General features: G+C 55.2%; 54 protein-coding genes, 1 rRNA gene and 1 pseudogene. 39 read left to right on the top strand and 17 right to left on the bottom strand.

From position 1 onward, the window contains the following. Nucleotides 1-32 precede the first annotated feature (32 nt). A pseudogene (locus HY272_13890) lies at nt 33-344 on the bottom strand (transposase). A gap of 138 nt (nt 345-482) precedes the next feature. Here HY272_13890 and HY272_13885 point away from each other — a divergent pair. From HY272_13885 to HY272_13825, 13 genes are all read left to right on the top strand, one after another. Beyond that, a complete protein-coding gene (locus HY272_13885) occupies nt 483-1298 on the top strand; it encodes a cytochrome c3 family protein (protein MBI3773774.1) in 816 nt (271 codons plus the stop codon). A 195-nt stretch (nt 1299-1493) separates the two neighbouring features. Then, nucleotides 1494-2450 carry a peptidylprolyl isomerase gene (locus HY272_13880; protein ID MBI3773773.1) on the top strand — a complete coding sequence of 319 codons (957 nt, stop codon included), beginning with the start codon at nt 1494-1496 and terminating at the stop codon, nt 2448-2450. Between the two features lie 73 nt (nt 2451-2523). Further along, nucleotides 2524-4275 (top strand): hypothetical protein, encoded by a 1752-nt coding sequence (locus HY272_13875; GenBank protein ID MBI3773772.1) that lies wholly within the window; start codon nt 2524-2526, stop codon nt 4273-4275. A gap of 90 nt (nt 4276-4365) precedes the next feature. Further along, nucleotides 4366-4794, top strand: a complete 429-nt coding sequence (locus HY272_13870; protein MBI3773771.1) for a hypothetical protein — start codon at nt 4366-4368, stop codon at nt 4792-4794. A gap of 14 nt (nt 4795-4808) precedes the next feature. Beyond that, nucleotides 4809-5498 carry a cytochrome c, class I gene (locus tag HY272_13865; protein ID MBI3773770.1) on the top strand — a complete coding sequence of 230 codons (690 nt, stop codon included), beginning with the start codon at nt 4809-4811 and terminating at the stop codon, nt 5496-5498. A gap of 139 nt (nt 5499-5637) precedes the next feature. Next, nucleotides 5638-7131, top strand: a complete 1494-nt coding sequence (locus tag HY272_13860; GenBank protein ID MBI3773769.1) for a hypothetical protein — start codon at nt 5638-5640, stop codon at nt 7129-7131. An 83-nt stretch (nt 7132-7214) separates the two neighbouring features. After that, nucleotides 7215-7808 carry a cytochrome c3 family protein gene (locus HY272_13855; GenBank protein MBI3773768.1) on the top strand — a complete coding sequence of 198 codons (594 nt, stop codon included), beginning with the start codon at nt 7215-7217 and terminating at the stop codon, nt 7806-7808. Further along, on the top strand, nt 7769-8944 hold the full coding sequence (locus HY272_13850; GenBank protein MBI3773767.1) for a hypothetical protein: 1176 nt from the start codon (nt 7769-7771) through the stop codon (nt 8942-8944). The genes HY272_13855 and HY272_13850 overlap by 40 nt, the downstream gene beginning before the upstream one ends. Nucleotides 8945-9171: 227 nt before the next feature. Beyond that, nucleotides 9172-10269 carry a 6-bladed beta-propeller gene (locus tag HY272_13845; GenBank protein ID MBI3773766.1) on the top strand — a complete coding sequence of 366 codons (1098 nt, stop codon included), beginning with the start codon at nt 9172-9174 and terminating at the stop codon, nt 10267-10269. After that, the gene (locus HY272_13840; GenBank protein MBI3773765.1) at nt 10211-13018 is read left to right on the top strand and encodes a hypothetical protein; all 2808 of its coding nucleotides are present in this window, start codon (nt 10211-10213) and stop codon (nt 13016-13018) included. The genes HY272_13845 and HY272_13840 overlap by 59 nt, the downstream gene beginning before the upstream one ends. A gap of 8 nt (nt 13019-13026) precedes the next feature. Then, nucleotides 13027-14034 (top strand): cytochrome c biogenesis protein ResB, encoded by a 1008-nt coding sequence (locus tag HY272_13835; protein ID MBI3773764.1) that lies wholly within the window; start codon nt 13027-13029, stop codon nt 14032-14034. After that, nucleotides 14034-14879: a cytochrome c biogenesis protein CcsA gene (ccsA, locus tag HY272_13830; GenBank protein ID MBI3773763.1), complete on the top strand. Its 846-nt coding sequence runs from the start codon at nt 14034-14036 to the stop codon at nt 14877-14879. The genes HY272_13835 and ccsA overlap by 1 nt, the downstream gene beginning before the upstream one ends. Next, on the top strand, nt 14879-15571 hold the full coding sequence (locus HY272_13825; GenBank protein ID MBI3773762.1) for a tetratricopeptide repeat protein: 693 nt from the start codon (nt 14879-14881) through the stop codon (nt 15569-15571). The genes ccsA and HY272_13825 overlap by 1 nt, the downstream gene beginning before the upstream one ends. A 29-nt stretch (nt 15572-15600) precedes the next feature. Here HY272_13825 and HY272_13820 read toward each other — a convergent pair whose 3' ends face one another. The 8 genes from HY272_13820 to HY272_13785 all read right to left on the bottom strand — a co-directional run bounded on the left by HY272_13820 (nt 15601) and on the right by HY272_13785 (nt 23941). Beyond that, the gene (locus HY272_13820; protein ID MBI3773761.1) at nt 15601-16356 is read right to left on the bottom strand and encodes a class I SAM-dependent methyltransferase; all 756 of its coding nucleotides are present in this window, start codon (nt 16354-16356) and stop codon (nt 15601-15603) included. A gap of 3 nt (nt 16357-16359) precedes the next feature. Beyond that, nucleotides 16360-18003 carry a BatD family protein gene (locus HY272_13815; protein MBI3773760.1) on the bottom strand — a complete coding sequence of 548 codons (1644 nt, stop codon included), beginning with the start codon at nt 18001-18003 and terminating at the stop codon, nt 16360-16362. Next, complete coding sequence (locus HY272_13810; protein MBI3773759.1) at nt 17997-19757, bottom strand: VWA domain-containing protein; 1761 nt, start codon at nt 19755-19757, stop codon at nt 17997-17999. Before HY272_13810 ends, HY272_13815 begins: the two co-directional genes overlap by 7 nt. Beyond that, entirely contained in the window at nt 19754-20722 is a 969-nt protein-coding gene (locus HY272_13805; GenBank protein MBI3773758.1) for a VWA domain-containing protein, read from the bottom strand. The genes HY272_13810 and HY272_13805 overlap by 4 nt, the downstream gene beginning before the upstream one ends. Then, the gene (locus HY272_13800) at nt 20719-21189 is read right to left on the bottom strand and encodes a DUF4381 family protein (protein ID MBI3773757.1); all 471 of its coding nucleotides are present in this window, start codon (nt 21187-21189) and stop codon (nt 20719-20721) included. The genes HY272_13805 and HY272_13800 overlap by 4 nt, the downstream gene beginning before the upstream one ends. Nucleotides 21190-21284: 95 nt before the next feature. Continuing rightward, entirely contained in the window at nt 21285-22193 is a 909-nt protein-coding gene (locus HY272_13795; GenBank protein MBI3773756.1) for a DUF58 domain-containing protein, read from the bottom strand. Continuing rightward, complete coding sequence (locus HY272_13790) at nt 22193-23188, bottom strand: AAA family ATPase (GenBank protein ID MBI3773755.1); 996 nt, start codon at nt 23186-23188, stop codon at nt 22193-22195. The genes HY272_13795 and HY272_13790 overlap by 1 nt, the downstream gene beginning before the upstream one ends. Before the next feature lie 204 nt (nt 23189-23392). Beyond that, on the bottom strand, nt 23393-23941 hold the full coding sequence (locus tag HY272_13785) for a hypothetical protein (protein MBI3773754.1): 549 nt from the start codon (nt 23939-23941) through the stop codon (nt 23393-23395). Between the two features lie 171 nt (nt 23942-24112). Between HY272_13785 and HY272_13780 the strand changes: the two genes are divergently transcribed. Both HY272_13780 and HY272_13775 read left to right on the top strand, forming a co-directional pair. Beyond that, entirely contained in the window at nt 24113-25276 is a 1164-nt protein-coding gene (locus HY272_13780; GenBank protein ID MBI3773753.1) for a hypothetical protein, read from the top strand. A gap of 101 nt (nt 25277-25377) precedes the next feature. Beyond that, nucleotides 25378-25908, top strand: coding sequence for a transposase (locus HY272_13775; GenBank protein MBI3773752.1), 531 nt, complete (start codon nt 25378-25380; stop codon nt 25906-25908). A 125-nt stretch (nt 25909-26033) separates the two neighbouring features. Here the strand turns inward: HY272_13775 and HY272_13770 are convergent, their stop codons facing one another. Continuing rightward, complete coding sequence (locus HY272_13770) at nt 26034-26777, bottom strand: hypothetical protein (protein MBI3773751.1); 744 nt, start codon at nt 26775-26777, stop codon at nt 26034-26036. A gap of 181 nt (nt 26778-26958) precedes the next feature. Between HY272_13770 and HY272_13765 the strand changes: the two genes are divergently transcribed. From HY272_13765 to HY272_13695, 15 genes are all read left to right on the top strand, one after another. Next, nucleotides 26959-27780 (top strand): formylglycine-generating enzyme family protein, encoded by an 822-nt coding sequence (locus HY272_13765; GenBank protein ID MBI3773750.1) that lies wholly within the window; start codon nt 26959-26961, stop codon nt 27778-27780. A gap of 267 nt (nt 27781-28047) precedes the next feature. Next, nucleotides 28048-28665 (top strand): cytochrome c biogenesis heme-transporting ATPase CcmA, encoded by a 618-nt coding sequence (gene ccmA, locus HY272_13760; GenBank protein ID MBI3773749.1) that lies wholly within the window; start codon nt 28048-28050, stop codon nt 28663-28665. Between the two features lie 2 nt (nt 28666-28667). Next, complete coding sequence (ccmB, locus tag HY272_13755; protein ID MBI3773748.1) at nt 28668-29336, top strand: heme exporter protein CcmB; 669 nt, start codon at nt 28668-28670, stop codon at nt 29334-29336. A gap of 15 nt (nt 29337-29351) precedes the next feature. Continuing rightward, a complete protein-coding gene (locus tag HY272_13750) occupies nt 29352-30092 on the top strand; it encodes a heme ABC transporter permease (GenBank protein MBI3773747.1) in 741 nt (246 codons plus the stop codon). Beyond that, complete coding sequence (gene ccmD / locus HY272_13745) at nt 30092-30268, top strand: heme exporter protein CcmD (GenBank protein ID MBI3773746.1); 177 nt, start codon at nt 30092-30094, stop codon at nt 30266-30268. Before HY272_13750 ends, ccmD begins: the two co-directional genes overlap by 1 nt. Next, on the top strand, nt 30258-30701 hold the full coding sequence (gene ccmE / locus HY272_13740; GenBank protein MBI3773745.1) for a cytochrome c maturation protein CcmE: 444 nt from the start codon (nt 30258-30260) through the stop codon (nt 30699-30701). The genes ccmD and ccmE overlap by 11 nt, the downstream gene beginning before the upstream one ends. 216 nt (nt 30702-30917) lie before the next feature. Continuing rightward, nucleotides 30918-32948 (top strand): heme lyase CcmF/NrfE family subunit, encoded by a 2031-nt coding sequence (locus HY272_13735; protein MBI3773744.1) that lies wholly within the window; start codon nt 30918-30920, stop codon nt 32946-32948. Then, a complete protein-coding gene (locus HY272_13730; protein MBI3773743.1) occupies nt 32948-33472 on the top strand; it encodes a DsbE family thiol:disulfide interchange protein in 525 nt (174 codons plus the stop codon). The genes HY272_13735 and HY272_13730 overlap by 1 nt, the downstream gene beginning before the upstream one ends. Next, nucleotides 33469-33942, top strand: a complete 474-nt coding sequence (locus HY272_13725) for a cytochrome c-type biogenesis protein CcmH (GenBank protein MBI3773742.1) — start codon at nt 33469-33471, stop codon at nt 33940-33942. Before HY272_13730 ends, HY272_13725 begins: the two co-directional genes overlap by 4 nt. Beyond that, nucleotides 33939-35237 (top strand): c-type cytochrome biogenesis protein CcmI, encoded by a 1299-nt coding sequence (ccmI, locus tag HY272_13720; GenBank protein ID MBI3773741.1) that lies wholly within the window; start codon nt 33939-33941, stop codon nt 35235-35237. The genes HY272_13725 and ccmI overlap by 4 nt, the downstream gene beginning before the upstream one ends. Nucleotides 35238-35246: 9 nt before the next feature. Further along, the gene (locus HY272_13715) at nt 35247-35807 is read left to right on the top strand and encodes a TlpA family protein disulfide reductase (GenBank protein ID MBI3773740.1); all 561 of its coding nucleotides are present in this window, start codon (nt 35247-35249) and stop codon (nt 35805-35807) included. Nucleotides 35808-35866: 59 nt separating this feature from the next. Beyond that, entirely contained in the window at nt 35867-36187 is a 321-nt protein-coding gene (locus HY272_13710) for a cytochrome c (protein ID MBI3773739.1), read from the top strand. 9 nt (nt 36188-36196) lie between these two features. Then, a complete protein-coding gene (locus tag HY272_13705; GenBank protein ID MBI3773738.1) occupies nt 36197-37342 on the top strand; it encodes a regulator in 1146 nt (381 codons plus the stop codon). Next, on the top strand, nt 37267-38568 hold the full coding sequence (locus HY272_13700; GenBank protein ID MBI3773737.1) for a regulator: 1302 nt from the start codon (nt 37267-37269) through the stop codon (nt 38566-38568). The genes HY272_13705 and HY272_13700 overlap by 76 nt, the downstream gene beginning before the upstream one ends. 61 nt (nt 38569-38629) lie before the next feature. Beyond that, a complete protein-coding gene (locus HY272_13695; GenBank protein MBI3773736.1) occupies nt 38630-41095 on the top strand; it encodes an EAL domain-containing protein in 2466 nt (821 codons plus the stop codon). On the opposite strand, the gene HY272_13690 is transcribed toward HY272_13695, so the two are convergent. Together HY272_13690 and HY272_13685 are read right to left on the bottom strand one after the other, a co-directional pair. After that, complete coding sequence (locus tag HY272_13690; GenBank protein ID MBI3773735.1) at nt 41086-42174, bottom strand: 6-bladed beta-propeller; 1089 nt, start codon at nt 42172-42174, stop codon at nt 41086-41088. The two genes, HY272_13695 and HY272_13690, sit on opposite strands and share 10 nt — an antisense overlap. Nucleotides 42175-42187: 13 nt before the next feature. After that, a complete protein-coding gene (locus HY272_13685; protein ID MBI3773734.1) occupies nt 42188-42949 on the bottom strand; it encodes a hypothetical protein in 762 nt (253 codons plus the stop codon). A 103-nt stretch (nt 42950-43052) separates the two neighbouring features. Here HY272_13685 and HY272_13680 point away from each other — a divergent pair, with 103 nt between their 5' ends. The 4 genes from HY272_13680 to HY272_13665 all read left to right on the top strand — a co-directional run bounded on the left by HY272_13680 (nt 43053) and on the right by HY272_13665 (nt 47095). Next, nucleotides 43053-44231: a c-type cytochrome gene (locus tag HY272_13680; GenBank protein MBI3773733.1), complete on the top strand. Its 1179-nt coding sequence runs from the start codon at nt 43053-43055 to the stop codon at nt 44229-44231. A gap of 29 nt (nt 44232-44260) precedes the next feature. Continuing rightward, complete coding sequence (locus tag HY272_13675) at nt 44261-45199, top strand: cytochrome c (protein ID MBI3773732.1); 939 nt, start codon at nt 44261-44263, stop codon at nt 45197-45199. A gap of 122 nt (nt 45200-45321) precedes the next feature. Beyond that, a complete protein-coding gene (locus HY272_13670) occupies nt 45322-46347 on the top strand; it encodes an N-acetyl-gamma-glutamyl-phosphate reductase (GenBank protein MBI3773731.1) in 1026 nt (341 codons plus the stop codon). 40 nt (nt 46348-46387) lie between these two features. Next, nucleotides 46388-47095 carry a hypothetical protein gene (locus HY272_13665; GenBank protein ID MBI3773730.1) on the top strand — a complete coding sequence of 236 codons (708 nt, stop codon included), beginning with the start codon at nt 46388-46390 and terminating at the stop codon, nt 47093-47095. Between the two features lie 16 nt (nt 47096-47111). Here HY272_13665 and HY272_13660 read toward each other — a convergent pair whose 3' ends face one another. The 3 genes from HY272_13660 to HY272_13650 form a co-directional block, all read right to left on the bottom strand. Beyond that, nucleotides 47112-48329, bottom strand: a complete 1218-nt coding sequence (locus tag HY272_13660) for a L,D-transpeptidase family protein (protein ID MBI3773729.1) — start codon at nt 48327-48329, stop codon at nt 47112-47114. After that, the gene (locus HY272_13655; protein ID MBI3773728.1) at nt 48326-49270 is read right to left on the bottom strand and encodes a tetratricopeptide repeat protein; all 945 of its coding nucleotides are present in this window, start codon (nt 49268-49270) and stop codon (nt 48326-48328) included. Before HY272_13655 ends, HY272_13660 begins: the two co-directional genes overlap by 4 nt. A gap of 110 nt (nt 49271-49380) precedes the next feature. After that, a complete protein-coding gene (locus HY272_13650; GenBank protein ID MBI3773727.1) occupies nt 49381-49986 on the bottom strand; it encodes an SH3 domain-containing protein in 606 nt (201 codons plus the stop codon). A 265-nt stretch (nt 49987-50251) separates the two neighbouring features. On the opposite strand from HY272_13650, the gene HY272_13645 reads away from it, so the two are divergent. From HY272_13645 to HY272_13635, 3 genes are all read left to right on the top strand, one after another. Further along, a complete protein-coding gene (locus HY272_13645) occupies nt 50252-50665 on the top strand; it encodes a polymer-forming cytoskeletal protein (protein ID MBI3773726.1) in 414 nt (137 codons plus the stop codon). Nucleotides 50666-50765: 100 nt separating this feature from the next. Continuing rightward, nucleotides 50766-51125: an iron-sulfur cluster insertion protein ErpA gene (gene erpA, locus HY272_13640; protein ID MBI3773725.1), complete on the top strand. Its 360-nt coding sequence runs from the start codon at nt 50766-50768 to the stop codon at nt 51123-51125. Nucleotides 51126-51261: 136 nt separating this feature from the next. Next, on the top strand, nt 51262-52419 hold the full coding sequence (locus HY272_13635; protein ID MBI3773724.1) for a citrate synthase: 1158 nt from the start codon (nt 51262-51264) through the stop codon (nt 52417-52419). Nucleotides 52420-52533: 114 nt separating this feature from the next. On the opposite strand, the gene HY272_13630 is transcribed toward HY272_13635, so the two are convergent. Then, nucleotides 52534-53631, bottom strand: coding sequence for an anhydro-N-acetylmuramic acid kinase (locus tag HY272_13630; protein MBI3773723.1), 1098 nt, complete (start codon nt 53629-53631; stop codon nt 52534-52536). A 2-nt stretch (nt 53632-53633) separates the two neighbouring features. Continuing rightward, a complete protein-coding gene (locus tag HY272_13625) occupies nt 53634-54950 on the bottom strand; it encodes a peptidoglycan DD-metalloendopeptidase family protein (protein ID MBI3773722.1) in 1317 nt (438 codons plus the stop codon). Between the two features lie 231 nt (nt 54951-55181). On the opposite strand from HY272_13625, the gene HY272_13620 reads away from it, so the two are divergent. Together HY272_13620 and HY272_13615 are read left to right on the top strand one after the other, a co-directional pair. Beyond that, complete coding sequence (locus HY272_13620) at nt 55182-56372, top strand: tyrosine--tRNA ligase (protein MBI3773721.1); 1191 nt, start codon at nt 55182-55184, stop codon at nt 56370-56372. A gap of 522 nt (nt 56373-56894) precedes the next feature. Next, nucleotides 56895-57671: ribosomal RNA gene (locus HY272_13615) — 16S ribosomal RNA — on the top strand; the annotation flags it as partial.

Raw genomic sequence — 57671 nt, 5'->3', positions numbered from 1 at the left:
CTGTAAACAATTCTGTGTAACCGCCCGGTTGATTAAACATAGTTTTTGAGGCGATCCTCGAAGTCGATCATAAACCGGTTCATGGCCATCTTCCAGTTGTGAATCGGCATCGTCCATTTTTTTGAAGCCTGTTGGATCGCCAGGTACACCACTTTAAACGCCGAGTCATCGTGAGCGAAGATCTTGTGTTTACGGGTAGCGGTGCGGATGACGCTGTTCAAAGATTCGATGGCGTTGGTGGTGTAGATGACTTTGCGAATCTCGGGCGGATAGGCAAACAGGGGGTTGAGGGTGTCCCAGTGCTTGCGCCACGCCTTGCTGATCATGGGATATTTTACGTCCCAGTATGTAGGGTGCGCCGTGCGCACCAATGCTAATCGGGCCGATGTGTCGCGCGTTCTACGGCTTCATCTTAACCCAGTGTTTTGTTTGACAGTTTTGACGGCGCTATGTTAGAACTCCCAAGCTAGGGGAGAATTGAAATGATAACAACACGGCGACAGCGCTGGGCCTTGGCGGCGGGGATTTTGGTGTTCTGCGTCACCCTGGCGCAGGCCGGTATTTTCAATTCCAAGCATAATTTGGGCGCCACAGGCCTGAATGCGGCCAGCACCTTCAGCGGCACGCGCGAGATCTGTGTGTTTTGCCATACGCCGCACGGCGGCGACGGCAAGGCCGATGCGCCGTTGTGGAACCGCAATCTCGATCCCAATGGCTACACCACTTATGATCAGATGGGCACTACCACGCTCGATGCCAAGGTTGAGCCGGTAGGTTCGGTGTCGCTGGCCTGTCTTTCCTGTCACGACGGCACACAGGCGATGGATGCCTTGCTCAACGAGCCGGGCTCGGGGCGCGTGGTGCCTGGTTTTGAACGCGGTACCTGGCGTGGTCAGGCGGCGACGGTGCAGGGACGAATTGGGCGGCCGGATGTAATCACCAATCTGGGCAAGGATCTGACGAACGATCATCCGATCGGCATTCAATATGCCGGCGGTGGCTATTCGCTGACCAATCCGGCAGGGCCGGGGCACGATCCGGATTTTAATCCTGCCTCAACCCAGATTTTGGGCACCAGCCGCGTGTGGTGGGTCAATACGCCGAATGGCAGCGCGGATTTTGAGCGCACGGATATGAAGCTGTATACGCGCACCGGCAGCAAGGGCGCCTATGTCGGCGATCCGCAGCCGTATGTGGAGTGTGCGTCGTGCCATGATCCGCATGTGGATTACAATCCGACGTTTTTGCGCATCAAACCGGATGGCAGTCAGCTGTGTCTGACCTGTCATAACAAGTAGGGTGTGTAGTTTTAGTCCCTTCTCCCTCCGGGAGAAGGTTACGAGCGCAGGGATGCGCGAGGTAGGGCAACGCAAGGAGCAGTTGCCGAGGATGAGGGGATAAAAAATGGGTTTTGTTTTGGATTCCCTCACCCCAGCCCTCTCCCGGAGGGAGAGGGTGTTGATGTGGTGCATGGCGTGATGAAAGTGTTGATTGTGAGACGGTGTGCACGCACGTTGGCTGTGCTGTGTGCGCTGTTACCGTTAGTGACAGTGGCTGCAGAATCGTCAGTATTCGCCGTGGTCGATGGCGTGACGATCACGCGTACCGAATTTGAGGCGGCGGTGCATGGCGCATCGCGGCAGAAATTTTTTCATGGTGGCGCAGAGCAAAATAAACTGGAGCAGTTGCGGCGCGAGGTGGCGCAGCAGTTGATCGATCGACAATTGTTGCTGGCTGAAACGCGGCGCCGTGGTATCGTGGTGGCGGAGGCGGCGTTGCAGGATGAAATGCGGCGCGGCGCGGCGCAGCTGCGTCTGGAGCGGCTGAATAAGGCGCAGCGTGTGCAGGTCGAGGCGCAGTTGCGGCAGCAGAGCGAGGAACAGTTGCGACTGGCGGCGCTGGAGCGCCAGATGCGGCAGGTGACGCCGGATTCAAAGGCGGCGCAGGCTTATTACGCCGCGCACAAGGATTTGTTTACGACGCCGGAACGGTTGCATCTGGCGGTGATTCTGCTCAAGGTCGCGCCATCGGCGCCAGTCACCGCGTGGCGGGCGGCCGAGGAGGAAGCAAAGCGTTTGCAGCAGAGATTGCAGCGCGGTGAAAATTTTGCCGATCTGGCGCGGATGCATTCGGGCGATGCCTCGGCGGAGCAGGGTGGCGACCTGGGTTTTGTGCATAAGGGGATGTTGTCGGCCGAGGCGCAGCTAGCCGTGGATAAATTGACGCCGGGCAAGATTTCAGAGCCAGTGCCGTTATTGCAAGGAATAGCGCTGTTTCGTTTGCTGGAGCGTCAGTCGCCGCAGCTCAATGCCTTTGAGCAAGTGGCGGCGCGGGCGCAGGCATTGTGGCAGCGGGATCAAGGGGGGCGGCAGTGGGAGGCGTTGTTACAGCGGTTGCGGGCAGCAGCGCGGATCGATGTTGTGGATACAACGATAACGATAAACGAATGACTCGGGGCATAATGGGCCATCGAATCAAAATGACCGGCATGCGGGGACGGCAGTGGTAGTAAGGCGTCGGCGCATGATGGTGCAAGGGGTGTGCGGACTGTGGCTGGCAAGCTGCGGGACGGCGCCTGCTGCTCAATTCCTGGGGCCGGTCGAGTCATCAGGCTATCTTGGCTATAACTATCGGTCGCTGAAAGAGTCGACCGGTGATTCCGACGTCAGTAATCAGTTGGCGGCCAATCTGAACCTTTCCACTTATTTCTGGGAGCCGTACCTGGCGACGACGGACTTGTCGTTAACGTTGACCCAGGACAGCATCACTGCTCAAACCGGTTCCACCAGCAGCACCAATAACGCCAGCATCGCGACGGCGGATTGGGGGCTGGATGTGATGCCGCAAAGCCATGCGCCTTTTAATCTGCATGTGCAAAAGAGCGATAGTCGCGTCAATCGGCAGGAAACGGGCGGGACGCCGATCACGTTCGTTGGCCAGGATTATTCAAGTACCTCTGTTGGGCTGCGGCAGTCATATCTGCCGGAAAACGGCGGTCGTTATCAGGCGCGTTATGATTATCGCACCTGGGATTCGGTCGCGACGGGGAAGTACGACGATCAGACGCTTGGTTTTGATGCCGATTGGCGCAAGCCGCAGCAACATATGCTGGCGCGTGGCACTTACGAGACGACTCAGCATTCCGTGGCCGGGCGCGAGAACAAAAACACGATTGTTGATTTGAGTCATTTTTACACGCCGGTCAGTCATTTTCGTCTCGATAGCAAGGTGAGCGCGTATCAGTATGATCGCTCATTTCTGGATCCGACGAGTCAGGATACGCGCCTGTCGAGAACGGATATCACGCAATTGTCGAGCTTTGCCTTCTGGCGGCCGGTGAATTCGCCGTTTACGGTCAGCGGCGGGATGCGGCTGATGACCCTGGATGGTTCGCAGGGAACGGTGGCCACCAATGATCAGACGCAGGTCGCCGCCAATGCCGGTCTGTTTTATCAAATGACCAACAATCTGCGGCTGGATTCCAGTTTTGCCTCCACCTTCAACTATACGGCGGGTACCACCAGCGAAGATCACCGTCAGCATGTCGGTGCCCAGTATCAGACGGACTGGGGACAGGTGTTGGGCGGGATGTGGCAGGGGTATGGCAATGTCTCCTGGGATCATCAGGCGGTGCCCACTGATGATTACACCTACGGCGGTGTGCAGGCCGGGCATAACCTGAGCTGGAACTGGTATCCGCAGGAGAAATCGAATGCCACTGATTCGGTGCGGCTGAGCGCCGGGCAGGCCGTGTCCTATGATTACAGCGGCGCGGCGGCGACTACCCGCGCCACCGTGCCGCGTCTGGATCACACGGCCTCCTTGGGCTATTACCAGACCGCTTGGCAGGGTACGACGCTGGCGCAGGCGACGGTCTCCGACTCGCGGGATTTTGTCGATTCGCATGATTACCGGCAACTGGCCAATGTCCAGCTTAACCGTACCCAGGAGTTCGGGCGCCGCACCAGCCTGACAGGTAATATTTCGATGCAATGGGTGAAGTATACCTACAGCACGGTCGTCACCCGAACCACCAGTACTACCGGGCAGCTGCGGCTGGAACATCTGCAAATGTTTGGCGTGCCGCGATTACGTTTTATCTCCGATTACATAATCTCCCGGATCTCGATCGAAGGCGCCATCGACCGCACCGATTGGGAGAATGCCCTTTTCTATAGTATTGGCATGCTCGACACCAGCCTCAGTTTGCGTTTGACGGATACTGACGGCACCGATTATGATCTGCTATACTTCCGCGTCATGCGCCGGTTCTGATGGTGTTTTTGAGTGGATCTGATTGAAAAATAATAAAAATATCTAAACGAGTTTTCATAACATTTATAAATAGTAAGGAGAACATTGGATATGTCACGTGTTACCAAGCACAGTAAGTGGCGGTATGTTCTGCTGGGGGTGACGGCCTGGCTGGCCGCGTTTTTTATCCCGCAAGCAGCGCACGCCGAATATGCAGACGTGGTGATCAACAACTACGCGGATGCCGCCGGTATTCGTCCCGTTGTCTTCCCGCACTGGTTCCATCGCATTCGTTTCCGTTGCAAAGTTTGTCACGCCGACCTGGGTTTCCAGTTCAAGGCCGGTGGCAACAAGATCACCATGGCCAAGATCATCGACGGCAAGTTCTGCGGCGCTTGCCATAACGGTGAAGTGGCTTGGTCTGTAGAAAACTGCGCCATGTGCCATTCCGGTATCCCAGGCACTCCGACCCATTTCCACGGCAGTACGGTTCAGCGCCTGGTGGCGCCACCCTACAAGCCCGTTGAGCAGAAGCAATAAGGGGGCGGGCAATCATGAAGCGTCAAGCTAAACATTTTGTAATGTCGTTGACCCTGGCTTTTGCGATGTCTGCTCCGGCGCACAGCGCAGAGCCAGCTTCCAACAAGGCTGGTGGTGTTGTGGCTCAGTCTCAGCAAGTGCCGATCGTTGTGGCGCAAGTGGCAGGCTCTAACAACTTTAATCGGAACCTGAAAAAGGAGAAGATGAAGAACGCGCCGCCGCCGGAAGATGGTATCCATGATGCTGAAAACGAAGGTACCTTCGTGTTGCAGCCGCCATTGGAAGCCTATCAGGGTCTGCCGCCGAGCGAATTCGGTAACTACGTGGACTGGGTGAAGGCCATCGACGAGAAAAAACTCTCGCCGCGCTGGGATCGTGTCAACTCCAACGAAGAACCCTTCGTCATGGATATGGACATCGTCCGTGAAGTGAAGGCCTCGGTGCCGGATGTGGTGTTCCCGCATCGTCAGCATACCGAGTGGCTGGCTTGTTCCAACTGCCATCCGGCCATCTTCGTGCCACAAAAGGGTGCCAACCAGATCAATATGTCGGCGATCCTGCTCGGCCAGAAGTGCGGTGTGTGCCACGGTAAGGTGTCCTTCCCGATCACCACCAAATCTTGTAAGAAGTGTCACTCCAAGCCGAAGCCGGCCGATTGGCAGCCGCCTTTGAGTGAGTCAACGCTAAAGAATCCTTGGCGTTAACCGTTACTCTATCTAGAGTGTGCTCTGAGAGGGCCGCCTTTGGGCGGCCTTCTCACTGATAGGGATATCAAATGGATGTCGGATGTCTCACAGGGATCGCAGTCTGCATTGAACAAGTAGCTGACGTGGGAGAGTTGCAATGAAGCAAATAAAAGTTAAGGTATTGTCTTTGTCTATCGCGGCCATCCTGGCAGGGTGCGGCGGTTCGACACCAGAGAAGCAAGCTGACGTGGCGCCTTCCGCCACTACAGCCGCGCCGCGCGCGGCAAGTCAGGCGCCTACACCGAATGTGGCGACCGTTACGCCACCGCCGATGACGCCACCGCCCGCGCAAGCGGCGACTGTCGAGCCGGCGGCGGCAAAGTCAGCGCCTAAGCCAGCGACTTCATCGGCACCGATGAAGCTGTCCTCCGATCCGAACACCTTTTTGATTACTGCCGTTGACAAGGATGAATCGCATCCTAATTTCAGCAAGGGATCGCGAATGGGTTTTGCGGTCAATGGGGCTCAGGGCAAGGAAATCGCGGTCACTCGTGGCCAGGTCTATAAATTTGCTGTTGATACCGGAATTCAACACGATTTCTATCTCACCACCAGCCCGGCAGGCTGGGGGGCAGGTACTTATACCGATGGTGTTACCGGGCAGTTTATTTACCAGGGTGAGGTGGCGTTCAAGCCTGATCAGGGGACGCCGGATTTGCTCTATTACGAGTGCCGTAACCATAAATATATGGGCGGTAAAATTTTTGTGCTCAACAAGGGCGATAGCCTGGCCAAGGCGAAAGAAGCTGCGGGCGCTACCGAAGAGGCGGCTGTCAGTGGCGGTCAGCGCGCGGCGGTGGTGACTGAGGGCGCCGTCAAACAAAAACTTGGCTATGCCGACATGGTGCTGAAATCGGATAGTTCGCATCGCATCGAGAGCAGTGGCGATGCGGCGGCGATCGGCATGTTGAAGCAGGCGCGGCAGCAGATTGATGCCGCGCGCGCCTCATTGAGCGCGGGCAAATTGGATCAGGCGATGGATCAGGTGAACGAAGGTCTGCGCCTGGTAAATTCAGCTTCGCGCAGCGTGACCACCGAAAGCGACATGGCGGCAGTTGATCACAAGGCCATGTATGGCGAGTTGATTTCGGCGCTTGGCAATTATGATATTTCATATAAGCGCAACATGGACCGTCTGAAGAAGTCCGGCCAGAAACCCAAGAGTGTGTTGGACGAGGCTGCATATCAACGCTTGCTGAGCGAAGGTAAAAGCTTGGGTGGCAAGGGCGATTATGCCGGTGCCAATAAGTCGTTGCACAAGGCGCAGGCGATGATTACTGTGGTCCTGACCGACATGTTGCAGTCGCAGACCGTGGTGTATGACAAGAGTTTCGAGACGCCTAAAGACGAATATGAATTCGAACTGTCGCGCCTTGAAAATTATGAAGAGTTGATCCCGCTCGCCATTGAGCAGAAGCAGCCGGCTGAACGCGCCCTGGAAATGATTGATGAGCTGGTGAAAAAAGCTGCTCAGATCAAACGCGAGGGTGCAGAGGTTGCGGCCAAGGGTGATTATAAAATGGCAATCATGGCGATGGAGGCCGCGACTTCCAATCTGCAGCGTGCCTTGCGTCTTGCCGGGGTTCAATAATCTCTGGTCGGCGTGTATAGTGTGCTGGGGCCGCCCTCCTGGAGGGGGGCGCCCTCCTGTATTCCAAGGGTAGGTTTTCCGGCATGTTTCGTAGGAAGCTGATAATTCTGTGCATGGTGTTTGTGGCAACCTTGGCGATAGGGTTGTTGCCGCGCGCTGCGTATGTGCAGGATAAGTTCAGTGGTGAATTCTGGTCCGGCGGCGATCACTATCAGCTGGATAGCAGAGCGGTGCCGGTGTCCGAGGATGGCATCCATGATCCGAGCAACGATGCGGTCAAGGTATTGCAGGAGCCAGTGGAGGCAATGGCCGGCTTTCCTCGCGATAAGTCGGGGGTGATCGATTGGGTCAAGACGCTGGATCAAGGGCTGATCACGCCACGGATGAGTTTGCTGGGCGATGAAGAAATGTACCCGGTCGATTTCGATGTTATCTTCCAGAATACGGGCTCAATGCCCTATGTACGTTATCCTCATCGCCAGCACACGGAATGGCTGACGTGTAAAAATTGCCACCCCGAAATATTCTTGATGCAGAAGGGTGGTAATCCCGTTACGATGTCTGCCATCATTCAGGGAAAGTATTGCGGAGTATGTCATGGTAAAGTGGCATTTCCGCCAACCAAGAATTGTGGACGATGTCATTCAGTGCCTCGAGACGCACCGGGTATCAGATAAGCACCTGCCTGCTGGGGCTGACGGTGTTGATGTCTGGTTGCGGCAGTCTGCCGCGTGAACAGGCCAAAGAACCTCAAATCAAAGATGAAAAAGCCGCTGAGCTGGCCGAGTTGTTCCAGGATTTTAGTCTGGGCACGGCGGCGCCGCCTCCGGCCGTAGCCAAAGAAAGCAGCCGTTCCAATCTCGATATTCCCCCCGAGCTTGCGGAAGAGGCAGTAGAAGTGCCGGATCTGACAGCGCCACCGTTACCCGGTCCAAACTTTGTTGCGCCGATCAAAGTTTTTGATTGGCAGGTTATCGATGGCGGGCTGATTGGTAATGCCATCACGGGTGTGGTTCAGATTCGCTTCCAGCGCCCGGTGGCGGTGGCGGTGCGTGGCGATTTTGTCTACGTGGTGGATGCCGGTCACGATGCCGTCTTTCGTTATGATCGTATTTCCACGCGCTTGGAAAAAGTCGTCGACCTCAAAGCAGTGACCAAAGGCGAAGTGCGCGATATTTATGTGGCGCCGGATTTTTCGATTTATCTGGCGGACATGACCGCTGCGCAAGTGCTGTGGCTGGATGAAAATGGCCGTCTGCGGCAGGTGTTCAAGAATCGGCTGAACCTCGCCAAACCGGTCGGTTTGGTGGTCGAAAATAATGGCGGTCTGGTGGTGGCGGACGGGCATTATGATCAGTTGGTGCGCTTCAATGGCGCGGGCCAGTTGACCATGACCTATGGTGGCCGCGGTGCGGGTTCGGGTGAATTTATCAATATCACGTCGCTGGCGCGCGGGCCGGACGGTTATTACGTGGGTGCCCGCGTCGGCCGTAAATTGCAGGTGTTATCGGCGGAAGGGATGTATTTGTATTCCTTTGAGGAACAAAAAGTCACGTTCCCGTCGTCAATCGCCGTTGATAACAATAATCGCGCCTATGTCGGTGACTACGCAGATGATTTGATCAAGGTGTTTGATCGTGGGCGCTTGATCGGGATGCTGGGTGGCCATGGTAGTGCGCCGGGTCAGTTCAAGCGGATTGAAGATTTGTGGTTGGAAGGGCAATCGCTGTATGTCGTCGATAGTCTCAATGGCCGGATCCAGATTGGCCGCATGGCGGCGGAGCGGAGTGGTGTATTGCCGCCTGCGAAATAATGTTTACTGCCATTTATCGCAAACATAAAAATCCAACGCAAAGACGTGGAGACGCAGAGGACGCAAACTTATTCAATGTCTTTATGTCTCTGCGCCGTTACTTTTGTCATCACAATATTCTTGTTTTGTGAAACTTAAAATGCTTTCGTTATTGATACGGGACGAATATGTTTGAAATTATTGGTCCTGCGTCCTCTGCGCCTCCGCGTCTTTGCGTTAGATCTTTAATATTGATTCTGGCTCTGGTGTTGTCAGGCTGCGCCCAGGCGCCGAAGGTATTTCATTATCGTGGTGATGCACGGCAAACGGTGGCCAAGGTCTGGCCGGAGCCGCCGGAGAAGCCGCGCTATCGTTATCTCGGGCAGTTGACAGGTGAAGAAAATTTCCGTGATACGGTAGAGGCCAAGCCCAACGTAGGTATTCGCTTTTTTTACTGGCTGGTGGGATGGGTGCGTCATACCCCTGGCCCCGTGATCTTGCAGCGGCCGCAATCGGGAACAGTGGGCGCCGATGGCCGAATTTTTGTCAGTGATGTCAGTCGCCAGGCAGTGTATGTATTTGACCCGGGCGCAAAAGAATTGTTGGTGTGGGAATACGCAGCGTCGGGCGTGCGGTTTGAGTTGCCGATCGGGGTGGCAGTGGATCGTGCCGGACACCTTTGGGTGGCGGATTCCAAACTCGGCTATGTTGTGCAGTTAAATGCTGCCGGGCAGCCCATGTCTGTGGTCGGGCAGGATCGGCTGCAGCATCCTACCGGCGTGGCTTGGGATGAGGCCGCTGGGCGGCTTTATGTCGCAGATCGGGCCGATAGTGCGATCAAGGTCTTCTCCGCGGCGGGTGAGTTTTTGTTTGAGTTCGGCGGGCCGGGTGAAAAAGAAGGGCTGCTGAATGGTCCGACATATCTGTCATTCCGCGACAACACTCTCTATGTGACCGATTCGCTCAATTCCCGGATTCAGCTGTTTTCTGCGGCCGGGGAGTTTCAGCGTGCCTTTGGTCACCGCGGGATGTATCTGGGGGATTTTTCACGGCCGAAGGGCGTCGCCGCCGATCGTGACGGCAATATCTATGTGGTGGAATCCTTATACGACTATTTGTTAGTATTCAATAACAAAGGTGAGCTGCTCTTGCCACTTGGGGGGACCGGCCAGGACATCGGCCAGTTTTACCTGCCCGCTGGCGCGTGGGTGGACAACAATGGTTGGATCTATGTGGCGGACATGTTTAATGGCCGCGTGGTGATCTTTCAATACCTTGGAGATGGGAATGGGGATGCTGTGGAGGGTGGGGACACTGCTGACGCTAAGCATGCTGCTGGGCGTTAACGCCCAGGCTGATCGCGTCTCGGATATCCGCAACACCAAGCACAATTTCTCGGCGGCGATCGTGCCGGCGTTGCCGGAGGGTATTGCGCGTAACGTGCAGGCGACCACGGAGTCTCAGGTCTGCGCCTTTTGTCATACCCCTCATGGCGGCGCCAGTGTCGCAAAAGCGCCGATCTGGAATCGCAAACTCAGCGGCCAAACGTATACGCCTTACAGCTCCACTTCACTCGAATTTCAGGACATCGGTCAGCCGAATACCAAATCCAAACTTTGTTTGTCATGTCATGATGGCACGCTGGCGATTGGTGCGGTGAATGTGCTGAATCGGGTTGAGCGCCCTAATGTGACCGTCGGTGGCACCAAGCTGGATGGCACTATGCCTGAAGGCATGGGCGAGCAAAGCGGATTTACCCGGCGCCTGGGTGTGGATCTGAGCAACGACCATCCGATCTCGTTTAAATTTAATTCAGCACGTGCGTTGCGCGACCAGGAGTTACGTATTCCTGAAGTGGAGTCGCATATCGGTACGCGCGCGCCGGGGCAGCGACCATTGTTGCCGCTGGATGATGGCAACATGGAATGCGTTACCTGCCATGACCCTCACATTCGCAGTACCGAGGGCGAGAACATCAAGTTCCTGCGCGTCAATCGCTTCCAGAAGGCGCAGCCGGCAGAGAGGGCTGCGTTTGACAAGGCGAATGACATTATTTGTCTTGCGTGTCATCAAAAAGAAGGCTGGGCGCTGTCCGCGCATGCGAATTCAGATGCCACTGTTGCCGGTGGTCAGACTTATACGGATGCTGCGGCCGAGCTGCGTGATTTCCCTAAGGGGATGAAGGTGTGGCAGGCGGCATGTCTGAACTGCCATGATCCGCATACGGTGCAAGGGGCGCGCCGCATTTTGCGTGAGGGCACGGATGGGAATACTCAGATTACCACCAAGGGCGCCAAGTTTAAACAGGGTGGTAAGGCGGCGATTGAAGAGACCTGTTACGCCTGTCACTCGGCGGATGGTAATGTGTTGCAAGGTCAGGGCGCGGGTTCCGCAGTGCCGGATATCAAGACCGATTTTACGACCATGCGTGTTCACATGCCGATTGCCAGTAGCGATCAACCGGCACAGGAAGAACGGCATTCGATTGGCACTACCAATGAAATCGGTGGCGGTAAAGATTTTCTGGAGTCACGGCAGCGACTGGGCTTTGGTGATTTGAGTAATCGCCATGCCGAGTGCACGGACTGCCACAATCCGCATCGCGTGATCAAAAACCGGCAGTTCTTTGCCAATCCGGCAGCGCCTGATAATGAAGGTACGCACAATCACACCATAACGCAGATCGCCAATGATCCGACGGGCAAGCATAGCAATATTGCCTCGGGAGTGTTGCGCGGCGCATGGGGTGTTGAGCCTTATGGCTGGCCGACGACGGCTTTTGATCCCAATCAGATGCCGACGTTCGAGGTCAAGCGCGGCGAGGCTTCGGTGGGTGTGGCGCCGGCAACATTGGCCAGCAATGACGACCGGCCGCCAGAAAGTTATGTGACGCGTGAATATCAGGTCTGTATGAAGTGCCACTCCAATTACGGCTATGGTTCCAATCCGCCGCCGCTGGGAACGAATCACTCTGGGGGTACGCCACCCGGCACCAACTCGCTCTTTAATTACACCAATCAGGCGGTGGAGTATCAGTCGCCGGATTCGCATAAGGCTGAATTTAATGATACTGCGCCGGCTTCACCTACCGGCGCCTATGTCGGAGGTACGCCATGCGCCAGTATCAACACGGGAACGCTGAATGTTGTGGCGGCACAGGCAGGCGCTAATCTTTATGGCAATTATTACAACCCGCCCTATGGTGGTTACACTGATCCGCAAGGTAATTGCGTCAACTATCGCGAAGAGAATCATCGCGCCTGGCATCCAGTGATGCGGCCGACGGGGCGCACGGCGGTGGCGGGCGCAGCCAATCCTGGGGTGCAAGGATTTGTCAGTCCCGCCGATAATCAGCGCCAAGCCGATGCGAATGACTGGCAGGAGCCTTTTAACGCCGGTGTTGGCGTGCAGACCATGTATTGCACCGATTGTCATGGCAGTGACACCGCTGCCGGGACTTCAGTGCCGCGCGGTACACAGCCTCATGGCCCCGTGTGGGGACCGCACGGCTCGAATAACAACTTTCTGCTCAAGGGTGCGTGGGAGGAAAATACCGGTACCAACACGCCGGATGGTTTGTGTTTCAAGTGTCACAACTACGAGTCCTACGGCAAATCTAATCCGCAGGGGGTTATTACGGGTACAATCCGTCGTAGCGGATTCTCGCGTGAGCCGGGGCAGGCGACGGGAGCCGCGTCCTGCTTGTATGCGGCAGATGACAATCTGCACATCGGCCACGCACAAACTGGCCAGGTATCCAATTTCCGTTGCAACTTCTGTCACATCGCCATCCCGCACGGCTGGAAGAATAAAAACTTCCTTGCCAATCTCAATGATGTGGGTACAGAGATAGGTTTGACGGCAGGCACGCAAGTGCGTAATCGCACCACGGCACGTTATTATCGTGGCCCCTATTACAACGGTTCTGTACTGAAGGTGGTGAACTTCCGCCGCAGTGGTGCCTGGGTGCATACCAGTTGTGGTTCGGCAGGGACGCCGGGCAACGGCCGGGTTGGCGGTAATAACAACTTTGGCAACGTTCCCTGGATGACGGATCCTGGTGCCGATAGCGAGGCGTGTAATAATCTCCCATGATGCGCGTGTTGCGCAGACTGGCGTCGACGCGTCTTACCCTGCTGGGTATGGCGTGGCTGGCGGTGAGTGCAGGGCTAAGCTACGACGATCCGGCGGCAACGTCGGTGTGGATGTTGACGTCGCCGATGTTGTTTCTGGCGCTCAATCTCCTGGCAGCGATTATTACTCAACCTGGGATTAACAGGCGCCCCGGGTTGCTGGTGTTTCATATCGGGTTGTTCGGGATTTGTGTGCTGGCGGCAGTCGGGCGGCTGACTTTTTTTGAGGCGCGTTTTGAGCTGGGGCAAGGGATGCCTTTCAGTACAGAGATGCTGGCGGATGTGCGTCAAGGCCCTTGGCATCGCGGCGCTCTTGAGCAGGTAAATTTCACGCAGGGATTCTATACGGTGGATTACGCGCCGGGTTTGACGCGTGGCTCGACGCGCAGCCAGGTGTTATTGCCGCAGGCGAATGGAAGCGTGCGCGAGCAGATTGTGGGTGATGATAAACCGCTGCTGCTGGAAGGATATCGTTTCTATACCAGCTTCAATAAAGGGTTTGCCCCGGTGTTGACCTGGACGCCGGAAACCGGGGAGCCAGTGACCGGTACCTTGAATATGCCATCGTATCCCATGTTTGAATACAAGCAGGATAGTGAGTGGACGCCGCCGGGCAGCAAGCCCATAAAGTTCTGGTTGCGGTTGGATACAGGCTATACCAAGGAACAATCGTGGGTGCTTGATGGTCGTAAGGCTAAGGGCGTGCTGGTGGTCAATAATGGCGAGCGCCGTGTGGAATTGGCGCCCGGTGAAAGCGTTGATTTGCCCGGTGGTAAATTGCGTTACGAGCAACTTTCGACCTGGATTGGGTACAAGATTTTTTATGATCCGACCTTGTATGGATTATTTATCTCGGCGATTACCGCGGTTTTGGGTTTGGCGCATCACTACTGGCGCAAATTTGCCAGTCAGCCATTGCTGGCGACGCCAGAGCGTCGTGAGCAGGCGTTAATTGGAAATCGGACGGTGAAGGCGTAATGATGATGGTCGCGGAAATGCCGTGGTTATGGGCGGGTTTGCTAGCGTACGCGGGCGCAATGGCGATGGCTTTTCGTGGCGTCTGGCGCGTGAGTAACGGTGGTGTTGCTGTCGCTAATAGTCTGAGCTATGAGCGCTGGGTGTTGTTGGCGATCGTCACCGGTGTGGTGTTGCTGGCAATGGCGCTGGGCGTGCGCTGGGAGCGGCTTGGCCATGGGCCGTTCGTTAATCTCTTTGAACTGCTGATGAGTCAGTTGTTCAGTCTTGGTTTAGTGTATTCCATCATCTATTGGCGTGTGCCGGTGTTACGTCCGAGTGCGGTCGTGGTGATGCCGCTGATCTGGTTGCTCGGTAGTTGGATACTGATGCTGGAACCGGCCGACAGTCGACTGCCGCCAACCTATTTCAATAATTGGTTATGGGCGCATGTGAGTCTGGGCAAAATATTTTTGTCGTTTTGTCTGGTTGCTGCCGGTTTGGCGGGAGTGATGTTGTTACGTACGGTGCCGCGTTTCGCGGGATTGCTCAAACAAATGCCGGATGAAGTTCTCGATCAAATGGCCTGGCGTTTCATGATGCTGGCACTGGTGTTTGATAGTTTGATGCTGGTGGCGGGTGCGGTGTGGGCGCAGGATGCCTGGGGGCGTTATTGGTCCTGGGATGCGTTGGAGACATCGGCATTTTTGACCTGGTTGTCGATTGGCGCCGGCATTCATGCGCGATTGAGCTACAAGATTCCGTCGCGCATTGGCGCGCTGGCCATTCTTGCGATTTTCGGTTTGGCATTCATGACTTATTTTGGTACGCCGTATTTCAGTGAAGCGGCGCATAAAGGGGTGATTTAATGAGTGGTGCACTGTTGCTGCAAGATGGGAGCGAACGTCTGACGGCAGTGACCTCGGTGGTTTTGGTGAGCCTGGTGGCCGCCATGGTCGTGGGTTTCGGTGGTCGGTCACAGTTTGATCTGAAAATGCCGCAGCGAGAAACCATCATCGACGCCAAGGCCGATCCGCGTGGCCATTCGCAACAATACCGTCAGCGTGAGCTGGAAGAACGTTTTCAGCAGGCCGTGGCCATGCTGCATGCCAAAAAATACGATTATGCGATAACGGCACTGCATCGTGTGATTGCATTGGCGCCGCGCATGCCCGAGGCTTATGTCAATATGGGTTATGCGTTGATCGGGATGCAAAATTATCCCGCCGCGCGTGATTTTTTCAACATTGCACTTGAGATCGAGCCGTATCAGGCCAATGCCTATTGGGGGCTGGCGGTTGCGCTGGAGCAGATGGGGGATGTGGAAGGGGCGTTGGGCGCGATGCGCACGTTTATTCATCTTTCGCCACCCAATGATCCTTATTTGCGCAAGGCGCGCTCAGCCTTGTGGGAGTGGGAATCGACCTTGAAGCGCGGTCCGTTACCGAAAGACGAGCAGCAATGGCTGGAAAAACGCGGCCGGGAATGGACGGAGCGCAATGGGCCAGAGGCGGATTCACCCGCGATCAAACAGCACGAGATTGATTTTTCGAAGCGTTGATAACCGGGTGTCGATTTAGGGCTGTCGTGTCAGTCGTTGGGGAGAATGTGCGTGGCCCAGAGAGGTGCTTGGCGCCAGAAGCCAAACAGACCGTAAGCGAAACTGCAAAGCTTAAAATTTTTGCTCTGTCCTAAAAGCAAAAGGCTGTTTCTCGAGAAAAGACTGATATGCCCGTTACGAGGGGATGCGTACCACCATGTAAGCCTTTGTTGGGGGGCGATGTCGTTATCAGACGGCAAGGTACTGAAAATAATCAGGCCGTTTGGATCTAGCAGGGTAGATAAATGCGCCATAAGTTGTTGGACATCAGGCACATGTTCAAAGACCTCGAAGGCGGTGATCAGATCGTACTTGCCCAGCGCTTCCACCTTTTTGTCCCGATCCACAAATGGGTCATAAGACGTGGATGTCCAGCCAGCATCGCGCAGAATGCTGCTGAGCAGCCCACCACCGCCCCCGTAATCAAGATGTTTTATTGTTGACTCGTATCCCTTGAAGGTGAGCATCAAATTCTGTGCATTGGCGCGCGGACGGAGATCAATATAATCCGGGTCAACGTGGACATAATTATGGTTATAAATTCGTTGTTCAAAATCTTCCAGACGCCATTGCGAAAATTCGGGGGCAAAACAAAAGCTGCATTTTGTACAGAGGAAATAACGAATCAAAATGCCTGCGGGCGGTAAAAATTTTCCCTGTCTCTCTTCGCAGGATTTATTGAAATCGACAGCATCCAGAAAATGGCAGACGCCTCGGCAAACAGGGCATGTGGTTTGAATAAGCACGGTTCAACTCCGTTCGTGATGTTGAGAGGCTGTAAATGCCTCTGGTGCCCAGGGGTCGAGCGTGGTTTCGTGAGATTTATTCGCATTTTTAATCTTGGTGCAGAGTTGCGAAACGCGTTCGGCAAGATGCGGGTCAGCGACGGTGTGATGATGGGTATGGCCGTAACAAAGACGTTGTACGGTACGTACGATTTCCAGCGCTTCGCCATCTTCCGGAAATTCCTCCAGCCAGTGTGTTAGGCCTTGTTCCAAGGTGATGCTGTTAAAGGCGGCGAGTAATTGCGCCTGTAACGGATGCTGACTGGCGCGATCTGTGATCTCAACGGTTGTACGTGGTGGCGAAAATTCGCGTGCACCGGCGGGTTTGCGTCTGACCCACAAGGTCAGCGTTACCAGCCAGAGGAGTGTCATCATCCCGGTGGCGATTTGCCACGGCAATACTGGGTTGTAGGTGGAGCTTTCTTGGATGATTGCCTGTGGAGTATTGCTGTTCGATGTGTTTGGCATGGTGCGAGGCAATGTCGAGGCGCTGATGTTGATCGTGCGGCGTGGCAGGCTGACGATATCGGCAATGCCACGCACCGGATCGAAATACGGGATTTTAATTTCAGGAACTATGAAAGCTCCAGATTCAAGTGGCATGATCGAGAGCGTGTAGTTGGCGCGATCGGTGATGCCGTCATTGGTTTTGGTATTGTCATGCTGCGCGTGATCAGGATAGAGCTTAAGCGCAGCGGGAAACTCAGGCAGCGGTAAGTAATCTGGCAGACTAGAGACTGCGGCGGGGGCAGACAAAGTTAAGGTCCAGTTGATGGCCTCGTTTTGTTTGGCGGATGCAGGCAAGTCGCCGGCGCTGAGTTGTGGTTTGCCAATAATGATGTTGTCTGGCACGCCGGGTGGCAGTGCCTTGACAGTAACTTCCAGCTTCTGTGATTGCAGATGTTGCGGCTTGCCGCCAGCCTTAAATAAATCCACGATCGGTGTTTGTACAGAAAACGTGCCGCTCTTGTCTGGAAATATCGCCCAAGCCAGGCGTTCAATATTATAGTCAAAACCCTTGTGGCGTTGTTTTAAACGGGTACGTGGTAATTCCCAGTTGGGAAGTAACTCGATGCGTGTCGGCGTGGTTTCCAGTGTGCTGCCGAGGCTGGCACCCTCGATTGCGACGCGGTGATAGACATCGAGATAAACGATTAATTGTTGATGTGTCCACGGCGCTGAATTAGAGAAATGAGCGCGGGCAAACACTTCCGGTGCGGCATCGGCGGCGAGGGGTTTGACGTTGAGTGTGATGGCTGCGCTGCGCAAACCGTCAATGTTAAATCTAGGTATCACCAACTGGCCGCTGTGTTTGGGAAACAGTTCAACGGTTAACTCGGATGTTGAGCGACCATTGCCTTGATGCAGGGTGTAACGGAAGTCGGTCTTGGGTATGCCAAGGGTAAAGTCGCGGCTCAATAGCGAAAGATCGATGTTGGGATTAACGCCCTCGGCACGTAGACGCGTTTCGCTGTTGATCAGTTGCAGGGTGAGCGTGACGGATTCTTCGGTGCTTAGTTGTTGGCGATCAACCTGAGCAGTAAAACTGGCGGCCCAGGTGGCGGGGAGCCAGAGCATAAGGCAAATCGCAATGATGTGTCTTACCACGGTTTTACTCCTACCATGCCGCGCGTGTTTTCATCTTCAGTCGCAAAGCGGCGCTGGAGCATGGTTTTGGCGTCTTCGTTGAGATTTTGTAATTGTTGCAAAGTTCGTTGTGGAATGTCAGTTGCGTTGGGGCTGATTTTGCCCCAATTTGCGAGCGTGCTGTCGATGCTTTGCTGATGTTGCGTCGGTGCGCCATTGCCGCGTTCGGCGCCACGATGCAAATCATTGCCTGATTGATCGCCATTCATACGATTGGCAATATCACCACCGCTGCCGGGGCCGGTCTGTTGCTGCTGATCGCTAAATATGCCAGGGCGCGAAAAGAGATTCTTGCTCTGGTGTGTGCCGCCGTGTTCTTGCAGATAACGATTCACCAGCGCGAGGTTGTGGGCAGCCTGGGGGAATTGCGGTTGCAGTTGCAGGGCGCGTTGGTAAGCGACGCGGGCATCGTCCAGCTGATTGAGTTGAGCGAGAGCGTTACCCTGATTGTGGAGGGCAGCGGCTTGTTGTTGAGGATCACGGCTGGCAGTTTCGGCCTTGCGGAAGGAATTCAGCGCTTGCTGCCAGTGTTTTAACCGGTAAGCGGCCGCGCCGTGGCCGAGGTGGCCGCTGTAATGATCGAGCTCGCTATATTTTTGCATGGCGCCTTCAAAATTCTGTTTTTTCAAATCCTGATAAGCCGTTAGCTCATCCCAGGGAGCAGCCTCCGAGTCTGGGGTGGTCAATAATAACGGGACCAGGAGCAGGGCGGCGAGGGCCTCGGGGCGGCGAAAGCCGGCCCACAGAAAGAGGGTGAAGGCAGCGGTCAAGAAGAACGGAAACAAGGCCGTCGTGCCACGGCGGATCATCCGCTCAGAGATCGGCTGGGCGCGTTGATCAGCGGCGCGGGCGAGGGTAGACCAGGCAGCGGTGGATAGCGGTTGATACTCGCCGTGGCCCGCCTCGGCGAAACGTTGCAGCACGCCGGGTTGGAGCTGTGAAGTGATGATCTCGCCCTCCTGGCGCACCAGTTGTCCGTTCGGTAGCGGCACTGGACCGCCAACCGTCGTGCCCACGCCTATCGTATAAAGCGGATACCCTTGTTCACCTAATGTTCGAGCGGCGATCAGCCCGTCGCTGTCGTGGATCTCGCCATCACTCAGCAGTAGCACCAAGCCATGACCGTTTTGGGTGCCGGGTGTGCGGCGCAGGATCTTGTTCGCCAGCACCAGCGCTCGGTTGACGTTAGTGCCGGGAACGGTGACCAATTCCGGGTTCAGCGCATCGAGAAATTGCTCCAGCGCTTTTGCATCGTGCGTCAGCGGTAGCACGGTGTAGGCATTGGCGGAGAAGGTGACTAGCGCAAAGCGATCCTGTGGTCGCTGACGAATAAAATTGAGCAATTGACGCTTGGCGAGTTCGAGACGATTGGGATTAACGTCGCTGACCAGCATCGATGGCGAGATGTCGAGCACTACGACAATGTTGCTGCCAACAGGCGCGGCGCTTAATTGTTCGCCGGATTTCAACCATAATGGACCGGCAGCGGCGATGATGGCAAAACTCCAGGCGCCGAAAAACAGCCAACGGCCACGATGAGTCAGCGTCTGGTCGATGCCATGCAGCAGGCGTGGCCAGAGTGCGGCGCTGGCAAAACGCTCCAATGCTGGGTGATGAGTTTTATCCTTGCGCCATAGCCACAGTAACCATGGCAACGGCGCAAGCAACAACCATAACGGCTGCTGCCAGGCGAATTGTGACCAAAGCTCGCTCACGGCATCACCTCGCGATTGCCACGCTGCCAGGCGCCGAGTAATAGCGACATTCCGGCAATCAATGGCACCCAGAACAGATCGTTACTCGAATCGCGATTCACATCAAGCGGAATGGTTTCCAGTTGTTCGATATCGGCGATGATATTCGGCAATTCGCCGCTGGCAGTGGCGTGGTAATAACGGCCGCCGCTTTCTTGAGCCAGTTTTTGTAACATAGCCTCGTCGAGCGGTACCTCTTTCAGTTCCGGTCGTTCCATCGGGCCGCGCGGGAACAAGACTTTACCTGCATGCCCCAGGCCGATGGTGTAAATGCGGACGTTGGCGTGGCGTGCCATCAATAACGCTTCTTCGGGATGAATGTCGCCTGCGGAATTGGTGCCGTCTGTAAGCAGAATCATGATGCGTGAGCGAGTATCTTCGTGTAGCAATCGTTGCACGCCCAGGGCAATGGCCTGGCCCAACGCAGTGCGTTCACCGGCCATGCCGTTTTTAATTTCGCGCAATAAGCGCCGAACGAGTTCGATGTCGCTGGTCAACGGAGCAAGCGTATAGGCGTCATCACCAAACACCAGTAAACCGGCGCGATCATGGCTGCGGGTGGAGAGAAAATCATCGACTACACGCTTAAGTAGATCGAGACGGCTCAATGCTTGATTGTTGATGGCGTAATCAAGTGCGCGCATCGAACCCGAAACATCGATGGCAAGCAGAAAGTTACGGCCGCGTGATTCATCGAAGGTGAGCAGTGGTCGTGACAGCGCCAATAGTAATAGACCGCAACCTAGCAACCACAACCACGGCGGCCGTTGCCGGTCAGCGCCGGTTTCGGCGGCGAGTTGCGCCAGCAGTGTCGCCTGCGGGTGGATTAATGCGGGTGCGGGGTGCGGGCGGCGCAATGCCATGCGCCATAGTAGCCACGGCAGTGGCAATAACAACAACCAGAATGGTGCGGCCAGCGTGATCACGGATGAGTCGCTTCCTGTGTCAGCCAGCGGCGGGCATGGTCGAAGACGCTATGATCAAGCTTGATTATAGGTTGATTGTGATAACGCAGTTGCTGCAATTGTTCGATAGTTTTCTGCCAGAGTTCTGCATCGAACATTAACTGTGGTGGCACTTCAGCGGTAAGTTGTGGAAGGTTGAGTCCGAGTCGCAGCAAATTGGCGAGGCGAAATGCGGCGCGTTGATCGTCAATCTGTTGTGCTTGCCATTCGTCGTGCAATTGTTTCAAGCGTTGTAATGCTTCTTGTGAAGAATGTTGATGAATAGTTTGTGTGTTAGCACGTCTCTGGCGAAAGCTTAACCGTGCCACAGTGAGTAATAGAGTAAGTGCAATTATGCCACCGAGATACCAGGGCCAAAGTATTGGCTCTGACGGTAATTGGATATCCGCTAATTGCACTGTCAGAGATTCAAGTTCGGTATTGTTCATGGATATTTATTCACCACAGAGGCACGGAGAGCACAGAGTGGTTGAGAATGTATCATTGCTCACAATCTCTGTATTTCTGTTGTGATTTTTTAGGGTCATAGCAGTTCGTTGATAGTGGTTAGTGCATCATCATCAGTATAGAGAACGCAGTGTTGTATGCCGCTGCGCTTTAACAGGGAAGATAAGTTATTTTGTCGTTGCTGCATCACTTCGCGATAACGACGACGCAGTTGTGGGTTGCTGCTGTCGATGACATGGGTTTGGCCATCGTAAGGTGATATCAGTCGCAGCTTGCCAGCCGCGGGTAATTCCAGTTCGCCGCGATCAATAATTTGCAGGGCGGTGACTCTGCATTTGTCTGCTAATGGCGCAATCGCTGTTTGCAGCGAGTCGTCCCAGTGTTGAAAATCGCTGATCAATAGGAGTTCGGTGTTGCGCGTTGCAAGCCGGTCAAGATGATGGAGTTGAGTTTGTAGTTGTTTCGCCTCCTTTATTAAGTCCCCTTCCCCCTTCCAGGGGGAAGGGGGAATACGATTGGCAATACCCAACAGACGCAGCCACTGGTTTAGTTTGCCGCTGAAAGGAAAAAAGTGATCGGTCGTATTGCTGACAATGGCGCCGATTTCCGCTTGTTGTTGCAGTGCAGAAAAACCAATTAACGCAGCCGCACGCAAGGCGCGAGCGGCTTTCAATTCGCCGCGGGTAGCAAAGGCCATGCCCGGATGTTGGTCCAGCCATAACAAGCGGCGCAGTCGGCGTTCAGCGTGAAAGACTTTGACCAGCGGCCGTGGGCTGCGGGCGCTGGCACGCCAGGCGATGTGGCGTACTTCATCGCCGTATTGATACGCGCGTAAATCCTGAAGTTCAAGGCCGGGGCCGCGTTGCGTGGTGATATGCGGTCCGGCGAAATGGCCGGCGCCGCGTGTTTGCCGCTGATGAACGAGTTGCCGCGCTTGCGCGGCGAGGTGTTCGAATTCGGTATCAGAAAGCAGCGGCGCAGACATTATGGAACTGGAACGCGTTGCAACAGTCCGCTGATGAATTGAGTGTTGTCGATGCCTGCCGCGCGCGCCGCAAAGCTGAGTCCGATGCGATGGCCGAGCACGTCATGAGCCAAGTCGAGAATATCCGCCGGCTCGACGAAATCGCGTTGCCGCAAAAACGCCAGCGCCCGCGCGCCACGGGCCAGCGCCAAGCTGGCCCGTGGCGACGCACCATGCCCTATCCATGCGCTTGCCTCTGGCCACCAGGCGGTGGGATTGCGCGTTGCGCTGACGAGCGTGACGATGTAACGCTCCAGCATCTCATCGATGAAAATGTGATTAACGACATGACGCGCAGCGAGAATATCGGCGGTGGTAATCACAGCGCCACCGCTACGGGGCCGCTGACCGCGCAGTTTTTGCGTTTCGCGCTGCATGATTTCCAGTTCGGCGTCGGTGCTCGGATAATCGAGTCTCACCTTCATTAGAAAACGATCAAGTTGCGCCTCTGGTAACGGATATGTGCCTTCCTGCTCCAATGGATTTTGAGTGGCGATCACCTGGAAAATCGCGGGCAACTTGCGTGTCACGCCAGCCACCGTGACTTGTCGTTCCTGCATCGCCTCCAGCAGCGCGGATTGCACCTTCGGCGGCGCGCGGTTGATTTCGTCGGCGAGGATGATCTCGTTGAAAATCGGCCCTTCGCTGAAACGGAATTCGCCTTCGCGAGTGAGAAAAATATCGGTGCCTGTGATGTCGCCGGGAATCAGATCCGGCGTAAATTGAATGCGGCAAAAACTGAGTGCCATGCCATCGGCCAGCGTATGCACCGCCGTGGTTTTGGCCAGGCCAGGTAAGCCTTCGAGTAATATATGGCCATCGGCCAATACCGCCACCAGCAAACGCTCGATCAGCGGATTCTGGCCGACGATGATGGTTTGAATATGCTGCCGCAGTGTGGCGAATTTTTTGATCTGGTCGTGGGCCTGAGGCTCAATCGGGTGAATGCTGTTCATGTCTTCATTCTAAATGTAGGGTGGGTTAGCGTAGCGTAACCCACCAGGTTGTCGCGAAGCGACTCAAACCAATCTTTTAAGGAGTGCCTGTCGGCACGGTTGGTGGGTTACGCCGCAGGCGGCTAACCCACCCTACATTGTTGCATGAGGTGATAGTAACACGGGCGTGGCGGCGGGGTTTCTCCCCCGCCGCCACGAGCGGAATTACTCTTTATCCATCGGGCTTCCCATCATCCCGTCCATCGAACCACCCATCATGCCATGCATCATCTGGTGGAATTGTTTCATTTGCTCTTTGGTCAGGACTTTTTCCAAGGATTGCTTGAAGTTGAGGGTGTGTTCGATCAGTTTCAGTTTGACCTGGAATAATTTCTCGTAGGCGGTTTTGATTGCAGCTACATCCAGGGTATCACCACTGTAGAGCAGGCCGAGCTGTTCGCGTTGGTCGATTTCCTGGCGTTGCAAGTCCCAGGTGTTGTTACGCAGTTCGCGGCGCAAATCAGCGATTTTTTTGCGTTGGTCGGCGGTCAGGTTGAGGGCGCTTAGATTGTGCATGCTGAACATGCGGTCATAATGGTCATTGTTATCAGACCAGCCACCGCCCATCATGCCGTGGCCCATGCCGCCCATCTCCATGCCAGATCCCATCATACTGCCATGCATGGGCATATCAGCCGGGGGTTGCGCCAGGGCAGCGCCGCTAAACAGAGTTGCGCCCGCCAGGGCCAGGCGCCAGGAACGAAAGTTATGCATTGTGAAAGCTCCTTGTTGTTGTGTAGTCAGAATCCTAAAGACTGAGTCCGCAGGGAAATGGTTCCCTGGACTGATAATTATAGCCGTTTTCAAGCCCAGGCAATGCTTGAATCAACGGTAGAATTGCGGCACAGTGGCCGCCTTTCGAGTAAGGAAATAAGGTGTAATCGCATGACCCCGCAAACCAGTAACGCCGTGTATCTAGGCCCAACCCATTGGTCTCAAGAAGAGGCCGCCGCCGAGGCGCAGCGGCGCGGCTTGGGTGAACCGCTGTGGTTGGGGCGGCGCGGCTATAGCGTCGGCTGGATCGCCCAAGGGCCGGGTCAGCCTGCGTCGTTAACAGCACGTGCCATGTGGCAGGCCGGCGCCGGCGTGTTCCTGCCCACGCTGGTGGCGGCCGGATTGGAGGCACATACCGATCAGATTTCTGCGGCTCAGACGCTGATGCAACGGTTGCTGGAGGGTGAGGACGCCGCCGATCTGATCGCCGAAGCACCCTATGCCGCGCGCCTGGAACGGAGCTTTGATTTGTTGGCGGCCACGTGTGATGAAGGTGATCCCCAAGAGATCGAGACCCTGGAGTTTGACGGTCTCGACAACGGCGAGATTGTTGCCGAGAACCTGTGGGTCAAGCTCTCCTGGCTTTCCTTTGACGAAGAGGATGCCTCGCTGCGTTTCCGTTTTTCCTTCGGCATGGTGGGATATGAAGACGTGGCGGCGGATTATCTGCGCCAGCAATTTGCGGCACAACTGACCGAGGCGATCTTTCCTGAATCCATCATTATCAGCGGTGATACTGAGATCGAACGCACGCTCTGCGAAACGCTCGCCATCAAGGCCCCGGCCTATGTCGAACGCATTGTTTACTTCAACGCCCCCAATGGCGGCGCCCAGTTTCATCAGGATGTCGAACGCGGCCATCTCGGCGTGATCTTCGCCCAGGCCTATGGCCGCACCGGCTGGTTCGCCCTGCCCAAACAGACGCTAGTGGCAGAGATTCAGCGTTTCCTGGCGCGCCCTGATATCCGTCCCCTAACGGCCGCCGCCGGGATCAAGCCTAGCGATTTGAAAACCTTGTTGACCAAGGCGGCGAACCCGGCCAGCATGGCCGCCTATCTGGATGATCCCAAAAACGATCCCCTCGAAGCCCTGCTCAACCGCGTACCGGAATTTTCACGGCAACTGGTGGAAGCCGGTTACGCCTACATCCTGCAACCCGGTGATGTCATCCTCCTGCCGCAACAGGATATCGAGCATTGCTGCTGGCATTCGGTGTTTTGTCTCGACGATTTTGCCGGCGAGGCGTTGTCGTTTGCGGTGCGGGAGAGGCCGTGATGTATATGTGTAGCCTGGGTTGAGCGCTGTGCGCGAAACCCGGGGAAAAAGGTTAAAGTTGGAGAATACTCCTTCAGTAAGAAAAGTGGATTAATCGCCAAATGGTTAGCTATCGCCGCAATGTGATCCCCGGCGCGAGTTATTTTTTTACTGTTACGTTGCTTGATCGCGCTTCAAGGTTATTGATCGAACACGTTGCCGATTTGCGTGAGGCCATAGGCTCGGTGCGCGCAGAGCGCCCTTTTGAAATAGACGCTATAGTGATCCTGCCCGATCATCTACACTGCATCTGGACCCTGCCGCCCGGCGATGCGGATTATGCGTTACGCTGGCGTGAAATTAAATCGCGGTTCTCGCGGCGGATACCGGTGGACGAAGGCCGCTCCCCCGGACGCATCAACAAAGGTGAACGCGGTATCTGGCAACGGCGGTATTGGGAACATACCTTACGCGATGAAGGCGACGTGGAACGGCATATGGATTATATTCATTACAATCCCGTCAAACACGGATATGTGACCCGCGTCGCAGATTGGCCGTATTCCTCGTTTCACCGATGTGTACGGCAAGGCATTTATCCGATGAATTGGGCTGGTGATGATGTTTGTGCAGAGGGAAGATTTGGCGAATGATTCGATGGAAGTTTCACGACTGCCCCGGGTTTCGCAAAACGCGCTCAACCCAGGCTACGCTTGCTGGATGATTTTGCGGGCGAAGCGTTGTCGTTTGCGGTGCGGGAGCGGCCGTAAGTTATAGGTTAATTTACCCAACCTTTGCGATATGGATCCGATATGCCTTTAGCTAGGCGCCGAGTGGTTTCAGCAATGCCCTGGTCGAAAGCCTCTCTTAGGTGGTGCGCGTTATTGGCGCTCCAGGTCGAAATAGCTTGGTCTTTCGATGTGGTGTTTCCTGGTAATAGATAAACTGAGAGCACTGTGTTTTTATATGCAGGATCTTTTATAAATTGTGCGCGTGAGTCTTTAATAAAGACGTTGATTTCCGATTTTAAAGTAATCGAGTTTAGCGGTTCGTCAAAGTATGAGATGGTTCCTATCAGTACACATGCATCTGTGTTGATGTTGTTACAGGCGGTCTCGGAAGAGACTGCTTCGTTGGGGGATAGGCGCTTAATATTTTTCACATTAAGCCACGAGGTGGAATCTAACATGGGCTGTAATGCGGTGGCTAAATGAGTTTTTAAGTCATATTGTATCCATTGTGATAGCAGGCTGTTTGTTAAGTTGTTTGCGCTTGCTTGTCTGATTCCATCCCTGGATATGTCGACAAGAGAGAATAGTAGACCACCGCCCATGAGTGACGCGACATTAGAGCGGTCGATATTGGTCGTGATTTGGTTATTAGTAATTAGTATGACTGATGATGATTTAATTGAGCTAGCAGAGCCACTTGATAATGGTATTTGAAGAGTGGGCTGTGCGGTACATCCAAGGGTGAAAATGGTGATCACGGCCAAGCAAATGAACTGTGCGCGAGTTTGCATTGTAATACGCTACCTAATTAAATGATTGTAATTTCTACCATAGTTGTTTTGTGGGAGCAAGATATCTTTAGCGCGAATAGGCGCGAATCTCGCACGTGTAAATCCTATATCTTTTAAGCATTTCCCCTCCCCACCCAATTTTACGTATGATTGCCCACTTTGGTCAGGCATAGGTGTTCCGATGAACGAATCCATCCAAAATCCGCCCCGCAGCAGTTGGGCCTTGCTGACGCCCGCCGCCGGGGTGCTGGTGGTGGCCGGACTGTTGGCCTTCCTTGCTCATTGGGGCGGTGGCGAAACCACTCACACTGAAGAGGCCAAACTCACCACCCTCACCAACAGCCTAGGCATGCACCTGGTGCTGGTGCCGGGTGGCCGATTCACGATGGGGGGCGACAGCCCCGATCAGTCGCCGCGCCATGATGTGATGGTGGCGCCGTTTTATATCGCGGCCCATGAGGTGACTCAGGCCCAATGGCAGGCGGTGATGGGTTATAACCCCAGTCAATTCCCGGACGCACGGCGTCCGGTGGATCAGGTCACTTGGCTTGAGGCTCAGAGTTTCCTTGAAAAACTTAACCTGATCGAGGGAACCAATAAGTATCGCCTGCCGTCAGAGGCAGAATGGGAGTACGCCGCTCGTGCCGGGAGTCACAGTCGCTTTTTCTTCGGTGATGATCCGGACGAGCTGCGGAGTTATGCCTGGTTTGGGGCGGAGAGTAATGCCGGGACGCGGCCGATTGGCAGTCTGGCACCTAATCCCTGGGGATTGTATGACATCTACGGCAACGTCTGGGAATGGGTGCAGGAGTGCTGGCACCCGGATTATAACGGCGCCCCAGCGGACTCGCGGGTCTGGGGTGGTGGCGATTGTAGTCAGCGCACGGTACGCGGCGGGGCCTGGAATAATCAGTCCGAGCGGCTGGGGTCGGCGCAGCGGGGTGCTTATGTCCCGAACTTTGGCGACATCAGCAACGGTCTGCGGGTGGTGATGGGGCCGTAGGCGGGGCCGCTTGTACAATTCATTTCCAAGGAGAGCCTGGAGTGCGTGTCACAGTTTTCAACCACCCTCGGCAACTGCTCCATGCATTGCCCTACCTCGTGCATCCATGCACTCGCGTCCACCCATGGGAGGGGATATCAAATTCTCCCCTCCTCCTGCAGGAGGAGGGGTGCCCCGAAGGGGTGGGGTGGTGGCCTAGTAGGGGGCAGTCGTCCCCTGCATGTTTATGTATAATCGTCGCTCTTTTGGACGGGGATAAGGCACTGGATGCTGGGCATTAGCGATCTGGAGTGTGTGCGCGGCGACCGCCGGTTGTTTTCCGGGCTGTCGTTTGGCTTGGCATCAGGTAGCGTGCTGCATATCCATGGCCCCAACGGTAGCGGCAAGACCACCTTGCTGCGGACGATTGCCGGACTGGTGTTGCCCGAGCATGGCCGCATCGAATGGAACGGCCAGGAGATACGCAAGTTAGGCGAGGAGTTTCACCGCGAGCTGCTGTATCTGGGGCATTTGCCCGGATTGAAGTACGAGCTTACGGGCTATGAGAACTTAAAGATTTTTGGCGGTTTGAGTGGCTTTGAAGTCACTGAGGCGGCAGTAGAAGCAGCGTTGAAACGGATGGGGTTGGCGCGTTGTGTCGATCTGCCGGTGAAGGTGTTGTCGCAGGGACAAAAGCGGCGCGTGGCCTTGGCCCGCCTGCTGTTGCAACCGGCGAAGTTGTGGATTCTGGATGAGCCCTTTGTCGCGCTGGATGTGACGGCGGTGAATTTGTTGCAGGAAATTATCGCCGAACATGTGGCCAAGAGTGGGATGGTGATGTTGACCACGCACCAGGAGGTCACGCTCTCCGTCGGCAGTGTGCAGCATCTGCATCTGAATTCCTGATTATGTTTGCCGCGCTGCGCTGCATCATTGTAAGAGATTTAACCTTGGCGCTACGGCACCGGGCGGATGTGTTGACCACGCTGTTCTTTTTCGTGATCGTGGTCAGTCTGTTCCCACTAGGCGTGGGGCCGGAAGCGGCGCTGCTGAAGGCGATGGCCGCCGGTGTGTTGTGGGTGGCTGCGTTGCTGGCTTCGATGTTGTCATTGGCGCGTTTGTTCGCCGACGACTTTGCCGACGGCACGCTGGAACAGATTCTGCTCACGCCGCAACCGTTGCCGGTGCTGGTGCTGGGTAAGGTGATTGCGCACTGGCTGGTGTCAGGTGTGCCGCTGGTGTTGATGGCACCGCTGCTGGGTTTGCAGTACGGCCTTGAGGGCGATGCGCTGCTGATGCTGGTGGTGAGTTTGTTGCTCGGCACGCCAGTATTGAGTTTGATCGGCGCGATCGGCGCGGCGTTAACGCTGGGGCTGCGCGGCGGCGGTGTGTTGATATCGCTGCTGGTGTTGCCACTGTATATCCCGGTGCTGATTTTTGGCGCGGGTGCAGTCGATGCCACCGTCTCCGGTCTGGGAGCGGAAGGACAATTGTCGTTGCTGGCGGCCATGTTGGTTGCAGCGGCGATATTGGCACCGTGGGCAGCGGCGGCCGCATTACGGATTTCAATGGAGTAAGTAGTAGAGTTCACAATGGCGATTAATTGGTTCAAGTATGCTTCGCCCGCCAGTTTTTATCCCCTCGCTGGGCGCATTGCGCCGTGGTTTGGTGTCGCGGCGGCGTTGTTGTTTGTGGTCGGTTTGTATTTGAGTTTCTTTGTTGCGCCCACCGATTACAAACAAGGTGAAGGTTATCGCATCATGTTCATTCACGTTCCCGCAGCGTGGATGTCGATGTTCATTTATGTGGTGATGGCGGGTTGGGCCGCGGCCGGCATGATCTGGAATACACGTCTGTCGTCGATGATGGCCAGTGCCCTGGCGCCGACCGGTGCCATGTTTACCTTCGTCGCCCTCTGGACCGGTGCCTTCTGGGGCAAGCCGATGTGGGGCGCCTGGTGGGTGTGGGATGCACGTCTGACCTCCGAGTTAATCCTGCTGTTTCTTTATATCGGTTTCATGGCGCTGGAAGCAGCGATTGACGATCCGCGCCGCGCCGCGCGTGCCTGTGGCTTGCTGGCGCTGGTTGGCGTGATTAATGTCCCGATCATTTATTACTCAGTAAAATGGTGGAATACCTTGCATCAAGGCGCCAGCATCAAGATGAGTTCAGAATCATCGATGACGTCGGTCATGTTGATTACCTTGCTGGTAATGGCCTTTGCCTGCTGGTTTTATACCATTGCCGTGGCGTTGAGCCGCGTGCGCCGCATCATCCTCGAACGTGAACAGCGTAGCGACTGGGTGGCGGAGCTGGTGGGAGGAAAGCAATAATGGCCGACTTCTTTGCCATGGGCGGTTATGCCTTCTATATCTGGGGTTCGTTTGGCGTGACGCTGGTACTGATGATCGCCGAAATCGTCATGGTGCGCCGCCAGCATCGAACTTTACGCCAGCGCCTGGGTCGTATGATGCGGATGAATGCAGGAGAAAGTAATAATGAAGCCTAGATATAAACGTGGCGCGATTATCCTTATCGGTTTAGTGGGAGTGGGTGCAATTGCTGCCTTGGTGCTCAATGCCTTACAGAGCAATATCAATCTCTTTTTCAGTCCCAGCCAGGTGGCTGCGCACGAAGCCCCCAAGGATCGCACCTTCCGTCTCGGTGGTTTGGTGAAGCAGGGGACAGTCCAGCGTGCAGCAGATGGAATCACGGTGCAGTTTGATGTGACCGACAATGCGCAGACAGTGAAGGTGGCCTATGTCGGCATCCTGCCAGATTTGTTCAAGGAAGGTCAGGGCGTGGTGGCGCAGGGTAAACTGGGGCCGGACGGAGTGTTCAAGGCTGAGGAAGTCCTCGCCAAACACGATGAAACCTATATGCCGCCCGAAGTTGCCAAGGCGCTCGATCAGGCGAAAATCGCCAATTCACTGAAAGAATAATAATGTAATAACGGTTCACCACAGAGACACAGAGATTTTGAACGATTAACCTAAATTCCCTCCCGCAGGGGGAGGGTTAGGGTGGGGGTAGACAGCAATGCGTTCTCAAACTGTTTATCCCCATCCCAACCTTCCCCCTGAAAGGGGGAAGGGATCAACAGCTGTTAATGATCACTCTGTGGTGATAAATGCGGAATATTTTGGGAGAACGATTGAATGATTCCAGAAATTGGCCATTTTGCGCTGATCATTGCCCTTTGTCTGGCGCTGATTCAAGGTACGCTGCCGTTAATCGGTGCTTGGCGTAATTATGATGCATGGATGGTGCTGGCACGGCCAGTGGCACAGGGACAGTTTGTTTTTCTTGTAGTCGCATTCGGTTGTTTGACTTACGCCTTTATCAATAACGATTTTTCCGTGTTGTATGTTGCCTCGCATTCGAATTCACAATTGCCGTTGATGTATCGCATCGCTGGCGTGTGGGGCGGCCATGAAGGTTCCCTGTTGTTATGGGTGACAATGCTGGGTATCTGGACGGTGGCCGTCACAGTCTTCAGTCGTCATTTGACGGAAGAAATGGTGGCGCGCGTCCTCGGTGTGATGGGCTTGATCAGCGTTGGTTTCCTGCTGTTCATGTTGCTGACCTCGAATCCGTTTGAACGCTTGTTACCCGCGGCGCCCGATGGCCGCGATTTAAATCCCTTGCTGCAGGATCCGGGTTTGATCATCCATCCGCCGATGCTGTACATGGGTTACGTTGGCTTTTCCGTGGCCTTTGCCTTTGCCATCGCCGCGTTGTTGAGCGGTAAGCTGGATGCCGCCTGGGCGCGCTGGTCGCGGCCGTGGACGATTGTGGCCTGGATGTTTTTGAGCTGTGGTATCGCACTCGGTTCCTGGTGGGCATATTACGAATTGGGCTGGGGCGGTTGGTGGTTTTGGGACCCGGTCGAAAACGCCTCGTTCATGCCGTGGCTGGTCGGTACGGCGTTGATACATTCGTTGGCGGTGACCGAAAAACGCGGCGGCTTCAAGAGTTGGACGGTATTGCTGGCGATCATCGCCTTCTCGCTGAGTCTGCTTGGCACCTTCCTGGTGCGTTCCGGCGTCATTACGTCCGTGCATGCCTTCGCGACCGATCCGACGCGTGGTACGTTCATTCTTGGCTTCCTGTTTGTGGTGGTTGTCGGTTCGTTGCTGCTCTACGCCTGGCGCGCGCCCAAGGTTGGATTGGGCGGTAAGTTCGAGCCGGTTTCCAAGGAAACGATGCTGCTGGTTAATAACGTGATCCTGACCGTGGCTGCGGCCGCGGTATTGTTGGGGACGGTGTATCCCATCATTATCGAAGGTCTGGCGTCATTTGGCTGGTTGGCACCGACCAGTAAGGTCTCGGTGGGCGCGCCGTATTTCAATGCCGTGTTCGTACCGTTGATGGTGCCGCTGGTGTTTTTGGTGGGGATTGGACCGCTGGCACGCTGGAAAAAGGCCGATATGCCGGCGGTGGCACGCCAATTGCGCTGGGCGTTTGCCACCAGCGCCGTGATTGCACTGGTCCTGCCGTATGCCTTTGGTCAATGGTCACCCTTTGCCGCGTTGGGATTGCTGATGGCGGCGTGGATTATCACGGCCTCGATTTATGGTATCTCGCAGCGCATCAAGGCGCGGCGTCCCGATGAAACGCCGGCGATGGCGATCAAAGCGATGCCCGGCAGTTTCATCGGCATGCATCTCGCGCATATGGGTGTCGCAGTGACGATCATTGGCGTCACCTTGGTCACGCAATATCAGACCGAGAAAGATGTGAAAATGGCGATCGGCGATACGGTGACTGTCGGCGGTTATACCTTCCGTTTTGATGGTGTGATCGAGACATCGGGGCCGAATTACACGGCCAGTCGCGGTTTGATGCGCGTGTTGAAAGGTGAGGTGGAGATTGACACCATGCACCCCGAAAAACGCATTTATACCGTGCAAACCATGCCCATGACCGAGGCGGCAATCAAGACCAATCTTTGGCGCGACCTCTATGTTTCGCTGGGTGAGCCGGTGGATAACGGTGCCTGGGTGGTGCGTGTATATTACAAACCCTTTGTTGTCTGGATCTGGGGTGGCGCGATCCTGATGGCGTTGGGCGGGCTGTTTGCGATTTCGGATCGCCGTTATCGCGTGCTGGCGCGCAAGGCCGCCGCATCAAAAGAGCAAACGGTGGTAATTGCAGCGACGACAAAACCAGCGGCGGAGCAGGCGTAATGGGGCGTTATCTTATTCCTTTGGTGATTTTTGTGGCGCTGTCGGTGTTTCTCTATGTGGGACTGAGCCTCGATCCACGTGAAGTGCCTTCGCCGTTGATTGGTAAGCCGGCACCGCAGTTTGATTTGACGCAATTGCACCAGTCTGAACAACGCATCGCCCGCGATCAAATGCTGGGTAAGGTGTGGATGCTCAACGTCTGGGCCTCGTGGTGTGTGTCCTGTCGCCAGGAACACCCGGTGCTGATGCAGTTGGCGCGCAGCGGCGAGTTGCCGATCATTGGTCTTGATTACAAGGATAAACGTGAAGATGGCGTTCAATGGCTAAGTGATTTTGGTAATCCTTACACCATCATCGCCTGGGATAACGAGGGTCGTGTGGGCGTGGATTATGGTGTCTATGGTGTGCCCGAAAGTTACATCATCGATAAGCAAGGTGTGATTCGCCACAAGATCACGGGGCCGGTAACGCCGGAAGTCGTGCAGAACGAAATTCTGCCGTTGGTAAGGAAGTTGAACGGATGAAACGGGTAATCATGATCGCGGTGCTGGCATCGCTCCCGCTGTGGGCGAGTGCCAAAGAGGCTGAATTCACGGGCGGGGATCCGCAATTGCATGCGCGCGTGATGTCGGTGGCGGGCGAGTTGCGTTGCCTGGTGTGTCAGGGGCAGTCATTGTCGGATTCGAATTCCGATTTTGCGCGCGATATGCGGCAGCAGATCAAGGAAATGATGGAATCCGGCAAGAGCGATCGTGAAGTGGTCGATTTCATGGTCGAACGTTATGGCGATTATGTGCGTTATCGTCCGCCTTTTAAATCGACCACCGTGTTGCTCTGGTTTGGACCCTTTTTACTGTTGGGACTAGGTGTTGGCGTTTTGTACTGGAATATTCTGCGCCGCAAGAAACAAATTGTTGAAGCGCCGCTTTCCGATGCGGATAGACGCCGTGCCGAAACGTTGTTGCAGGATCAATCTGAGGACGGTAAGGCATGACATTGTTTTGGTTTGTGATTGGCGGTCTGACGATCGCTGCGCTGTTGTTCGTGATTTTGCCGTTGTTGCTGCGGCGGCGTGCCGAGGCCGCGCGCCTGGCGCGCAGCGAGGTCAATATCTCGATCTATCGCAATCAATTGGCGGAGTTGGAAGCCGATCTTAAGAGCGGCGATGTCGATCAGGAACAATTCGATAAAAGCCGACAAGAGATCGATCGCCGGTTGCTGGAAGACACCTCCGGTGTTGAAATGGGTACTGCCAGTGAAAGTCGTCGGCTTTCTGCAGTCACTGCGGTTGTCGCCGGTTTGGTTGTGCCCGTTGTGGCCGTGGGACTGTATCTTAAATTGGGTAATCTCGAAGCCCTGCAGCCGGAAAAGGCGAGTATGGCCGCCGCGTCGCCGCATGGTGATAAAGCCAACATGGCGGCTCAGGTCGAGATGATGGTTGGCAAATTGGCGGACAAGTTACAAAAAGACCCTTCCAATGTTGAAGGTTGGGTCATGCTGGGGCGTTCATACAGCGTATTGAATCGTTATCCTGAAGCCGTGGATGCCTACAAAAAGGCAATCCAGCTGGCGGGCGAGGATCCGCAATTGCTGGCGGATTATGCCGATGCCATTGCGATGGCGGCTGGCGAGAGTCTGGAAGGCGAGCCGATGCAGTGGTTAGAGAAATCGCTGAAGCTCGATCCCAATAACCAAAAGGCATTGTGGTTGATGGGCACGGCGATGTTCGAACGCGGTGATTTTGGTGCGGCGATGGTGTATTGGGAGCATTTGCAAAAAATGTTGCCGCCGAACTCGCAAGACGCCAATGCCATGCAGGCGAACATTGATGAAGCGCGCAGTTATCAGCAGCGGCAGGCAAAGGGTGAATTTGGTAAGCCTAAACCGAGCACGGCTTCAGCAGCAGCGGAGCAATTGGCCAAGGCGGCGCCTGTGGCAATGGGTACCGCTAAAGTTAGCGGCACGGTGAGCTTGAATCGGGAATTGTTGGCCAAGGCGGCACCTACCGATACCCTGTTCGTCTTTGCCCGTGCCGTGAGCGGGCCGCCGATGCCACTGGCGGTCGTGCGCGCGCAGGTGAAAGATCTGCCGCTCAAATTCACGCTCGATGAATCGATGGCGATGATGCCGAACATGAGTTTGGCCAAATTCTCGGAAGTGGTCGTCGGTGCGCGTATTTCCAAGTCGGGTAATGCCATGCCACAGTCCGGTGACTTGCTGGGACAGAAAAGTCCAGTCAAGGTCGGTAGCACCGATCTGGCGATTGCCATCGACAGCGTGGTGCCCTAGAGAATCGGCATGATGCCCGGCTCACAGTCCAGCCGTTTAGGTGCTGTGGGCCTGCTGCTGATGTTGGTGGCGTGCGACTCGGCCCCGCCGCCGCTGACGGATCGTCTGAGCTATGACCGGCCATTGCCGGCGCTCAAGTTAACCTCGCTCGATGGGAGCGCCGCCTCCCTCGTGGATTATCGCGGCAAGCTAGTGGTCCTCAATATCTGGGCGACCTGGTGTGAGCCTTGCCGTCGTGAATTGCCTAATCTGCAAGCTTTGAGTGAGTCCTTGGATCCAGAGCGGTTTGCCGTGCTTGGCTTGGCCGAAGATGATGACCCCCACCTGGTGCGTGAGTATTTGAACGACAAAGGGGTGCGCTTTCCCAATTATGTCGATCCTGGCCGGGCGCTGGCCACTGATGTGCTCGGGGTGCAGGTTTTCCCCTACACCCTTTTAATTGCCCCAGACGGCACCTTTATCGAGCGTGTGCCCGGGCCGCGTGAATGGCAGCAGCCCGAGGTGCGGCAGCGGCTGGAGCGGGCCTTTCGCGGTGATTACACAGCCTTACGCAGGGCGACAGCCCCATAAGCGGGTGGTAAGATTCCTGCTGTAGGGTAGTGTTACCCGTTGTTCACGAGAGGATTGTTATGAATTCATGGGCTCTGCGGCAGCTGGCCGCAATAGTGATTGGAAGCGGCGCGCTACTGGCGGCAGGTAATGCTACGGCCGCCGATGCACTCAATGGTGCCAAACTCTACAACCAGCAATGCGCGGGTTGTCACGGCAATAACGGCCATGCACAAATGCCCGGTATCCCGGATTTTCAGCGCAGCCGAGTGCTGATGCAGCCAGATGCCGATCTGGTGAAAAAAATTGAAACCGGCGGCGGGGTGATGCCTGCGTTTCGCGGCTTGCTGACGACCCAGGAAATCCTTGATGTCATCGCCCATATTCGAACCTTCAATTAATTAAACCGCATGCTGAAACGAAGTTTGATGTTAACCGCTGTGCTGCTGGCGGCAGGTTGTTCTGACTCCGCATCCACGGGAGCGGAAAAGGTTGGGCCAATCGCAAAACAAGCGGCAGTGAAGCCTGTGATGGCGGAAAAGGCGTGGAAGGTGATTGATGCCTTTGAGGTCGGTCCGGAGATTTATGTGCGTTCCATGGCGCTGGATCCGAGTGCAAACAGTCTGTGGGTGGGAACGTCCGCCGGTGTACATGAAGTAAATCTGGCGACGCAAGAGTTACGCCATACCTTTACCCGCGCCGATGGCCTGGCCAACGAATATGTGTTCGCGACTTATGTCGACCGTGATGGTAACAAGTGGTTTGGCACCAATGGCGGTGGCGTGTCGCGTTATCGCGATGACAAATGGAAAGTCTATTTCCCGATGCACGGCCTCGCCGATTACTGGGTCTATAGTTTTGCCCAGCAAAAATCCGGGCCGGTGTGGATCGGCACCTGGGCCGGTGTCAATCGCTGGCAGAGTGACGATGCCAAGCTCGATACCTATGTCAAAGAACTCGTTAACGAATGGGTCTATGGGATAGACGTTGATCAACAGGATCGTGTCTGGTTCGGCACCGAAGGCGGTGTCTCGATGTTTAATGGTCAGCAGTGGCAATCCTGGACGCATAAAGAAGGTCTGGGTGCGCCCAACGAAGACAATCTGCCGATCAGTTTCAATACCGGTCTCGGGACGCGCTCACGTCACGATTTGAGTCTGCTGACGCAAGGCGAGCCTACCTACAATCCCAATTACGTATTTGCCATTCATGTCGATCGCAAAAATCAGATCTGGGCAGGCACCTGGGGTGGCGGTGTTGGTCGGTTCGATGGTGCGAAGTGGACGAATTACAACACGCGCAATGGTCTCGCCGGCAATGTGGTGTACAGCATCGCTGAGGCGGAAGATGGTGCCTTGTGGTTGGGTACCGATCATGGCGTCAGCCGTTTCGACGGCGAAGCCTGGCAAAACTACGGGCGTAGCGATGGCGTGTTGAGTGATCACGTCTATGCGGTAGCGGCAATCCCCGGCGGCGAAGTATGGCTTGGCACACGCGGTGGCGTAACGCGTTTGGGACTAAAAACAGCAACACCAGAGGCAGGAAAGAAACCGTGAAGTTGAATCTGAAACTATTGGGTGCGGTAGTGGTGGCGGGGGGTGTGATCGGTGCCGCCTATTATTTTGGGCGTAGCAGTAGCAATGCAGTTTCGGCAACTGAGTCGGCAACGACCGCGGTTGCAGCACCCGCATCTGCGCCGCATCCGGCTGCGGCAGACCAGATGATGAATGTTGCGGCAACGAGCAACGATGTGCGGTTCAGCCACTTTCGCGTCGGTAATCGCAATGTGAAGAGTATGTTTGCCGATGGCAAATATATCTGGATTGGCACCTCTGGCGGCGTCGTGCGTTATGACACCGAGGCCGACGACTACAAGATGTTCAATAACCAGAATTCGGGTTTACTCTCCAACGGAATATTTCATATCAGCAAAGTGTTTGGTCGCATTGCTGTCGGTACTTATGGTGGTGGTTTGTCGCTGTATGATCCAAGCAAAGATAGCTGGGAAAATATCAATATTCCGCAAGGACTGGCGGATCAGTTCGTGTACGACTTGATCGTCACCAAAAAAGGCGATGTCTGGATCGCCACCTGGTCCGGCGCGAATCGTGTTAAGGGCGGGAATTTCTCCAATCCCACAGCGTGGGAAACCTTCACCATGGAGAACACGAAGGGCGGGCTGCCCAATCCTTGGGTCTATGGCGTGGAAGAAGGGCAAAATGGCGAAATCTGGTTTGCCACCGAGAATGGCCTGGCGCGTTATAAAGAGGGTCAGTGGCAAAACTGGCAGCACAAGGATGGTTTGGGCGCGGATCTTGAGTTGGTTAAGGACGCCATACAATTCAAGAGTGATCCTGGTAAAGCATCCATGCATCATGCGCGGCAAAAAGATGAGCAAGGTTTGCATAACGTTAACGTCGCCTATAACCCGAATTACGTGATCTCAATGGTGGTGCAGGCGGATGGCACGGTCTGGTGTGGAACCTGGGGCGGTGGCTTGGCCCGTTTTGACGGTAAAAACTGGCGCAACTACACCACGGCTGATGGCTTGCCCGCGAACCATATTTTTATGCTATCTCAAGATGCGAAAGGCCAATTGTGGGCGGGCACCAATCAAGGAATGGCACGGTTGAAGGTGGATGGTAAGACCTTTGAAGTCAAGACCGTGGCCGATGGTTTGTTTGCAGATAACGTCTTCTCGATGGCGAATGCCCCGGATGGCAGTGTGTGGGTCGGCAGTTTTGGCGGCGTTGCCCATATCGAAAATGGCTGGGTCAAGTAAAGGTGGTTTGTTTGCGCAGTAACGATACAGCGCAGTACGCGATTGTGAGCGATACCAGGCGATGAACAGCCTGGGGACACGTATCGCCCTGGCGTTGGCGTCGGTGCTATTTGCGCTGATGCTGGTGGCGGGCATGTTGATTGAAAATAAATTAACCCAGGCCATTTATAACGAAGAAATAGATCAGGCCAAGGTTCATGCGCAGACGCTTTTAGCCAGTCTGCGAGTGCTAATGCTCAATGGTAAAGGCACCTTGGCGCGAGAATGGCTTGACAGCATGCACGGCACCGCCGGGATCGTCGATATCGAGGTGCTGCGGCGCGATGGTAACGAGGCATTCACCGATCTGAATACTGTCAATCAGGTCAACGATTATCTTTCGGAATTAAGGTTCGAGCGTGAGCCGGTGCCACCGCATCATGCGCCCTTCCCTTCAGCGGCCGCTTTTGACCGGGCGCTTCAGGGGGGGGTTGCCGTCGATTTGCGGTTTGCGGAAGAGATTACGGTGTTGCAGCCGATAGATGCAGATCCTGAATGTCTGGCGTGTCATGGCTACGATACAAGCCATTTGCGTGGTGTGTTGAAGCTGAGCCTGTCGCGGCAGAAGGCGATTGCCCGGATTGACGAAATGCGCGCCAACTTATGGGGTATCGCCGCGGTATTGGTGATTGTGATCGCGCTGGGAATCTGGCTGGCATTGCGTGTCGGCGTCTTGGGGCCCATTGAACGGCTGCGGGATGCCATTGCCAGGGTTGGGGCGGGTGAGCGTAACATCAAATTACCGGTGCATTCGAGTGATGAGTTGGGGCAAGTCACCTCCGTGTTTAATGACATGCAGGATAAATTGGCCGCAACCGAGACCCGGATTCGTGCAGTGACCGATAATGTGTTCGATGCCATCATCACGGCCGATGAGAAGGGAGTTATTGAATCGGTAAATCCTTCTGTTGAGCGCATGTTTGGCTATGTGCGCGCTGAAATGGTAGGAAGAAATGTTTCCATGTTGATGCCAGAGCCCTATAGCAAGGAACATGATCGCTATGTGCGCAAATATCTGCTGACAGGTAAGGGGCGAATTATCAATAATCGCACTGAAACCACCGGCTTACGTAAAGACGGGGAGAAGTTTCCGCTGGAAATTTCTCTGCGTGAGATGGTATTGGTTGGACAGCGTTATTTTGTCGCCGTTGTGCGTGATATTACCGAGAGTAAGCGTCAGACGGCGGCGTTGGAGTATCAGGCTCTGCATGACGCGCTCACTGAGTTGCCAAATCGTACATTGCTCTCTGACCGTGTCCGGCAAAATATTCTGTTGGCGCAGCGCGATCATCAGCCGCTGGCGTTGCTGGTCATGGATCTCGATCGTTTCAAAGATATCAACGATACGCTTGGGCACCAATATGGCGATCGGGTGCTGCAAGAGGTGGCGAAACGCATGCGCGCGGTATTGCGCGAGTCAGATACGATCGCCCGTCTTGGTGGTGATGAGTTTGCTGTTTTGTTGCCCAGGACCAGTGCTGATCAGGCGCAGCACATTGCCGAGAAATTATTGGATTCCATTGAGGAACCCTTTGTTCTGGGTGAGCAGGTGCTGCATATTGGGGTGAGTATCGGGGTTTCGCTGTTTCCACAGCATGGCGATGATGAAGTCACGCTGATGCAGCGTGGTGATGTGGCAATGTATGTGGCGAAGCGGCAGCATGGCGGCTTTGCGGTGTATGACCCGAGCACAGATCAACATAGTCTGCGTAATCTTGCGCTGTTGGGCGAGTTGAGGGGCGCGATCGATCGCGATCAATTGGTATTGCATTTTCAGCCCAAGGTTCGGATGCATGATCGCAAGGTGTTTGGTGTCGAAGCGCTGGTGCGCTGGCAGCACCCCAAGCATGGATTGATGTATCCGGATGAATTCGTGCCGCTTGCCGAGCAGACGGGTTTGATCGGCCCATTGACTCAGTGGGTGTTGAGGAATAGCTTGGTATTGTGCGGCCGGTTACAGGCGGAAAATATTGGTCTTGATATTGCTGTTAATTTATCGGTGCGCAATTTGCAAGATACTAAGTTTCCGTCGAAAGTGGCCGAGCTGTTTCAGAATGCAGAATGTACGCCGGGACATATCCGGCTGGAAATTACTGAAACGGCGATCATGGCCGATCCGGTGCGCGCCTTTGAGGTGTTGGGGCAGTTGAGTGCGATGGGCATCAAGTTGTCGATTGATGATTTCGGCACCGGTTATTCTTCCCTGGCGCATCTGAAACAAATGCCGGTCAATGAGCTAAAAATCGATAAATCCTTCGTCATGGGCATGGAAGCGGATGAGAATGATGTTGTGATTGTGCGTTCGATTATTGATCTTGCGCACAACATCGGGATTCATGTGGTGGCGGAAGGGGTGGCCAGTGAACAGCTGTATGAGCGGGTGTTGGCGATGGGGTGTGACGAGGCGCAGGGTAACTATATTTGTGGTCCGTTGCCGCCCGATAAATTAATCGACTGGTTGACGTCGACGCAATGGAATCAGGGTTGAGCTGAAGCCGCTGCGGGAGTGGTAGCGGTCAGTGGCCGGTAAACGTCCACTTTGCGGAAGAATTGATCAACGATGTAGACGCGCCCGTTTTCGTCGACATCAATGCCCGAGGGCAGCATGTAGTTGCCCGGAGCGCTGGATTGGCCGCGCTGACCAATGACCATCAGCAGCTGCCCTTCCGGATTAAAGAGCTGCACATTGCCAAACGCGGTATCGACCACGTAGATATTGCCATCGTTGTCGGTTGCAATCCCTTTGGGGCTAAAGAATTGTCCCGGCAGCCGGCCGATGCTGCCGAAGCTGCGCAGATAGTGACCTTCGGCATCGAAGGCCTGGACACGAAAGTTGCCCTTGTCGACGACGTACAGCGTGCCATCGCGCGCGACAGTGATTTGAATCGGCAGGTTGAACTCGCCCTCGCCGGTGCCGCGCCGGCCGATAGTCTTCAGGTGTTCGCCCTTCACGGCATCATAAATTTCAATCCGATGCTCCTGGCTATCCACGCCACCGGTGTCGAGGATGTAAGCACGTAGTCCGTCAGGCGACAAGGCTATGCCTGCAGGTCGTTGTAATTGCGCTGGATCACCAATGAAACGCAGGAATTTTCCCTCGGCATCGTAGACGACGACACGGCGGGCGCCGACATCGGCGACATAGACATCCCCTTGTGGTGACAGATCAATCCCCGCCGGTTTGAATAATTCAGCCGGGGCTTCATTGTCAAATTCCTTGTAACGATTGTTCTGGAGGTCAAACATGATCACGCGTCGCTGCACGGTGTCAGTGACGTAAACACGCCCCTGGCGTGCGGCGACGGCAAAAGGTTTGACCAGGCCTTTGACTTCCGGGTCTTCGCCGGTGGCATAACGTTTTAGTTTGGCGCTGGTGGAGAGTTGCTCGACGTTGGTGCTGTAACGCAAGGCGCGCTCGAAAATAAAGCGCGGCTCATCGGGAGGTAGTGGAAAGACTGTTGGCACAACGATTTCGGTTTCCGGCGTTGATGCGCAGCCTGAAAACAATAACGGTGTGCCGATGATCAGTAATGAAGCCAGAGCGGCTGCCAGCGGCGCGCGCGTGATGTAGCGCGTCATTTTATTTGATGTGGCAGGTTTCGCATAAGCGTTCGGCACCTACACGTAACAAAAGGTTAACGTCGGGGTTGTGAACGTTATGGCAGGTGGCGCATTCCACCCGGTTTTCAAAGAGCTTCACACCGTTGGCAAAGCCATATTCATTATCGGGCGGCCAGTAATCCTGGTCCTTGGGCGTTAGCCCGGCATAATTCATCGAGATTGGATGGTCATTTTGCAGGTCGGTGCCCAAATGCTTGATCTCGATACTGTGGGCGGCGACGCCGTTATGACATTTGCCGCAGTTCATCAAATCATTGCCGCCGTTGAGTCGCATGTGCATCGCGGAGTCCTGAGCGCTGTTGAAGCCATCAGGTTTGAATACTGTCATGTCCACGGCCATGGTGCCATCGTGGCAGGAGAGGCACAGCAGACTGATCGGGCTCGGTGTTTTGACCTTGTTGTCGAGGGTGCGGCTGTCGTAGAGCGCATAGCCATTGGTGGCGGGTAGAAAACGGTTCCAGCCGGGGATGCCGCCGATCTCGGAGGAATCCACGCCCGCCTTTTCCGGCGGCAAATGGCAATAAACGCAGGGATTGCCGTAATCGGAGAAGGCGACTCCGGGCATGGCGACGACCCCGGCGCGCTGGTTGAGGCCGGTGAAATCGTGTTTCGAACCCAGGAGGGTGCCCGCCAGCACGCCGGTGCTGACCAGCATGCCGAGGAGTATGCCGATCATTCGCCAACGTTTTTTGTCCGTACCCGGAGCTATGGTCTTGGCCATTGCTAGTGTCATCCTTAAAGCATACTAAGCATCGCTTTGGTAGCGCAAATGGTTATTTTAAGGGACAATATCCGCTGATGTTGATGATAGTGTCAAATTCCCCATGCAACGGATATCTTTGAGTCAAAAACTGTGGTGGCTGGCGGCGGCCATGCTGGCGGTGGGGCAGTCCCCGGCGGCGGTGTCTGCGTCTGAGGCGGAGCAGATTTTTCGCCAGAATTGCGCGGTGTGCCATGGGGACAAGGGCGATGGCCAGAGCCGTGCCCGGTTTGGACTCAATCCGCCCCCGCGCGATTTTACAAGCCCGCAGGCGGCCGCCGAGCTGACGCGTGCCCGGATGATTGCCTCAGTCACTCATGGGCGCAAGGGAACGGCGATGGTGGGTTGGCAGGGCCGGTTGTCACAGAATCAAATCGAGGGTGTGGTCGATTTTATCCGCGCCACATTTATGGTGGCGGTCGCCCCCGCCCCGGCGGTCGTTGCTGAGGCGGCACCGCCCGTTCAGCCACCCGCTACGGCTGCGATCAGCGCCCCCCAGGGACAGCGTATTTTTGAAGAACATTGCCGCGTGTGTCATGGCGACAAGGGTAACGGTTCCACCTGGACCTATTCCGTGCTCAATCCGCCGCCGCGTAATTTCACGGCGCCGCAGTCGCGGCGGATATTGACCCGGGCGCGGATGATCGCTTCGGTGACGCATGGTCGCAAGGGGACGGCGATGATGTCGTTCTCCGGGCGGTTGTCGGAACAGGAAATTGCCAGTGTCGTCGATTACATTCGCGGTGGATTCATGCAGGGTGAAGTCATTCCCGATGCCGGCAGCGAAGGCGCGGCGCTGCCCGGTCAATCGCCGCATGAACAGTCGGCTCACGGCCAGGCGCCCGGCAGCGTCGGTTCCGCAGGCATGGCACCGAATTTTTCCGCCGATGTGGCTAAAGCGGATATGAGTTTGCCGATGCCGTATGGCCTCAAAGGCAATTTCGAGCGCGGCCGCGAATTCTTTATGAACAATTGCGCCACCTGTCACGGTCAGCGTGGTGATGGTACCGGGCCGCGTGCCGGATTCATTGTCCCACCGCCGCGTAATTTTCTGAATCCGGACTCGCAAAGTACCTTGAACCGCCCGGCCTTGTTCAAGGCGGTGGTGATCGGTAAGGCAGGAACGCCGATGCCCGCCTGGGGCAAAGTATTGGGACCGCAGCAAATCGCCGATGTCGTCGAATTCGTGTTCCAGGACTTCATCAGCCAGGGCAAGAACGCGGCTAAAAAAAAAGCCAGATAAGCTCCCCGGTACCTGCAACAGCAGCGACCGTGCCATCGACGGTCGAGGTGGCGGCCGGCAGCCGTGCCCGTAACCGTTTTGAACAGGGGCGCGACCTCTACAATTACCGCTGTTATTTTTGTCACGGTTATGCCGGCGATGCCAAGACGCTGGCAGCCAGTTATCTCAAGCCACCGCCGCGAGCTTTCACGGCAACCCGGCTCCAGGATCTGCCACGCGAGCGAATGCTGACTTCGGTGACCAAGGGGCGACCTGGTACGGCGATGAAGGGATTTAAAGACATCCTGAGTGCCGATGAAATCGAGGTCGTGGTGGATTATATTCGCCAGGCGTATATGAGCGGCACAGCGGCGCAGACGCGTTATCACACCGCGGGCAACGGTTGGCCGGATCATGAGCGTTACGCCGCCGCATTTCCCTTTGCCAGCGGTGAAATCGCACTCGACACACCACCGGAAAAACTAACAGTGGAACAACGTCATGGGCGCGAACTGTTCATGGGCAGTTGTATCACCTGTCATGACCGGGCGCGGGTGGCGGATGAAGGCTTGGTGTGGGATGCGCGGCCGACATCGTTCCCGCGCGGCGCCTATTCGCATCGCCAGCCGGATGCAGTGAGCGGTGCCACGCCTTATCATCAGCATGACGCAGCGCCCAAACTTTCAGATTTGACGCCACAGCAACGCCAAGGCGAGATGTTATTCCAGGCTAATTGCGCTTTTTGTCATGCCGCCGACGGCACGGGCAAGAACTGGATCGGCAGTTTTCTGGAGCCGCATGCGCGTGATCTGACCGATCCGCAGGCGATGGCGGGCAAAGATGCGACGCGCTTGAAACAGGTCATTCGCGAGGGTATTCCTGGCACCACGATGTCGGCCTGGCGGCACGTCTTGAAGGAACAGGAAATAGATGCCATTGTCAGTTATGTGCAAAAGGCATTTGTGAAACAGATAAAAGAGGAAAGGTAAAAGATGAAAGGGAATGTGCCGGCATCGAGCCGGCAACCAAATCGATTGAGATGCGCCGCAGGCGCGCTTTCCCTTTTATCTTTCCTCTTTTATCTTTACCCTGTAGTTCAAGGAGAAAAATAATGATCAAAGTCGGCATTGTTGGCGGCACCGGCTATACCGGCGTTGAATTGCTACGCCTGCTGGCGCGCCATCCGCAGGTGCAATTGCACATCATCACCTCGCGTTCGGAGGCAGGGATGGCCGTCGCCGATATGTTCCCCAACCTGCGCGGGCATATTGATCTTGCCTTTAGCGTGCCAAATGAAACAGCATTGCGCGAATGCGATGTCGTTTTTTTCGCCACGCCCAATGGCACAGCGATGACCATGACACCATCGCTATTGGCCGCCGGTGTGCGCGTGATTGACCTGGCCGCCGACTTTCGTCTCAAGGACGCCGCCGAATGGCAAACCTGGTACGGCATGCCGCATGCGTGTCCTGATTTGCTGGCAGAAGCCGTGTATGGATTGCCCGAGGTGAATCGTGCGGCGATTGCCAAGGCGCGGCTGGTGGCTAATCCCGGTTGTTATCCCACCGCCGTGCAGTTGGGTTTTTTACCGTTGCTGGAAGCAGGCGTGATCGAGCGACAGGGCTTGATCGCCGATGCCAAATCCGGTGTCAGCGGCGCCGGCCGCAAGGCGGAAGTGCATGCCTTGTTGTGTGAGGCCAGCGAAAGTTTCAAGGCCTATGCCGTGCCGGGGCATCGTCATTTGCCCGAGATCAGGCAAGGGCTGAATCACGCGGCGGCGGGCGCGAGTCTGACGTTTGTGCCGCACCTGACGCCGATGATACGCGGTATTCACGCCACGCTTTATGCGCGACTGACCAAGGACACTGATTTGCAAAAGTTGTTTGAGGCGCGTTATCGCGACGAGCCATTCGTTGACGTGTTGCCTAAAGGTGCTCATCCCGAGACCCGCAGCGTGAAAGGTGCCAATACCTGTCGCATTGCCGTTCATCGGCCACAGGACGGTGATACCGTCGTCGTGTTGTCAGTGATCGATAACCTTGTTAAAGGTGCGGCGGGTCAGGCGGTGCAAAACATGAATATTATGTTTGGATTTGATGAGCGGGCAGGGCTTGAGACTATCGCGTTGCTGCCGTAAACCTTAGAGGTAAGAATAAGGATGTTTCAGGTAAACCAAGATGAAATCCGGTGAATTCATAATTGCGCACCATCACCCGTGGCGGCATCGGTTGCTGATTGGTGGCGCCTGGTTGGGCGCGGTGGTGGCTGGCTGGGGATTTTATGCCTATGGCCAATACCAGGGAGGTTATGATGTGATCGAGGCCTCCAAACAACGCCTGGAATTGCACGGCAAGCTCCGGGAGATAGAGAGCGAGCGCGATCAATTGCGGATACAGCTCGCCGCCTTGCAACAGGGGCAGGTGATTGATCAGCAATCCTACGGCACCGTGCGCGGCGATCTCAAACAATTACAGGAGGAAATCCTGGAATTGCGCAAGGAAGTGGAGTTTTATCGCGGCATTGCCTCGCCGACGGAACGGCAGGGGGGGATTGCTATTCAATCATTCAAGGTGCAGCCCGCCGGTGAAGGGGGACTTTACCGTTTTGAATTGGTGATTACTCAGGTGTTGAATAACGGTAATAATGTGGCGGGCAATCTGCGGCTGGCGTTGGAAGGTACTGTTAATGGCCAGTCACGTAGTATTGATTTTAGCGAGATCAGTCTCGATCGGAGTGTGAAATCAAGTTTCCGTTTCCGTTACTTCGATAAGATTAGTGGTGATATTCGGCTGCCGCCGGGTTTTATAGCGCGTAACGTGCACGTTGAAGTGGCGGCCAATGGCCGGAAGAGCGTTGAAAAGAATTTTGCCTGGCCGGCGGGTTAACGCCGGGTTTGGAAAATCAGGCCGGACCTTCGTAAATGATGCGCCAACTGCCGTCTTCCTCAAGGCGCCAGAATTGTTGCTTGCGGCTGATGTTGGTGAGGTTGTCGCTGCGGTAATCCTGTTCGAACGTAACCACGCGTAATTTCTCATCGCCGGGGTAGTTAAAAATGGTGACGCCCTTTAGTTCCACGTTAATGAACTGCTTTTGGGAATTTACCCGGCGCTTATATTGCGCCCAAGTCTTGTAATCCATGTCTTGATTGGAAAAGCGGTTTGAATAATGGCTCAGATAGCGTTCGGGGTCGCGGCTCTCCCAGTCGGATTTCCAAGTGTTGAGCACGGCATCGAAATCCTGGCGTTGGGTTAAAACGCTGTTGGCAGAAACCCATTCGATCTCCTCAGCAATGATCACCGGGGTCCGTCCCACTTGCAGCATTGGTTTAATCGCATCCAGGTCAGTGTTGCTCATGGTGACGCAGCCTTCGCTGGCGCGTGGCTGACGGCTAAAGGTGTCGCCTTGTGTGCCGTGTAACCAAATACCAGAACCACTTTTACCATGGCGTTGATCCCAGGTATTAGGATAGTTCAGGGGAAAGGCGCCGCTGCCATACAGGTCAGGCAATTTGGCGATATCCAGAGATTCAGTGATTTGGTAAACCCCAATCGGGGTACGCAGGTCACCTTCACGCTGTTTAATGGCGCCGTTTCTGCCGATGGAAACATAATAATCCGAGACGAGTCGCGGTTGATCGGGCTGGTTTTCGTAGAGATACAGCCGCGAGTGGCTGATATCGACCACGATCGCATATTTGATTGCGGGGTCAAGATTTAAAATATAAGCGGGGATCTGTTCATCACCCGGATGGGCCACATGATGTTGCCAGCGGACTTGTGCCTCACTGCGCAAGCCATTCACGGCATCGCTCTGCGTGGCGGTGCCGCCAAAATCCTGGATCGGGCCGGCCTTGGCCATCAACAGATCGCCGTAGATCAATTGCGCCAGTTTGAATTTGGGATTGGTTTGCACCAGGGTTCCCAGCTTTTCCAGCGCCCCATCAAGCTGATCGTCCTGGATGTCCTGAAGGCTGTTGATCAATAATTGTTCGTATTGATCGTTGAGCGGTAACCGGGAGTCACTTTGACTACTGTTGTTTGAGTCCGCAAAAACAGAAGACGCACTTGCCAGCGTCAGCAGCGCGCAGAGTCCTAGTTTTGATGAAAATGCCTGCATCATCGTAATATGGTTTCTTCAATAATCAGCCAGTGGTTGTCCTGTTGTTTCAGGCGCAGTTGTTTGCGCACGGTATCAGAAATACGGTCGGAGCGATAATGTTGCCGAAAAACAGCGCTCGCCGTTTGTTCATCAATCATTTCGACCTGCAATCGATCCACTTGTACCTTGATCAATTTGGGCCGGGTCAGTCGTTCCTGGCGCTGCTGTTCCCAGTCGGCGCGAGAGGAGGCCACGTCGCTTGGAAAGTAGTCCGGGCTGTAGTGACCAAGATAGCCTGAAACGTCCTTTGTGCTCCAGGCCCGCGCCCAACCTTGAACCGTCTGCGCTATATCCTTTATATCGGCCTTTTTTGCTTTATCTTCAATACGTAAGCTTGTGGCGGCAGGGGGCTGGCCAGACGCAGCTGAGGGGGTGGGCGCGGGGGGCGCAATCGCCACTTTTTCGACCCCAGCCTTGATGGGGGCGGTGGCCACCGGGTGCAGACTGTCGATCAGGGCCAGCGGCGCCTCATTCTGGCTGGCACCTGCCTTGAGATTGAGTGCCCGATCATAAGCGATTGCCGCCAGTTTTTTGTAAATCTGGCTCAGATTGTTGTGGGCTGTGGCGTAACTGGGGTGGGTGGCCAGTGCGTGTTCCAGGGCTTGCTGGGCCTTCTCATATTCCCCGGCCTTGGCATAGAGCACGGCCAGATTGTTATAGGGCTCAGGTAGATCCGGGCGGCGACGGGTGATTTCTTCAAAGCTGGCAATGGCCTGACTGGGGTTGCCGCTTTTGCTGGCGGCAATACCCTTGAGAAAAAGCGCATCGACATCGCCAGGGTTTTTTTTGAGGTAACTGCTGGTTTGGGCAAGGGACTCTTGCCAGTTCCCTTGCTGGCCAAGCTGGCGTGCCTCGTCAAGAGGGGTGGCAGCGTGGACGCTGCTGAGCAATGTAATAGACAAGAAAAATACCGTTATTTGCCGCACCCGCATCCCCTTTTGGCCCCTGCTCATAGCAGTGATTTTATATCGCCGGAGTCAGTTACTTCAATTTATTAATTTAATTGGGATTACTACAAGCTGTGGCCGCCGAGCTTCTTGGCGACTTGATGCTTGTTCCAGAGAATGCCCAAGGTAAAACCAAGCCCCGCGAGGGCGGCGAGGGCAATGAATAAAAATAACCAGTCGCGATGGCGAGTAGGATCATCGCCCCGAATATCGGACAGGCTTTGATGCAGGTTATAGACCTCGGTATTCAAAACTTCTACCCGGCTCTGTAATTGGCGATTTTCGGCCAATTGTTGTTCCAGTTGATTGCGCAGCTGGATGATTGATTGTTCGGCCTTGTGAACTTCTTGGTCGCTCGTTGGCTTATCGATTTGCGGTTTGTCGATTTGCGGCTTGTCGTTTTGGGCTTTGGTTGGGGGCGTGTGTACGGCGTAGATGCTCTTGATCCAGCCCTCGACACCGTTTTGGGTGCGGACTCGCCAGTAGTCACCGTTATTTTCGAGGAGTTCCAGTGCATCGCCTCTTTGCACGACGGTGAGGGGGGTGTCTTTGCTGCCTGCTTCGGCGCGTACGCCAACGCGATTAGCGCCGCTGACGTAAACGGTTTCGGCTTGGGTTATCCCTGAGGTTGCCAAGCTAAGCAGCAGTATCAACAGCGATGCTCGTGTCACGGTCCTAGTGATCCCTTACGTTGTAGCTCTGTCCTAATAAAATCCATCTCAACTCATCGGTGTGCAGTTCAAATTCTAGCCGGAGTGCGGGCGCGGCCAGAACGCGGGTTGCACCGTACTACCTAACTTATCGGCGCGCCTCGGATTTTTCTTTAGTGCAGAAAATTATTGGGTATGACTTCCGGCGTGCTAAATTCTATTGCCCTGCGGCCGATAACCAGGGGTACGGGTATATGGATTTCATTGAACGGAGTCAGGCCAAACTATGTTCTCCAACGGTAAGCGGCACAAAATCGCCAAGATCGACTCCTTGATCGGGCAAAATACCGAGATCAAGGGTAATATCGTCTTTAGCGGAGGATTTCACGTCGATGGCAAGGTGATCGGCAATATCCAAGCCGAAGAATCCTCCTCATTGCTGACACTGAGTGATCATGGCGTGATTGAGGGCGAGGTGCGGGTACCCAATGTTATCCTCAATGGCCGGGTCTTGGGCGATGTCTATGCCTCGGAGCGGGTTGAGTTGGCGGCCAATGCCCGGGTGACCGGCAATGTCTATTACAATCTCATCGAAATGGCGATCGGTGCCGAAGTGAATGGCAATCTGGTGCATCGCGTCGATGCCGAGGCCACCGCCATGTCCGAGGGCTGGTCCCGGGAAGACAAAAAAACCGTTTAATTGCAGTGGGTTACAAAAATAGTTAGCCCAGGTTGCACTTTCTGGGGGCAAAAATGAGGTATAATTTAGCCATTAATTTCTCAACGCTAGGTGCAACATTATGAATATGGCCGCTACTCACGCAGATGAATTTCCTCCAGTCATGTTTTCTGACGGCGCTGCCGCCAAGGTTAAAGAGCTGATCCAGGAAGAAGGCAATGACGCCCTCAAGCTGCGGATCTATGTCACGGGCGGAGGCTGTTCCGGCTTCCAATACGGATTTTCCTTCGACGAGTCGATTAATGACGGCGATACCGTGGTCGAAAAAGACGGTGTCCGTTTACTGATTGATCCGATGAGTTTTCAATACCTCAATGGTGCCGAAATTGATTATTCCGAAGGTTTGGAAGGCGCTCACTTTGTGATTCGCAATCCAAATGCATCCACGAGCTGCGGCTGCGGTTCGTCATTTTCCGTCTAAATCTAAATCTGATAGCTCCAGTCTTCTAAATGCCGCCGCCATCTCCGTGAGGGGACAGCGGCGGTTCTCTTTTGCTATCCTTGCGCATTCGGTTCCAAGAGGTGCGTATGAGGTGCATATAGCGATGTCTGTAGCGGTGAATAATTATTTGCCTGGTCTCGAAGGGGTACCGGCGACCAAATCGAATATCTCGTTTATCGATGGCGATAAGGGTGTGCTGGCCTATCGTGGTTATCCCATCGAGCAGCTTGCTGCACAGAGTAGCTTTGAAGAAGCGTCGCTGTTGCTGCTGGATGGGCAATTGCCCACCGCTGCCGCCTTGGCTGAATTTGATCAACAGTTGCGTCAAAACCGGCGGGTGAAATACAACATCCGCTCCATGATGATGAGTCTGCCTGTTTCAGGACATCCGATGGAGATGTTGCAGACGGCGGTGGCCAGCCTGGGGATGTTTTATCCCGGCACCGAATATTTGGCGGCGACGTCGTCGAACGAAAATCTGAAATACATCCACAGCATGTCGGTGAAGATCATCTCCCGTATGCCGGTACTGGTCACCATGTGGGAACATATCCGCAATGGCTACGACCCGATCGCCCCGCGACGGGATCTGAGTCTGGCGGCCAATTTCCTGTACATGTTCAATGGCGAGGAGCCGGATCCGTTCTGGTCGCGGATTCTGGATGTGTGTCTGATCCTGCACGCCGAGCACACCATTAATGCCTCGACCTTTGCCGCCCTGGTGGCGGGCTCGACCTTGGCCACGCCCAACGGTGTCGTTGCGGCGGCCATCGGCACCTTGGCCGGCCCCCTGCATGGCGGTGCCAATGAGCGGGTGGTGGACATGCTGGACGAGATCGGTGCGCCGGAGCGGGTGCGTCCGTGGCTGGAATCCAAGCTGGCGGCTAAACAGAAAATCTGGGGCATGGGACATCGCGAGTACAAGGTCAAAGACCCGCGAGCAGTCATTTTACAGGGGCTGGTTGAGCAGGCGGTGACGCATGTCGGCGGCGAGACGGCGCGCTTGTTTGATACGGCGCTAGAGCTGGAGCAGGCCTGCATCGAGCGTTTAGGGCCAAAAGGTGTGTATCCCAACGTCGATTATTATTCCGGGATTTTGTATCGGGCGATGGGAATCCCGGTGGATCAATTCACTTCGGTCTTCGCCGTGGCGCGTAGCGCGGGTTGGCTGGCGCATTGGCGCGAGCAGCTTGCCGACAATCGTATTTTCCGGCCAACACAGGTCTATACCGGTGCGCCGATGCGCGAATATGTGTCGGTGCAACAAAGATAGTTGCCACCGCCCTCAAAAACGTCCTCTTCCAGGAAGTGCTGGTGTTATTTCAGGACTCGGTTCGCAAACCGATGAAGTGAGTGGCTTAAGCCGGTTGCGGCCAAGGCCGAATTTTTACGCGGGATAAATTGCGCCCAAAATCACCGGCCTCTGTGCCCCGGTTACGCCGGGCAAGTTGCCGGGCAGTCCGCTCAAGGTCTGCTTTGCCAGCCAGGCAAAGGCCATGGCCTCCACCCAGCCGGGATCGACGCCAAGCGCTAGCGTGGTGTCGAGTCGGATCGTGTTGCCTAATCGCGTCGCGAGTTGTTGCATCAACGTGCGATTATGCGCCCCGCCACCGCAGACATACACCTCCCGCGTTGCCGGAGCATAGCGCTTGATGGCGGCGCTGATGCTTTCTGCAGTCAGTGCGCACAGCGTGGCCTGAATGTTTTGTGCGGTGTCGTCGCTTTGTTGTTGTGTCAGCCAATCGAGATTGAAATATTCCCGGCCGCTGCTCTTGGGTGGTGCGGCGCTGAAATAGGGATCCGCCAATAATCGCTGTAATAGCGTTTCATTCACCTTACCATTCGCGCCCCAGCGGCCATCTTGATCAAAGGCGTGACCGAGGTAGCGTTCACACCAGGCATCGAGCAGGCAGTTACCGGGTCCGGTGTCAAAGCCGCGGGTTTGTGCTGGCTCGCCTGGGAGCAGGGTGACATTGGCAATGCCGCCGATGTTAACCACTGCCCGCGCGCAGCCAGATTTGCCAAACACGGCCTGGTGAAAAGCCGGCACTAACGGCGCACCCTGGCCGCCCGCTGCGACGTCACGGCGCCGGAAATCGGCGATGGTCGTAATCCCGGTGCGTTCGGCAATGATATTAGGATCGCCGATCTGCCAGGAAAAGGCAGGCCTGGTGTTCGGGCTGTGAAATAGCGTCTGACCGTGACTGCCGATGGCAGCGATAGTGTCAGGGTCAACCTTGGCATGATGTAGCAGCGCCAATACCGCATGGGCAAAGCAATCGCCCAGTTGGGCGTCAAGGGCGCCGATAGTCGCTGCAGTGACCGGTTGGCCTGCCGCCACACGCAAAATGGTGGGCCGGATCTCTGCCGGTAGCGGCTGACTATGGTGGGCGATCAAGTGTGGCACATCAGCCTCAAAGCGTACCAAGGCCGCGTCGATGGCGTCCATACTGGTGCCCGACATCAAGCCGATGTAGCTGTTCATGATTAAGGGTTGGCTAAAGCAACGCGGGTGCGTTTAATCTGGTCGATACGTGCCAGCATCTGATTGGCGTGCTCATTAAACGCCTGCCGATATTTTGCTGGTAGTGGATCGGCGTTTGGTAAAGCGATGGTCAACGGATTGCGATGAATGCCGTTGACGCGGAATTCATAGTGCAAATGCGGGCCGCTCGCCAGACCGGATTTGCCGACATAGCCGATAATCTGACCTTGGTTGACCGAACTGCCGGTCTTGATGCCGCGGCCAAAGGCGGACATGTGGCCGTAAAGGGTGCTGTAGGTGTTGCCGTGTTGTACGATCACCACATTTCCATAACCGCCCTTCACGCCGCGGAAGGTCACCTTGCCATTGCCCGCGACCTTGATCGGCGTACCGATAGGGGCAGCGTAATCCACGCCTTTGTGGGCGCGGATGGTATTCAGAATCGGATGCAGACGCTTCATGTTGAAGCCGGAGCTGACACGTGAAAACTCTACCGGGGTGCGGATGAAGGCCTTGCGCTTACTGTGCGCGTCCGGGGTGTAATAGTCGGTATGGCCGTCCGGGTCGGTATAGCGAATCGCCTGATAGCTTTGTCCCTGATTGACGAACTCGGCCGCTAGGATATGGCCATCGCGATACTTTTCACCGTTGACGTAGATTTCTTCATAAAGCACGGTAAAGGTATCGCCTTCGCGCATGTCCAGGGCAAAGTCCACATCCCAGCCAAAGATGCTGGCCAATTCCATGGTGGTGCGGTCCGAGAGTCCGGCATCCTGGGCGCTCGCAAACAGGGAGCCATCAATCGTGCCGGTGGCCTGCCGTGTCCGGTGCTCGATCTCGGGCTCGATAATTTGCGCGTTATAGCTATCGTCTTCGCGTTGCAAATGCAGGGTCCGCCCCATATCAAATGCATATTTAAGCTCGGTCAGGCTCTGTTGCTTCTGATCGATGCGCAATTCCAGGGTTTCGCCGGGGAGTAGGTTGCGAAGATTGTTCTTGGCCAGCGGCGCCAGGGTGACCTTGTGCAATTCCTGGCTGCTCAGGCCGTAACGGGAAAAAAGAGAAGAGAGGTTGTCCCCTTTTTGAACGGTTACCGTTTGCCAGATGCTCGCGTCGGTACCCTCGTCATTGGACTTGGTCAGTGCGGTTTCGTCATGCGGCGGCACTTCAAGGGGTAGATTCATATCGCTAGCCGGTGCCAGAATGCCAGCCAGCGGGCCGCGAATGGCCTCGGCAGCGTCCGGCAACAAGCCAAAAGCGGCCCCGACCACGGTGATGCCGCCCGCCATCAAATACCAATGCAGATGCTTCTTTATCATACCTGCCTTGGTAGTCGGCCGCTGCGGGCTCTTCCTAAAGGCCTTATGGGGTCGAAATTTGACGCCGGTCACACCAGATCCTTCTGTTACATCCCTTTTCAAGCCCAATACCTTAGCCGCTGAGGCCAGGGTGGTCAACGTGAAAAATGGGCAAATTTTTGTTTTTAGTGTAAAAGCGTTCATATTTATACTATTTGTCTCGATTGGGCGACACGGAAAGCGGTGATGGTGATGGCAACAGTGATGGAACAAATGGCGGTGATTAAGCGCGGTGTGGCGGAGTTGCTGCGCGAAGAAGAATTGGCTGAACGTTTAAAAAGTGGTCGCCCATTACGGATCAAGGCCGGCTTTGATCCGACGGCGCCGGATTTGCATCTCGGGCATACCGTATTGCTTAATAAGCTGCGTCAGTTTCAGGACTTGGGGCACGAAGCCATTTTCCTGATCGGCGATTTCACGGGAATGATTGGTGACCCTACGGGTAAAAGCGCCACGCGCAAACCGCTGACGCGCGATGAAGTCATCGACAATGCGCGCACCTATGAGCGCCAGATATTCAAAATTCTCGATCCGGAAAAAACGCTGGTGATGTTCAATTCCAGCTGGATGGGCGAAATGAGTGCGGCTGACCTGATCCAGGTGGCCGCCAAGCACACAGTGGCGCGCATGTTGGAACGTGATGATTTCGATAAACGTTATAGCTCCAATCAACCGATTGCCATCCACGAATTTCTCTATCCGCTGGTGCAAGGTTACGACTCGGTCGCGCTCAAGGCGGACGTAGAATTAGGCGGCACCGACCAGAAATTTAATTTGCTGGTGGGGCGGCAGTTGCAGGAACAATACGGCCAGAAGCCTCAAGTCGTACTCACCATGCCTATTCTTGAGGGCTTGGACGGCGTACAAAAGATGTCCAAATCGCTGGCCAATTACATCGGCATCGCCAATGCACCGGAAGAGATGTTCGGCAAAATCATGTCGGTCTCCGATGATTTGATGTGGCGTTATTTCGAACTGCTGAGCTTCCGGCCGTGGTCGGAAGTTGAAGGTCTTAAATGTCAGGTGAGTGACGGACTCAATCCCCGCGACGCCAAATTCCAGCTCGGTGAAGAAATTGTGGCCCGTTTCCATGATCCGGTCGCCGCTCGCGCCGCCAAAGAAGCCTTTATAGCTCGCTTCCAGAAGGGTGTCCTGCCGGACGACATGCCGCAAGTAGAGTTGGCGGGCCCGCTGGCGATTACCTCCGCACTGAAAGAGGCAGGTTTAACCCCGAGCACCTCCGAAGCGCGGCGCATGATCCAGCAGGGCGCGGTCAAGCTCGATGGCGAGCGGCTGGAAGATGAGGGGTTGGAGTTAACGTCCGGGTCGGCCGTCGTTGTCCAGGTGGGCAAGCGTCGTTTTGCACGCATGATCATCAAGTAAATAAATATCCAATCAGGGCTTGTCAGCGGCAGGTTGGCCTGTATAATGCGCGCTCCCTGGTGCTGTGGTAGTGGTGCTTCAGGGGGCAAGAAACCCGGTTCAATCGGGTGCTTGACGAAGTAGAAACGGTGCGTATAATGCGCACACTCTTGATGGCCGGTTCGGCATCAGAGGCAAGCGGAACCTCTTGAAAATTAATTTAAAAGAGATGCTTGACGAAACTGAAGCGCTCAGTATAATGGCGCCTCTCACGAAGGCCGGTTCAATCGGCGCCGCGAGAAGGTCAACGAAACAGGTTGACAGGGAACGGGAAGCTGGTAGAATCTCCCGCTCTTGATTCAGAGGTCACTCTGAATGCTCTTTAAAAACTCAATGAATTAAGCAATTTGTGTGGGTGCTTATGTCGATAGTTCGTTTCGGCGAAAGAATCGATGTAAAAGCAACCAAGTCAAACTTAAACGTTTTGACAGGGTTTGCTCTTCATCAAAAGGCTTGGTTGTAGCTTATACAACCGCAAACTTTTAATTGAAGAGTTTGATCCTGGCTCAGATTGAACGCTGGCGGCATGCCTAACACATGCAAGTCGAACGGTAACAGGCCTTCGGGCGCTGACGAGTGGCGGACGGGTGAGTAATACATGGGAATCTGCCCATCAGCGGGGGATAACTCGGAGAAATCCGAGCTAATACCGCATACGCCCTACGGGGGAAAGCGGGGGATCGCAAGACCTCGCACTGATGGATGAGCCCATGTCCTATCAGCTTGTTGGTGAGGTAACGGCTCACCAAGGCTACGACGGGTAACTGGTCTGAGAGGATGATCAGTCACACTGGGACTGAGACACGGCCCAGACTCCTACGGGAGGCAGCAGTGGGGAATATTGGACAATGGGGGCAACCCTGATCCAGCAATGCCGCGTGGGTGAAGAAGGCCTTCGGGTTGTAAAGCCCTTTCGGCTGGGAAGAAAAGATTACGGTTAATAACTGTGAGTCTTGACGTTACCAGAAGAAGAAGCACCGGCTAACTCTGTGCCAGCAGCCGCGGTAATACAGAGGGTGCGAGCGTTAATCGGAATTACTGGGCGTAAAGCGCATGTAGGTGGTTTGATAAGTCGGATGTGAAAGCCCCGGGCTCAACCTGGGAATTGCACTCGATACTGTCAAGCTAGAGTATTGTAGAGGGAAGCGGAATTTCAGGTGTAGCGGTGAAATGCGTAGATATCTGAAGGAACATCAGTGGCGAAGGCGGCTTCCTGGACAAATACTGACACTGTGGTGCGAAAGCGTGGGTAGCAAACAG

Source organism: Gammaproteobacteria bacterium, assembly GCA_016200485.1.
Classification (GTDB): domain Bacteria; phylum Pseudomonadota; class Gammaproteobacteria; order Tenderiales; family Tenderiaceae; genus JACQEP01.
This window is presented reverse-complemented; position numbering and strand designations above follow the sequence as displayed.

Coding starts and splice junctions, on each gene's coding strand:
- HY272_13885 (MBI3773774.1), top strand. CDS start 483: ATGATAACAACACGGCGACAGCGCTGGGCCTTGGCGGCGGGGATTTTG.
- HY272_13875 (MBI3773772.1), top strand. CDS start 2,524: ATGATGGTGCAAGGGGTGTGCGGACTGTGGCTGGCAAGCTGCGGGACG.
- HY272_13870 (MBI3773771.1), top strand. CDS start 4,366: ATGTCACGTGTTACCAAGCACAGTAAGTGGCGGTATGTTCTGCTGGGG.
- HY272_13865 (MBI3773770.1), top strand. CDS start 4,809: ATGAAGCGTCAAGCTAAACATTTTGTAATGTCGTTGACCCTGGCTTTT.
- HY272_13860 (MBI3773769.1), top strand. CDS start 5,638: ATGAAGCAAATAAAAGTTAAGGTATTGTCTTTGTCTATCGCGGCCATC.
- HY272_13855 (MBI3773768.1), top strand. CDS start 7,215: ATGTTTCGTAGGAAGCTGATAATTCTGTGCATGGTGTTTGTGGCAACC.
- HY272_13850 (MBI3773767.1), top strand. CDS start 7,769: ATGTCATTCAGTGCCTCGAGACGCACCGGGTATCAGATAAGCACCTGC.
- HY272_13840 (MBI3773765.1), top strand. CDS start 10,211: ATGGGGATGCTGTGGAGGGTGGGGACACTGCTGACGCTAAGCATGCTG.
- ccsA (MBI3773763.1), top strand. CDS start 14,034: ATGATGATGGTCGCGGAAATGCCGTGGTTATGGGCGGGTTTGCTAGCG.
- HY272_13825 (MBI3773762.1), top strand. CDS start 14,879: ATGAGTGGTGCACTGTTGCTGCAAGATGGGAGCGAACGTCTGACGGCA.
- HY272_13800 (MBI3773757.1), bottom strand. CDS start 21,189: ATGAACAATACCGAACTTGAATCTCTGACAGTGCAATTAGCGGATATC.
- HY272_13795 (MBI3773756.1), bottom strand. CDS start 22,193: ATGTCTGCGCCGCTGCTTTCTGATACCGAATTCGAACACCTCGCCGCG.
- HY272_13790 (MBI3773755.1), bottom strand. CDS start 23,188: ATGAACAGCATTCACCCGATTGAGCCTCAGGCCCACGACCAGATCAAA.
- HY272_13785 (MBI3773754.1), bottom strand. CDS start 23,941: ATGCATAACTTTCGTTCCTGGCGCCTGGCCCTGGCGGGCGCAACTCTG.
- HY272_13780 (MBI3773753.1), top strand. CDS start 24,113: ATGACCCCGCAAACCAGTAACGCCGTGTATCTAGGCCCAACCCATTGG.
- HY272_13775 (MBI3773752.1), top strand. CDS start 25,378: ATGGTTAGCTATCGCCGCAATGTGATCCCCGGCGCGAGTTATTTTTTT.
- HY272_13770 (MBI3773751.1), bottom strand. CDS start 26,777: ATGCAAACTCGCGCACAGTTCATTTGCTTGGCCGTGATCACCATTTTC.
- HY272_13765 (MBI3773750.1), top strand. CDS start 26,959: ATGAACGAATCCATCCAAAATCCGCCCCGCAGCAGTTGGGCCTTGCTG.
- ccmA (MBI3773749.1), top strand. CDS start 28,048: ATGCTGGGCATTAGCGATCTGGAGTGTGTGCGCGGCGACCGCCGGTTG.
- ccmB (MBI3773748.1), top strand. CDS start 28,668: ATGTTTGCCGCGCTGCGCTGCATCATTGTAAGAGATTTAACCTTGGCG.
- HY272_13750 (MBI3773747.1), top strand. CDS start 29,352: ATGGCGATTAATTGGTTCAAGTATGCTTCGCCCGCCAGTTTTTATCCC.
- ccmD (MBI3773746.1), top strand. CDS start 30,092: ATGGCCGACTTCTTTGCCATGGGCGGTTATGCCTTCTATATCTGGGGT.
- ccmE (MBI3773745.1), top strand. CDS start 30,258: ATGAAGCCTAGATATAAACGTGGCGCGATTATCCTTATCGGTTTAGTG.
- HY272_13735 (MBI3773744.1), top strand. CDS start 30,918: ATGATTCCAGAAATTGGCCATTTTGCGCTGATCATTGCCCTTTGTCTG.
- HY272_13730 (MBI3773743.1), top strand. CDS start 32,948: ATGGGGCGTTATCTTATTCCTTTGGTGATTTTTGTGGCGCTGTCGGTG.
- HY272_13725 (MBI3773742.1), top strand. CDS start 33,469: ATGAAACGGGTAATCATGATCGCGGTGCTGGCATCGCTCCCGCTGTGG.
- ccmI (MBI3773741.1), top strand. CDS start 33,939: ATGACATTGTTTTGGTTTGTGATTGGCGGTCTGACGATCGCTGCGCTG.
- HY272_13715 (MBI3773740.1), top strand. CDS start 35,247: ATGATGCCCGGCTCACAGTCCAGCCGTTTAGGTGCTGTGGGCCTGCTG.
- HY272_13710 (MBI3773739.1), top strand. CDS start 35,867: ATGAATTCATGGGCTCTGCGGCAGCTGGCCGCAATAGTGATTGGAAGC.
- HY272_13705 (MBI3773738.1), top strand. CDS start 36,197: ATGCTGAAACGAAGTTTGATGTTAACCGCTGTGCTGCTGGCGGCAGGT.
- HY272_13700 (MBI3773737.1), top strand. CDS start 37,267: ATGGCTTGGCACACGCGGTGGCGTAACGCGTTTGGGACTAAAAACAGC.
- HY272_13695 (MBI3773736.1), top strand. CDS start 38,630: ATGAACAGCCTGGGGACACGTATCGCCCTGGCGTTGGCGTCGGTGCTA.
- HY272_13685 (MBI3773734.1), bottom strand. CDS start 42,949: ATGGCCAAGACCATAGCTCCGGGTACGGACAAAAAACGTTGGCGAATG.
- HY272_13680 (MBI3773733.1), top strand. CDS start 43,053: ATGCAACGGATATCTTTGAGTCAAAAACTGTGGTGGCTGGCGGCGGCC.
- HY272_13670 (MBI3773731.1), top strand. CDS start 45,322: ATGATCAAAGTCGGCATTGTTGGCGGCACCGGCTATACCGGCGTTGAA.
- HY272_13665 (MBI3773730.1), top strand. CDS start 46,388: ATGAAATCCGGTGAATTCATAATTGCGCACCATCACCCGTGGCGGCAT.
- HY272_13660 (MBI3773729.1), bottom strand. CDS start 48,329: ATGATGCAGGCATTTTCATCAAAACTAGGACTCTGCGCGCTGCTGACG.
- HY272_13645 (MBI3773726.1), top strand. CDS start 50,252: ATGTTCTCCAACGGTAAGCGGCACAAAATCGCCAAGATCGACTCCTTG.
- erpA (MBI3773725.1), top strand. CDS start 50,766: ATGAATATGGCCGCTACTCACGCAGATGAATTTCCTCCAGTCATGTTT.
- HY272_13630 (MBI3773723.1), bottom strand. CDS start 53,631: ATGAACAGCTACATCGGCTTGATGTCGGGCACCAGTATGGACGCCATC.
- HY272_13625 (MBI3773722.1), bottom strand. CDS start 54,950: ATGATAAAGAAGCATCTGCATTGGTATTTGATGGCGGGCGGCATCACC.
- HY272_13620 (MBI3773721.1), top strand. CDS start 55,182: ATGGCAACAGTGATGGAACAAATGGCGGTGATTAAGCGCGGTGTGGCG.